The 57,671-nt window shown below is 32.8% G+C and carries 63 protein-coding genes, 1 pseudogene and 1 riboswitch; of the genes and pseudogenes, 8 read left to right on the top strand and 56 right to left on the bottom strand.

The window, feature by feature from the left end:
- The 8 genes from alr to HMPREF2737_RS02520 all read right to left on the bottom strand — a co-directional run.
- The coding region (alr, locus tag HMPREF2737_RS02485) for an alanine racemase (RefSeq protein ID WP_070632572.1) at positions 1 to 978 on the bottom strand (978 nt) is incomplete at its 3' end.
- Between the two features lie 95 nt (positions 979 to 1,073).
- Positions 1,074 to 1,433, bottom strand: coding sequence for a holo-ACP synthase (acpS, locus tag HMPREF2737_RS02490; protein WP_037551987.1), 360 nt, complete (start codon positions 1,431 to 1,433; stop codon positions 1,074 to 1,076).
- Positions 1,434 to 1,442: 9 nt separating this feature from the next.
- Positions 1,443 to 1,970 carry a PH domain-containing protein gene (locus tag HMPREF2737_RS02495; protein ID WP_037551985.1) on the bottom strand — a complete coding sequence of 176 codons (528 nt, stop codon included), beginning with the start codon at positions 1,968 to 1,970 and terminating at the stop codon, positions 1,443 to 1,445.
- Positions 1,963 to 3,486: a PH domain-containing protein gene (locus tag HMPREF2737_RS02500; protein ID WP_037551984.1), complete on the bottom strand. Its 1,524-nt coding sequence runs from the start codon at positions 3,484 to 3,486 to the stop codon at positions 1,963 to 1,965. Before HMPREF2737_RS02500 ends, HMPREF2737_RS02495 begins: the two co-directional genes overlap by 8 nt.
- Positions 3,479 to 3,958 (bottom strand): PH domain-containing protein, encoded by a 480-nt coding sequence (locus HMPREF2737_RS02505; protein WP_037551983.1) that lies wholly within the window; start codon positions 3,956 to 3,958, stop codon positions 3,479 to 3,481. Before HMPREF2737_RS02505 ends, HMPREF2737_RS02500 begins: the two co-directional genes overlap by 8 nt.
- 165 nt (positions 3,959 to 4,123) lie before the next feature.
- Positions 4,124 to 5,635, bottom strand: a complete 1,512-nt coding sequence (locus HMPREF2737_RS02510; protein ID WP_037551982.1) for a degradosome RNA helicase CshA — start codon at positions 5,633 to 5,635, stop codon at positions 4,124 to 4,126.
- 270 nt (positions 5,636 to 5,905) lie between these two features.
- The gene (murF, locus tag HMPREF2737_RS02515) at positions 5,906 to 7,261 is read right to left on the bottom strand and encodes a UDP-N-acetylmuramoyl-tripeptide--D-alanyl-D-alanine ligase (RefSeq protein WP_037551979.1); all 1,356 of its coding nucleotides are present in this window, start codon (positions 7,259 to 7,261) and stop codon (positions 5,906 to 5,908) included.
- A gap of 15 nt (positions 7,262 to 7,276) precedes the next feature.
- A complete protein-coding gene (locus tag HMPREF2737_RS02520; protein WP_037551977.1) occupies positions 7,277 to 8,347 on the bottom strand; it encodes a D-alanine--D-alanine ligase in 1,071 nt (356 codons plus the stop codon).
- Between the two features lie 417 nt (positions 8,348 to 8,764).
- Between HMPREF2737_RS02520 and HMPREF2737_RS02525 the strand changes: the two genes are divergently transcribed.
- Positions 8,765 to 9,955, top strand: coding sequence for an FtsW/RodA/SpoVE family cell cycle protein (locus HMPREF2737_RS02525; RefSeq protein WP_037551974.1), 1,191 nt, complete (start codon positions 8,765 to 8,767; stop codon positions 9,953 to 9,955).
- 48 nt (positions 9,956 to 10,003) lie between these two features.
- Here the strand turns inward: HMPREF2737_RS02525 and HMPREF2737_RS11405 are convergent, their stop codons facing one another.
- The 3 genes from HMPREF2737_RS11405 to HMPREF2737_RS02535 form a co-directional block, all read right to left on the bottom strand.
- Positions 10,004 to 10,141, bottom strand: coding sequence for an Lmo0850 family protein (locus tag HMPREF2737_RS11405; RefSeq protein WP_011275260.1), 138 nt, complete (start codon positions 10,139 to 10,141; stop codon positions 10,004 to 10,006).
- 107 nt (positions 10,142 to 10,248) lie between these two features.
- Positions 10,249 to 10,455: a putative copper chaperone CsoZ gene (locus HMPREF2737_RS02530; protein ID WP_037551971.1), complete on the bottom strand. Its 207-nt coding sequence runs from the start codon at positions 10,453 to 10,455 to the stop codon at positions 10,249 to 10,251.
- 11 nt (positions 10,456 to 10,466) lie between these two features.
- Positions 10,467 to 10,718 carry a metal-sensitive transcriptional regulator gene (locus HMPREF2737_RS02535; protein WP_370591104.1) on the bottom strand — a complete coding sequence of 84 codons (252 nt, stop codon included), beginning with the start codon at positions 10,716 to 10,718 and terminating at the stop codon, positions 10,467 to 10,469.
- 229 nt (positions 10,719 to 10,947) lie between these two features.
- On the opposite strand from HMPREF2737_RS02535, the gene cls reads away from it, so the two are divergent.
- Positions 10,948 to 12,432 carry a cardiolipin synthase gene (gene cls / locus HMPREF2737_RS02540; RefSeq protein WP_037551969.1) on the top strand — a complete coding sequence of 495 codons (1,485 nt, stop codon included), beginning with the start codon at positions 10,948 to 10,950 and terminating at the stop codon, positions 12,430 to 12,432.
- 99 nt (positions 12,433 to 12,531) lie between these two features.
- A complete protein-coding gene (locus tag HMPREF2737_RS02545; RefSeq protein ID WP_037551966.1) occupies positions 12,532 to 13,173 on the top strand; it encodes an HD domain-containing protein in 642 nt (213 codons plus the stop codon).
- Between the two features lie 64 nt (positions 13,174 to 13,237).
- Here HMPREF2737_RS02545 and yidC read toward each other — a convergent pair whose 3' ends face one another.
- The 7 genes from yidC to HMPREF2737_RS02580 all read right to left on the bottom strand — a co-directional run bounded on the left by yidC (position 13,238) and on the right by HMPREF2737_RS02580 (position 18,860).
- Positions 13,238 to 14,113 carry a membrane protein insertase YidC gene (yidC, locus tag HMPREF2737_RS02550; RefSeq protein WP_037551964.1) on the bottom strand — a complete coding sequence of 292 codons (876 nt, stop codon included), beginning with the start codon at positions 14,111 to 14,113 and terminating at the stop codon, positions 13,238 to 13,240.
- 88 nt (positions 14,114 to 14,201) lie between these two features.
- Complete coding sequence (thiE, locus tag HMPREF2737_RS02555; RefSeq protein WP_037551962.1) at positions 14,202 to 14,840, bottom strand: thiamine phosphate synthase; 639 nt, start codon at positions 14,838 to 14,840, stop codon at positions 14,202 to 14,204.
- A 1-nt stretch (position 14,841) separates the two neighbouring features.
- A complete protein-coding gene (gene thiM, locus HMPREF2737_RS02560; protein WP_037551960.1) occupies positions 14,842 to 15,633 on the bottom strand; it encodes a hydroxyethylthiazole kinase in 792 nt (263 codons plus the stop codon).
- Positions 15,626 to 16,447 (bottom strand): bifunctional hydroxymethylpyrimidine kinase/phosphomethylpyrimidine kinase, encoded by an 822-nt coding sequence (gene thiD / locus HMPREF2737_RS02565; RefSeq protein WP_037551958.1) that lies wholly within the window; start codon positions 16,445 to 16,447, stop codon positions 15,626 to 15,628. The genes thiM and thiD overlap by 8 nt, the downstream gene beginning before the upstream one ends.
- Positions 16,440 to 17,129: a thiaminase II gene (tenA, locus tag HMPREF2737_RS02570; protein ID WP_037551956.1), complete on the bottom strand. Its 690-nt coding sequence runs from the start codon at positions 17,127 to 17,129 to the stop codon at positions 16,440 to 16,442. The genes thiD and tenA overlap by 8 nt, the downstream gene beginning before the upstream one ends.
- 75 nt (positions 17,130 to 17,204) lie before the next feature.
- Positions 17,205 to 17,307: riboswitch (TPP riboswitch) on the bottom strand.
- A 109-nt stretch (positions 17,308 to 17,416) separates the two neighbouring features.
- Positions 17,417 to 18,124: a transglycosylase family protein gene (locus tag HMPREF2737_RS02575; RefSeq protein WP_037551953.1), complete on the bottom strand. Its 708-nt coding sequence runs from the start codon at positions 18,122 to 18,124 to the stop codon at positions 17,417 to 17,419.
- 337 nt (positions 18,125 to 18,461) lie between these two features.
- Positions 18,462 to 18,860, bottom strand: coding sequence for a single-stranded DNA-binding protein (locus tag HMPREF2737_RS02580; protein ID WP_037551951.1), 399 nt, complete (start codon positions 18,858 to 18,860; stop codon positions 18,462 to 18,464).
- A 188-nt stretch (positions 18,861 to 19,048) separates the two neighbouring features.
- Between HMPREF2737_RS02580 and HMPREF2737_RS02585 the strand changes: the two genes are divergently transcribed.
- Positions 19,049 to 19,492: a YwpF-like family protein gene (locus HMPREF2737_RS02585; RefSeq protein ID WP_037551948.1), complete on the top strand. Its 444-nt coding sequence runs from the start codon at positions 19,049 to 19,051 to the stop codon at positions 19,490 to 19,492.
- A 49-nt stretch (positions 19,493 to 19,541) separates the two neighbouring features.
- Here the strand turns inward: HMPREF2737_RS02585 and fabZ are convergent, their stop codons facing one another.
- From fabZ to fdaB, 27 genes are all read right to left on the bottom strand, one after another.
- Complete coding sequence (gene fabZ, locus HMPREF2737_RS02590; RefSeq protein ID WP_037551947.1) at positions 19,542 to 19,979, bottom strand: 3-hydroxyacyl-ACP dehydratase FabZ; 438 nt, start codon at positions 19,977 to 19,979, stop codon at positions 19,542 to 19,544.
- A 39-nt stretch (positions 19,980 to 20,018) separates the two neighbouring features.
- Positions 20,019 to 21,284: a UDP-N-acetylglucosamine 1-carboxyvinyltransferase gene (gene murA / locus HMPREF2737_RS02595; protein ID WP_037551946.1), complete on the bottom strand. Its 1,266-nt coding sequence runs from the start codon at positions 21,282 to 21,284 to the stop codon at positions 20,019 to 20,021.
- Positions 21,285 to 21,388: 104 nt separating this feature from the next.
- Positions 21,389 to 21,622 (bottom strand): DUF1146 family protein, encoded by a 234-nt coding sequence (locus HMPREF2737_RS02600; protein ID WP_037551945.1) that lies wholly within the window; start codon positions 21,620 to 21,622, stop codon positions 21,389 to 21,391.
- 127 nt (positions 21,623 to 21,749) lie between these two features.
- Entirely contained in the window at positions 21,750 to 22,151 is a 402-nt protein-coding gene (locus HMPREF2737_RS02605; protein WP_011275244.1) for a F0F1 ATP synthase subunit epsilon, read from the bottom strand.
- A gap of 20 nt (positions 22,152 to 22,171) precedes the next feature.
- Positions 22,172 to 23,584, bottom strand: coding sequence for a F0F1 ATP synthase subunit beta (gene atpD, locus HMPREF2737_RS02610; RefSeq protein ID WP_037551943.1), 1,413 nt, complete (start codon positions 23,582 to 23,584; stop codon positions 22,172 to 22,174).
- A gap of 21 nt (positions 23,585 to 23,605) precedes the next feature.
- The gene (gene atpG, locus HMPREF2737_RS02615) at positions 23,606 to 24,472 is read right to left on the bottom strand and encodes an ATP synthase F1 subunit gamma (RefSeq protein ID WP_037551942.1); all 867 of its coding nucleotides are present in this window, start codon (positions 24,470 to 24,472) and stop codon (positions 23,606 to 23,608) included.
- Between the two features lie 31 nt (positions 24,473 to 24,503).
- Positions 24,504 to 26,012, bottom strand: a complete 1,509-nt coding sequence (atpA, locus tag HMPREF2737_RS02620; protein WP_011275241.1) for a F0F1 ATP synthase subunit alpha — start codon at positions 26,010 to 26,012, stop codon at positions 24,504 to 24,506.
- 20 nt (positions 26,013 to 26,032) lie between these two features.
- Positions 26,033 to 26,572: a F0F1 ATP synthase subunit delta gene (locus HMPREF2737_RS02625; RefSeq protein ID WP_037551941.1), complete on the bottom strand. Its 540-nt coding sequence runs from the start codon at positions 26,570 to 26,572 to the stop codon at positions 26,033 to 26,035.
- Positions 26,572 to 27,102 (bottom strand): F0F1 ATP synthase subunit B, encoded by a 531-nt coding sequence (locus HMPREF2737_RS02630; protein WP_037551939.1) that lies wholly within the window; start codon positions 27,100 to 27,102, stop codon positions 26,572 to 26,574. The genes HMPREF2737_RS02625 and HMPREF2737_RS02630 overlap by 1 nt, the downstream gene beginning before the upstream one ends.
- An 85-nt stretch (positions 27,103 to 27,187) precedes the next feature.
- Positions 27,188 to 27,400: a F0F1 ATP synthase subunit C gene (gene atpE / locus HMPREF2737_RS02635; RefSeq protein ID WP_011275238.1), complete on the bottom strand. Its 213-nt coding sequence runs from the start codon at positions 27,398 to 27,400 to the stop codon at positions 27,188 to 27,190.
- 32 nt (positions 27,401 to 27,432) lie between these two features.
- Entirely contained in the window at positions 27,433 to 28,158 is a 726-nt protein-coding gene (atpB, locus tag HMPREF2737_RS02640) for a F0F1 ATP synthase subunit A (RefSeq protein ID WP_011275237.1), read from the bottom strand.
- Between the two features lie 27 nt (positions 28,159 to 28,185).
- Entirely contained in the window at positions 28,186 to 28,536 is a 351-nt protein-coding gene (locus HMPREF2737_RS02645) for an ATP synthase subunit I (RefSeq protein WP_037551936.1), read from the bottom strand.
- Between the two features lie 154 nt (positions 28,537 to 28,690).
- Positions 28,691 to 29,824, bottom strand: a complete 1,134-nt coding sequence (gene wecB / locus HMPREF2737_RS02650) for a non-hydrolyzing UDP-N-acetylglucosamine 2-epimerase (protein ID WP_037551934.1) — start codon at positions 29,822 to 29,824, stop codon at positions 28,691 to 28,693.
- A gap of 18 nt (positions 29,825 to 29,842) precedes the next feature.
- Positions 29,843 to 30,472: a uracil phosphoribosyltransferase gene (upp, locus tag HMPREF2737_RS02655; protein WP_037551932.1), complete on the bottom strand. Its 630-nt coding sequence runs from the start codon at positions 30,470 to 30,472 to the stop codon at positions 29,843 to 29,845.
- Between the two features lie 26 nt (positions 30,473 to 30,498).
- Entirely contained in the window at positions 30,499 to 31,737 is a 1,239-nt protein-coding gene (gene glyA, locus HMPREF2737_RS02660; RefSeq protein WP_037551930.1) for a serine hydroxymethyltransferase, read from the bottom strand.
- Positions 31,738 to 31,763: 26 nt separating this feature from the next.
- On the bottom strand, positions 31,764 to 32,288 hold the full coding sequence (locus HMPREF2737_RS02665; protein ID WP_037538819.1) for a TIGR01440 family protein: 525 nt from the start codon (positions 32,286 to 32,288) through the stop codon (positions 31,764 to 31,766).
- 110 nt (positions 32,289 to 32,398) lie between these two features.
- Positions 32,399 to 32,815, bottom strand: coding sequence for a low molecular weight protein arginine phosphatase (locus HMPREF2737_RS02670; RefSeq protein WP_037551928.1), 417 nt, complete (start codon positions 32,813 to 32,815; stop codon positions 32,399 to 32,401).
- The gene (locus HMPREF2737_RS02675) at positions 32,812 to 33,855 is read right to left on the bottom strand and encodes an L-threonylcarbamoyladenylate synthase (protein WP_037551926.1); all 1,044 of its coding nucleotides are present in this window, start codon (positions 33,853 to 33,855) and stop codon (positions 32,812 to 32,814) included. The genes HMPREF2737_RS02670 and HMPREF2737_RS02675 overlap by 4 nt, the downstream gene beginning before the upstream one ends.
- Positions 33,856 to 33,938: 83 nt before the next feature.
- Positions 33,939 to 34,775 (bottom strand): peptide chain release factor N(5)-glutamine methyltransferase, encoded by an 837-nt coding sequence (gene prmC / locus HMPREF2737_RS02680; protein WP_037551924.1) that lies wholly within the window; start codon positions 34,773 to 34,775, stop codon positions 33,939 to 33,941.
- A complete protein-coding gene (gene prfA, locus HMPREF2737_RS02685) occupies positions 34,762 to 35,838 on the bottom strand; it encodes a peptide chain release factor 1 (protein ID WP_011275228.1) in 1,077 nt (358 codons plus the stop codon). The genes prmC and prfA overlap by 14 nt, the downstream gene beginning before the upstream one ends.
- On the bottom strand, positions 35,838 to 36,437 hold the full coding sequence (locus tag HMPREF2737_RS02690; protein WP_011275227.1) for a thymidine kinase: 600 nt from the start codon (positions 36,435 to 36,437) through the stop codon (positions 35,838 to 35,840). Before HMPREF2737_RS02690 ends, prfA begins: the two co-directional genes overlap by 1 nt.
- Before the next feature lie 150 nt (positions 36,438 to 36,587).
- Positions 36,588 to 36,845, bottom strand: coding sequence for a type B 50S ribosomal protein L31 (locus tag HMPREF2737_RS02695; protein ID WP_011275226.1), 258 nt, complete (start codon positions 36,843 to 36,845; stop codon positions 36,588 to 36,590).
- A gap of 120 nt (positions 36,846 to 36,965) precedes the next feature.
- The gene (gene rho / locus HMPREF2737_RS02700) at positions 36,966 to 38,282 is read right to left on the bottom strand and encodes a transcription termination factor Rho (protein ID WP_011275225.1); all 1,317 of its coding nucleotides are present in this window, start codon (positions 38,280 to 38,282) and stop codon (positions 36,966 to 36,968) included.
- A gap of 266 nt (positions 38,283 to 38,548) precedes the next feature.
- Positions 38,549 to 39,976 carry an aldehyde dehydrogenase family protein gene (locus HMPREF2737_RS02705; protein WP_037551923.1) on the bottom strand — a complete coding sequence of 476 codons (1,428 nt, stop codon included), beginning with the start codon at positions 39,974 to 39,976 and terminating at the stop codon, positions 38,549 to 38,551.
- Positions 39,977 to 40,144: 168 nt separating this feature from the next.
- Entirely contained in the window at positions 40,145 to 40,480 is a 336-nt protein-coding gene (locus HMPREF2737_RS02710) for a winged helix-turn-helix transcriptional regulator (RefSeq protein ID WP_011275223.1), read from the bottom strand.
- Between the two features lie 186 nt (positions 40,481 to 40,666).
- Positions 40,667 to 41,938 carry a UDP-N-acetylglucosamine 1-carboxyvinyltransferase gene (locus HMPREF2737_RS02715; protein ID WP_037551921.1) on the bottom strand — a complete coding sequence of 424 codons (1,272 nt, stop codon included), beginning with the start codon at positions 41,936 to 41,938 and terminating at the stop codon, positions 40,667 to 40,669.
- A gap of 282 nt (positions 41,939 to 42,220) precedes the next feature.
- Positions 42,221 to 43,078: a class IIb fructose-bisphosphate aldolase FdaB gene (gene fdaB, locus HMPREF2737_RS02720; RefSeq protein WP_011275221.1), complete on the bottom strand. Its 858-nt coding sequence runs from the start codon at positions 43,076 to 43,078 to the stop codon at positions 42,221 to 42,223.
- A gap of 200 nt (positions 43,079 to 43,278) precedes the next feature.
- Between fdaB and HMPREF2737_RS02725 the strand changes: the two genes are divergently transcribed.
- A complete protein-coding gene (locus tag HMPREF2737_RS02725) occupies positions 43,279 to 43,800 on the top strand; it encodes a DUF2529 family protein (protein ID WP_037551919.1) in 522 nt (173 codons plus the stop codon).
- 64 nt (positions 43,801 to 43,864) lie between these two features.
- Here the strand turns inward: HMPREF2737_RS02725 and HMPREF2737_RS02730 are convergent, their stop codons facing one another.
- From HMPREF2737_RS02730 to HMPREF2737_RS02740, 3 genes are all read right to left on the bottom strand, one after another.
- On the bottom strand, positions 43,865 to 45,472 hold the full coding sequence (locus HMPREF2737_RS02730) for a CTP synthase (protein ID WP_037551917.1): 1,608 nt from the start codon (positions 45,470 to 45,472) through the stop codon (positions 43,865 to 43,867).
- A 215-nt stretch (positions 45,473 to 45,687) separates the two neighbouring features.
- The gene (rpoE, locus tag HMPREF2737_RS02735; RefSeq protein WP_037551915.1) at positions 45,688 to 46,206 is read right to left on the bottom strand and encodes a DNA-directed RNA polymerase subunit delta; all 519 of its coding nucleotides are present in this window, start codon (positions 46,204 to 46,206) and stop codon (positions 45,688 to 45,690) included.
- A 114-nt stretch (positions 46,207 to 46,320) separates the two neighbouring features.
- Positions 46,321 to 47,181, bottom strand: coding sequence for a GNAT family N-acetyltransferase (locus HMPREF2737_RS02740; protein ID WP_037551913.1), 861 nt, complete (start codon positions 47,179 to 47,181; stop codon positions 46,321 to 46,323).
- A gap of 191 nt (positions 47,182 to 47,372) precedes the next feature.
- Here HMPREF2737_RS02740 and coaW point away from each other — a divergent pair, with 191 nt between their 5' ends.
- Positions 47,373 to 48,173 (top strand): type II pantothenate kinase, encoded by an 801-nt coding sequence (gene coaW / locus HMPREF2737_RS02745; protein ID WP_070650039.1) that lies wholly within the window; start codon positions 47,373 to 47,375, stop codon positions 48,171 to 48,173.
- Positions 48,174 to 48,508: 335 nt separating this feature from the next.
- On the opposite strand, the gene HMPREF2737_RS02750 is transcribed toward coaW, so the two are convergent.
- The 3 genes from HMPREF2737_RS02750 to HMPREF2737_RS02760 all read right to left on the bottom strand — a co-directional run bounded on the left by HMPREF2737_RS02750 (position 48,509) and on the right by HMPREF2737_RS02760 (position 51,800).
- A complete protein-coding gene (locus HMPREF2737_RS02750) occupies positions 48,509 to 49,174 on the bottom strand; it encodes a DUF2750 domain-containing protein (RefSeq protein ID WP_037551908.1) in 666 nt (221 codons plus the stop codon).
- 251 nt (positions 49,175 to 49,425) lie between these two features.
- Positions 49,426 to 50,619 carry an L-aspartate--L-methionine ligase LdmS gene (locus HMPREF2737_RS02755; RefSeq protein WP_037551906.1) on the bottom strand — a complete coding sequence of 398 codons (1,194 nt, stop codon included), beginning with the start codon at positions 50,617 to 50,619 and terminating at the stop codon, positions 49,426 to 49,428.
- Positions 50,616 to 51,800 (bottom strand): M20 family metallopeptidase, encoded by a 1,185-nt coding sequence (locus tag HMPREF2737_RS02760; RefSeq protein WP_037551904.1) that lies wholly within the window; start codon positions 51,798 to 51,800, stop codon positions 50,616 to 50,618. Before HMPREF2737_RS02760 ends, HMPREF2737_RS02755 begins: the two co-directional genes overlap by 4 nt.
- A gap of 255 nt (positions 51,801 to 52,055) precedes the next feature.
- Between HMPREF2737_RS02760 and HMPREF2737_RS02765 the strand changes: the two genes are divergently transcribed.
- Positions 52,056 to 52,526 (top strand): S-ribosylhomocysteine lyase, encoded by a 471-nt coding sequence (locus HMPREF2737_RS02765; RefSeq protein ID WP_037551902.1) that lies wholly within the window; start codon positions 52,056 to 52,058, stop codon positions 52,524 to 52,526.
- 70 nt (positions 52,527 to 52,596) lie between these two features.
- Here the strand turns inward: HMPREF2737_RS02765 and HMPREF2737_RS02770 are convergent, their stop codons facing one another.
- From HMPREF2737_RS02770 to deoC, 4 genes are all read right to left on the bottom strand, one after another.
- Positions 52,597 to 52,947 (bottom strand): DoxX family protein, encoded by a 351-nt coding sequence (locus HMPREF2737_RS02770; RefSeq protein WP_037551900.1) that lies wholly within the window; start codon positions 52,945 to 52,947, stop codon positions 52,597 to 52,599.
- Positions 52,947 to 54,134, bottom strand: coding sequence for a phosphopentomutase (gene deoB / locus HMPREF2737_RS02775; protein ID WP_011275210.1), 1,188 nt, complete (start codon positions 54,132 to 54,134; stop codon positions 52,947 to 52,949). The genes HMPREF2737_RS02770 and deoB overlap by 1 nt, the downstream gene beginning before the upstream one ends.
- A 15-nt stretch (positions 54,135 to 54,149) precedes the next feature.
- Positions 54,150 to 55,451: a pyrimidine-nucleoside phosphorylase gene (locus HMPREF2737_RS02780; protein WP_037551899.1), complete on the bottom strand. Its 1,302-nt coding sequence runs from the start codon at positions 55,449 to 55,451 to the stop codon at positions 54,150 to 54,152.
- Between the two features lie 61 nt (positions 55,452 to 55,512).
- On the bottom strand, positions 55,513 to 56,175 hold the full coding sequence (deoC, locus tag HMPREF2737_RS02785; RefSeq protein ID WP_037551897.1) for a deoxyribose-phosphate aldolase: 663 nt from the start codon (positions 56,173 to 56,175) through the stop codon (positions 55,513 to 55,515).
- Between the two features lie 166 nt (positions 56,176 to 56,341).
- On the opposite strand from deoC, the gene deoD reads away from it, so the two are divergent.
- Positions 56,342 to 57,052 (top strand): purine-nucleoside phosphorylase, encoded by a 711-nt coding sequence (gene deoD, locus HMPREF2737_RS02790; protein ID WP_037551894.1) that lies wholly within the window; start codon positions 56,342 to 56,344, stop codon positions 57,050 to 57,052.
- Between the two features lie 73 nt (positions 57,053 to 57,125).
- Here deoD and HMPREF2737_RS02795 read toward each other — a convergent pair.
- A pseudogene (locus HMPREF2737_RS02795) lies at positions 57,126 to 57,569 on the bottom strand (DNA starvation/stationary phase protection protein).
- Between the last annotated feature and the right edge of the window lie 102 nt (positions 57,570 to 57,671).

Consider the following 57,671-nt stretch of genomic DNA (forward strand, 5'->3'; position numbering starts at 1 on the left):
TCCCTCTTTTACATCATCTGGCACTTTAATTATCATTTGATCCATACATACTCGACCTATGACTTCACATTGATGGCCTTTGACATTAACAAATGCCCCTTGCATTGAGCGTAAGTATCCATCTGCATATCCAATTGGCAAAATCGCGATCTTTATATCTTCAGTTGCTGTATATGTACTGCCATAACTTACCGATTCTCCAAATTTTAAATATTTAGTTTGGACAACTTGTGTTAATAATTGCGCACTTGGTTGTAATTCAGTTTCAACTTTTTCTTTTACGTACTCTGACGGATAATAACCATAAAGTGAAATACCAAGTCTAACTGCGTTACATAATTCAAAGTTTCTCAATAAAGAACCAGCTGAATTTTGAGAATGTATGAATTTAGGTTTCTCAGCTTGAGTTACTAAGGTTTCAAATTGTTCATATTGATGATCCATTGAGTCGCCAGGTTCATCAGCATTAGCAAAGTGCGTATATACACCTTCGAATACTAAATGAGAATGACTTTGAATTAAGTCAATGACTTCTTTATATTCTTCCAGTGATTTAATTCCAAGTCTGCCCATACCTGTGTCGAGTTTCACATGTAGCCATAAATTCTTTTCATTATCATCACTAATTAATTCTATTGCATGTTGTATCCATTGTAATGATGGTACAGTCAAAGCAACTCTGTGTTGAATAGCTTTATTTATATCTTCAAGAGGAATGACACCTAGGATAAGTATTTGAGCATTGATTCCATGCATACGTAATTCAATAGCTTCATCAAGAGTTGCTACTGCAAAAAAGTCAGCACCGTTTTTCATTAAATGTTGTGCGATTTTAACGCTACCTAACCCATAACTATTAGCTTTTACTACTGGTATAACTGTTTTATCGCTATGCAACGTTCTAACAGTATTATAGTTATTTAAAATCGCTGATAAATCTACGTTTAAATAAGTTGATCTATAGAATTTATCTGACATACGTAATCCTCCTCTTAATTAGTAAAAAAATCTTATTTATTATTGATTTAACTCGTTCAATATACGAGGTAGAAATTATTTTTATTATAATACTGTTAATCTCTCTTTTCTAACAAAACCTGACTCATCGCATAATGTTCTGTATGAGTTATTGAAACATGTACGATAAAACCATTGTAATCTATACATGGTTTACCTTTTATATCGTTGTAACAATTAATGTCTTTGAATGCCACTGTTTTTCCTAAGCCTGTACCTAATGCTTTACTGAAAGCTTCTTTGGTTGCGAAACGACCAGATAAATATTCAAGTTTTCTCTTTTCACTTTTAAATGAATGAAATTGTTGTTCCTCTTCTTGTGTTAAAATTCTCTTTACTAACTTGTCTTTTTGTTTCTCAAAAGCTTTTTTAATTCTTTCAATTTCTATTAAATCAATACCTATTCCATGTATCATGCTAACCCCTCACTCACTAGGTATATTTGAATGATCTATTTTCGTATTCATTTCACTAATATCATTTTGCTGAATACTTTTCTTTTTTTGTATCATTTGTTTAAGTTTTATTGCGTCTTTCTTTGCAATCAAATCTATTTGAGAAACGCCTCCTGCAGTCGACAAATGCAATGAAGCTAACTTATATTTTCTCATTAAAAAACCTTCTTCAATATCGATATTCTGAATTCGATAAAATGGAATAATTTTAGTATTGATAAAAATAATGCCTCTTCTTATATAAATTTCATCGTTTGAATAACCATATCGAAAGTTTTTATATTTTAAAAATGGTGTTATAACTATAAAAACAACACAACATAAAATGATTAGTGCTATCGCAAGACTTACAAGTAATGCGCGACTCATTTCCTCAATGTATAAATCACATAAAATACTTGCTATTATCACTATAATTGTAAAAATAATGGTAGTAATCATTGAAGCAATCCTCATCACTTTAGGGCCGTTTTTATTCATGTAATTATAATTAGACATCGTACTCACCTCTTAAATACGCATCAACGTAGCGTTGCGATATATCTTCTTTTATGAACTTTAATTCCATAAACTCAAATACTGATCCCTTAGCAATAAGGAAATATAAATTTGCTAAATGACTTCTTTCAAGAAAAGGATGTTGGCTCGTTTCTATACCTATAATTTTATCCGTTTTGAAGTAATATGTTTGAAAACCAAAAGTGCTTACACGTTTCAAAGTTATTTCATCATTCTCTATCACTAAGCCAGCATTTTTAACGTAGATATATGCATGAGACATCATCACAATAATTATCATCAAAGCGATTAAAAAGCTCCATGCACTCCAAAAATAAGTTCCGATACTAGCTAAAATTAAAACGATAATACTTGGTATAAAGAAATGACGATGAAATCCTTTCCATGGCATAATGTTTTCGACCTTATTAAACTTCATTTCTGGTACGAGCTTTCCAATAATTTCATATGCTTCTTTTTGTTTTATAAATGGTAATATCATAATTTTACCATTGTCACTTGTATCATCATTAGAATCTATATCCATATCACTCGTGATAATAAAGTGTATAGAGGTATATCCAAATATTTTTCTTAAGAAAGATTGTTTCTCTAACACTGCTTGTAGTCGATCAGTTGGAACTGTTAGATTTTTCACATTAAAAAGACCATAACTAATTTTAAGATGATTACCCTGTTGTACAACTTTGTAGTTATAATAACGTATAATCGTAATTATAGTTCCTAAAACATAACTAATGATTAAAATCGATGCAACAACAAACAGCACAATAATAAATACAGAATTTACCCAATGCCATAGATTAGACGTCCATTTATCCCAAGGGATAATATCTTGAAATGCACCTACTATTGGCGAAACGGCAGCAAAGGCCACACCTATTGCCCCACTCGTCATAGCCATTAGAATTAGTGAAGTTAAGGACATATTGAACACATGTTCTGAATTACTTTCTGTTACACTTGTCGATGCATTATATTGCTCCGTTTTTAGTTCATTTTCATCCGATTCATCATTGATTAAATATTCTTGAGTATTATTATTTAATTCTTTTTGTCTCATTCGTATGGTTTGTTCAGTGAACTCACTCTGTTTCTTCGTTATTGTTGCCAATTCAATGCCATCACTTGGCGTTTTAATTTGTAAACTAACGCCACCAACGATTTGGTTAATCAAACCTTGTGTTGTATCTAATGACTGAATTCTACTTAGATTTAGTTCTTTTCTTTTTTTATTTAACCATCCAGATGTAACAATAAATTGGTCGTTTTCAATCCAATATCTTGTAACTTTAATTTCTAAAAATCGATGTATAAACGTTAAAATAAGGATAAACAAAAAGATTGATGGGCCAATATAATGACGAATTTCTGTAAAATCAAAATTCCATATATTAAAACCAACTAATATTATAAATGTAAAAATATTTTGTTTAATTACATCTATTATCCCTGTTATGTATGAAATTGGATGCAATTTTTGAGGATTAAACATCTGAATCAGCACCTCGCAATGCTATAAAAATATCTTCTGATAATTGATTCATTTCTTCTTCTGAGACAATTGGTAATTTTAATTCATGACCTGCTGTTACAAAAATTAAAATATTTAAATTTAGTAGCTTTAAAATAGGATTACTTTTAATTTCTAAAAATTGTAGCCGTTCAATTTTAGTTATTTGGTGTTTTTTAAAAATAAAAGACTTTTTAACTTCGACATTTCTATCATTAACCCTATAAAAACGATATTTATAATTAATAATGGGTTGTAATAGCAAACGAATAACCGAAATGAAGACTAAGAAGATAAGTATGTAGACAATAAAGTGGTACCAATTAAAATATCGCCACATTGAGAATAGTGCAGCAATGATAATCAGTTCTATTAAAAATAAGATACCACTATTAAGCCAGTGGTATTTCAGTGCATTCTTAGGACTTTTATGAAATGAACTTTCTACCTTCATAATATACTCCTTTGTAATTATATTTTATTATATCATATTTAGTGTGAGGCTTACTGACCTTGCTGAATATGCGAAGTTGTTAAATTACTTCTACTATTTAATCAAATTTAAAACCACCTCAAAAGCATGAGATGGTTTGATTATAAAATTCAATATTGAATTATTTTATTTTTGTAAATCTGCGAATGTTCGACCTTTCATCGTAGATTTACCTTTGTCTTGTCTTTCACGACGGTCAGGTTTTTTACCTTTTTTCTTATTAAAGTTGCCTTTTGAACGTTTGTTTTTATTATCGAACTTGTTATTACGTTTTCCACCACGACGTGATCCATTACCTTTACCTTGGCGATTTTTACGTGCTAATGGTTTTTCAAATGTTAATTGTACTTCCACTTCATCATTTGCTTCTACTAATTCTTGTAGTAACGATGCAACTAATTCAGTACTATCATATTCTTCTAATAACTCGCTTGAGATACGTTTCAAACGTGCTTCACTTTCTCGTGACATCCAATTTTTCACTTTATCTTTAATATCATCTTCACGCGCTTTTAATACTTCTTTGCGGTGAGGTGGTCTTAAAGCGTTCATGCGTCTTCCATTTGCATCTTCAATTTGACGGATGTAATCCATTTCAATTGGATTTACGAATGTAACAGCGATGCCTTCTTTACCAGCTCTTCCTGTACGTCCGATTCTATGTGTATAGCTTTCAGTATCTTGAGGAATGTCAAAGTTATATACATGACTTACACCTGAAATATCTAAACCGCGTGCTGCAACGTCTGTAGCAACTAATATATCGATTTGATCATTTTTAAATTTCTTCAATACTTCTAAACGTTTAGCTTGTGTGATATCACCATGTAAGCCTTCTGCTTTGTAACCTTTAGATAATAAAGCACTTGTTAATTCATCCACACGACGTTTTGTTCTACCGAAGACAATGGCTAATTCAGGTTGGTGTACATCTAAGAAATTAGTAAATGTATCGAACTTTTCAAGTTCTTTCACAATTGTATAATATTCATCAATTTGAGGGTCTGACATTTCGTTGTTCATTGTCTTAACGATTTGAGGAGATTTCATGAATTGTTGTACTAAAGTTTGGATTGCTTTAGGCATTGTTGCTGAGAATAACATTGTTTGTCTTTGCTCAGCTGGAATTTTATCCATAATGAATCTCATATCATCGATGAATCCCATGTTCATCATTTCATCCGCTTCATCCAAAATCAATGTATGAATACCATTTGTTTTTAATGTACGTCTATTTAAGTGGTCAATGACACGTCCTGGTGTACCTACAACGATTTGTGGTCCTCTTTTTAAAGCTTTAATTTGTCGATCGATTGGCATACCACCAAATACCGTTACAACTTGTACATTTTGACCACGGCTAAATTCTCTTAATTGTTCAGCTACTTGCATAGCTAATTCTCTTGTAGGTGCTAATATTAAAGCTTGCACACCTGATTGACCTACAACTTTTTCTATTAAAGGAATCCCGAACGCTCCCGTTTTACCAGTACCAGTTTGAGCTTGTCCAAGGATGTCTTTTCCTTCTAATGTATAAGGGATACTATCTTTTTGGATAGGTGTGGGTTCCTTAAAGCCCATTGCTTCAAGGGTCTCAACTGTTTTATCCGAAATCCCTAGTTCTTTAAAATTTTGCAATATAATTCTCCTTTTAACTTTCTTATTTATCAATATACGTTTGTGTATATAAGGTCCTCTTATTACGTCAACTTCTATATAGTACCACCTAAAATTACATATCGCAATAAAGCAATTTTATAGATGAACTCGTTTTCAAATCTATTTTCATATAATAGCGTTTATATTTTTCACTTATTATTTAAATTTTTAAAGTAAAAAAACAAGCCACTAAAGGATTTAGATTCCTAATTAGTGACTTGCTTAGAATGATAGTAATTTTGAAAATAATTAAATCAATTTATTTACAACTTCTTCAAGTTTATTTCCTCTTGAACCTTTTACAAGAACTTTGTCGTTAGCAACTAAGTTATTTATTAAATATTGAGTTAATTGTTGTTTATCAATAAAATATTCAACGTGGTCAACAAATTGACCTCCTATATCACTAATATACTTTGCATCTTTGCCATATGTTAATAAAGTATGGATGTTTTTACCTTCTAAATATGCGCCTACCTCTTCGTGCATTGAACGACTATTTTCCCCTAATTCAAGTGAGTCAGCAAGTACAATAATTTTTCTACCTTCCATTTGACTCAAAGTATCAATTGCGGCTTTCATACTTGTAGGACTGGCATTATAAGCATCATTTATGATAGTAATATTATCATCAGTAATATGGCGTTCCATTCGCATACCAGTGAGTTGAACATGATTAATGTTATGTTGAATAGTCTCATATTTAAGTCCTAGTTCATGACCAATAGCAATTGCGATAGCTGCATTTTTCATATTATGGATTCCAAGAATAGGTAATTTATAATGTTCATTACCGTTAATAGAGAAAGCAATGCCATCATTTTCACTATGTTCTACTTCGCATACTAAAGCATTATCTTGTTTCAAACCTACACTTAAACATTTAGCATGTTTAATTTCTTTAACATGTGGTTCAAGCAATGGTTCATCACCATCATAGATGAATGTTCCCTCTTTTTTAAGTCCAATTGTTATTTCAGATTTAGCTTTAGCAATGCCTTCACGAGAACCTAAATCTTGCATATGTGATTCACCAATATTTGTAATAATAGCAATATCTGGTTCTGCTATATTAGAAAGTAATTCTATTTCATGGAATCCAGACATACCCATTTCTAATATTGAAATCTCTGTATCTAAATCAAGCTCTAAAATAGTTAATGGTAAGCCTATTTCATTATTGTAATTACCTTGCGTTTTTTTAACTTTAAATTCAGTGTGTAATACACTCTCAATCATATCTTTAGTAGTTGTTTTACCGTTTGAACCAGTAACACCTATTACTTTAGGGTTCACATGTTTAAGATATGCTTTAGCTAATTGTTGTAACGCAATTAATGTATTGTCTACCCATATAATAGGTCCTTCCACATTATCATCAATGTCATGGCCTTTTTCATAGAAAGAAGCCCCAGCGCCATCTTTTAACGCCTGTGAAACAAAGCGATGACCATCTACGTTCTCACCTTTAAATGGTATAAATAACATATTAGTTTTGATTGCACGTGAATCGATCGTCACACCTTTGATGGTTTGTTGTAAATATTGTGAATCAATATCACAAGGTATCCATTCCTGAATTTGCTGTAAAGAAACTTCTATCATTTATGAATCCCTCTCTTAGTCAATTGTGTATTTGTTTTTCTTTTTATCCTCGTGACGTTCTTTAGCTAGGTCAATTAATTTTGTGATTAGGTCAGAATAAGATAAGCCCATATTCTCCCATAAACTTGGATACATACTAAATGCTGTGAATCCAGGCATTGCATTTGTTTCATTAATAAAAATTTGATTGTCTTCAGTAACAAAGAAATCCGCACGTACTAATCCCGAACAATCTGTAGCTTTAAATGCTTCCAATGCCATGTTTCTTAATGTCATTTGTACTTCTTCATCTAATTCTGCAGGAATTTGTAAACTGATTTTACCGTCTTTATATTTTGATTTGTAATCATAGAATGCAACATCTTTGATAACTTCTCCTGGCCATGTTGTTTCAGGATAGTCATTGCCTAATACAGCTACTTCAACTTCACGAGCATTAATACCTTGTTCAATAACAAGTTTACGGTCAAATTGGAAAGCTTCCTCAATACCTGATTTTAGTTCATCCTCATTATTACATTTACTAATACCTACACTTGAACCAAGATTTGCAGGTTTTACGAATACTGGATATGTAAGTTTATCTTTAACGAGTTTAATAATGTTACCCTCATATTTTTCATATTCACTTCTTAAGAAACTAATGTAAGGTAATTGAGGCAATCCTCTATGTTCAAATAATTGTTTCATAACAAGTTTATCCATTGAACTTGATGCAGCTAGTACACCATTCCCAACATATGGTAAATCAAGAACTTCAAATACCCCTTGAATTGTGCCATCTTCACCATTAGGGCCATGAAGTAATGGGAATATTGCATCATAAGGTTTACCATCGCTACTTTCTTTAAGCAAAATAGTGATTTCGCCCGCTTCTATATCTGTCATATTTAGGGATTCAATTTCTTTAATTTCCTCAGTGATATTTTCTTTTTTCTTCCATAAGCCATCATTCGTAATATAAATGATATCCACTAAATATCTTTCTTTATCAATTGCATTAAGAACATTTTGCGAAGTCAATTTAGAAACATCATGTTCAGCACTTTTACCACCATATACGATACAAATGTTTTCTTTTACCATAAGTAGTTCCTCCATTAAGAAAGATCATAACTCAATCATTTATGAGAAGTATTAAACTATTACGTTATTTCAACTTCTTACAAATGTCTATATCTCTTTCAATTCATTTTTACATTTTCTTTTTAGTTAACTATCAATATTTTATAAATTTTATTTAGTTTAAACTATGCTTTCTAAAAATCAATATTATCACAGTCTAAAGTGATTTTGCATTTATCAACTTAAATCTAATTATGTTTAATTAATTTTTTTGGTTTTTATTAGATTAATTTACCAATCATAATTCAAACACAATTTTAGATTGAATTTTTAGTTTTCTATATTCTGACTGTTATTTTCTAGCAAATTAATATAAAGTCATGTAAAATTTGTATATAATATTAATCGTTCGATTATAAGAATTTAAGGAGTTTTCTCATGAAATATTCATCCCGTCAACAGCCTTCAAAACATTGGCTACGTAAGATAGACTGGATACTTGTAGCATTATTAACCATACTTGCCATTATAAGTGTTACTACGATTAGTTCAGCTATGGGTGGAGGACAATATAGTGCAAACTTTAGTATTCGCCAAATCATTTATTACATATTAGGTGCTATTATCGCATTAGTTATTATGCTTATTTCACCTAAAAAGATTAGAAATAATACATATATTCTTTATTTTATCTTTTGTGTACTACTTATAGGTTTACTCATATTACCTGAAACATCTATTACACCAATCATTAATGGTGCTAAAAGTTGGTATTCATTTGGACCAGTAAGTATTCAACCCTCAGAATTTATGAAGGTCATCTTAATTCTAGCATTAGCAAAGAGCGTTTCTAACCATAATCGTTTTACTTTTAATAAATCTTTTCAAACTGATTTGGTCTTGTTCTTTAAAATCATAGGAATTTCAATAGTACCAATGACTTTAATCTTATTACAAAATGACTTAGGTACAACGCTTGTGATTTGCGCTATTATAATAGGAATAATGTTAGTTAGCGGTATTACATGGAGAATCTTAGCACCATTATTTATAGCCGCTTTTGTTTTTGGAGGAACTATTATATTAGCTATCATTTATAAACCAACGTTAATTGAGAGCCTTCTAGGTGTGAAAATGTATCAAATGGGGCGAATTAATTCTTGGTTGGATCCATATTCATATAGTGCTGGAGACGGTTATCACTTAACAGAATCTTTAAAAGCGATTGGGTCTGGTCAATTATTCGGTAAAGGATTTAATCATGGTGAGGTTTACATTCCTGAAAATCATACAGATTTTATATTCTCAGTAGTTGGAGAAGAAATGGGATTTATAGGCGCTGTAGTTTTACTACTCATCTTTTTAGCATTAATTTTTCATTTAATTCGACTAGCTACGAAAGTTGAATCTCCATTCAGCAAAATATTTATCATAGGCTATGTATCACTACTTGTCTTCCATATATTACAAAATATAGGTATGACAATCCAATTACTACCTATTACCGGTATACCATTACCATTTATTAGTTACGGCGGTAGTTCACTATGGAGTTTAATGGTTGGTATAGGTGTCGTCTTATCTATACATTTCCATCAAAGACAAACAATGCCTAATAAAGAAGCGTAATCACATTTAAAAGTGATTACGCTTCTCCCTTTATCAATTGCTAGCAGACTATTTAAGTTCTTGGCGCACAGGTGTTGTAGCTGGCAATGTATTAATAATGTCTAAACGAGATTTAGTTTTTTTAATATTCACACCTAATGACGATAATAATTTAACAACATTTTGCAATTTATCCGAATTACTCATGGCTTTCACCTCGTTTTATGACTTCAAAGTTATACTACCCCAATTATCGATGTTTTACTACATTAATTCAGCATAAAATTGATATTTAATAAAATTATTTTAATTTATCAACCTAATACCTTATAACCATCATCATAAATTTCTTTTTCAATACTATTTAAATTCGTTGGTGTTTCAAAAGAAATTTTAACTAATTGGTCATTTAGTTCTACAATTACTTCATCTACACCTATCATCTTCTCAAGTCTATGTTGGAGCGAATTAGCTTGCTCTTCAGTATTTAATTCACTAATTCTAATTTCACTAAAGTTCATTTAATTAACCCCTAATCTTTCATTAATTTTTGAAATGTCACTAACAATTCTTCCATCGCTTCTTCTTGAGCGCCGTTATTCACTTTATCCATGATACAGCTTTTCATATGATGATCTAGCAACTTAGTGGCCACACTATTTAATGCAGATCTTGTAGCTCTAATTTGAGTTAGCACGTCATCACAGTATACATCTTCTTCAATCATGCGATTAATCGCTCTAACTTGCCCTTCAATACGATTTAGTCTTGATTTTAAATTCATTTTAATTTGCTCGGAATGATGTGCATTTTCATGATTATTCAAGGTCGTCACCCTTTCTAATAGTACTATCATATCGTATAATTTACCTTCATATTCGTCAAACACTGTAACTTATTTTCATGAAAAAGGGTCATGCTATTTAGTTAATGCCATGATACAATTAAGTTTAAGAAAGTACTAGACTTATCTTATTCTTGCAAGAATTAAAAAAATAAACAGGAGGCGTACTATGGTAGAAATATATTCAATGTCTTTCACGCATTCCTCATTGATTATTAATATCATTTTAATTGCTGCCTTTATATTAAACTTAATTTTTGCGTTTGTTATTATCTTTATGGAGCGGCGTAGTGCTGGTTCAATATGGGCTTGGCTACTTGTTTTAGTATTTTTACCAATTATAGGGTTTATTTTATATTTACTATTAGGACGCCAAATTCAACGCAATCGTATTTTTAAATTGAAAAAGGAAGACCGTAAAGGCCTTGCTATGATTGTCGATGAACAAATTGAAGCATTAGAAAGCGACGATTTCTCAAAGGGTAATCATCAAATTGTTAAGTTTAAAGAAATGGTACGCATGTTACTTTTTAACAATGCTGCATTCCTTACTACTGATAATCAAATCAAGATTTATACTGATGGCCATGCAAAATTTGATGCATTATTAAGTGATATTAAAAATGCAAAGGATTATATACATATTCAATACTATATTTTCAAAAGTGATGAATTAGGTCATCGAATTCTCTCAGCACTTGAGGATAAACTTGATGAGGGCTTAGAAGTTAAAATGTTATACGATGATATGGGATCAAGAACTTTAAGAAAAAAAGATTTAAAACACTTCCGTCAAAAAGGTGGACATGTTGAATCTTTCTTCCCTTCTAAACTCCCACTTATAAACCTCCGTATGAATAACCGAAACCATAGAAAAATAGTTATTATTGACGGTAAAATTGGTTATGTTGGTGGTTTTAATGTAGGAGACGAATATTTAGGTAAAGATAAAAAATTTGGATATTGGCGAGACACTCATTTGCGATTAGAAGGAGATTCTGTAAACGCACTTGAACTGAGATTTATATTAGATTGGAATTCACAATCAAACCGTGATTCAATCGAATATGAAGATCGCTATTTTCCTGATGTAGACTCTGGTGGAACAATAGGTGTACAAATTGCCTCAAGTGGTCCTGATGAAGATTGGGAGCAAATCAAATATGGTTATTTGAAAATGATTTCTTCAGCTAAACAATCTATTTATATTCAATCACCCTATTTTATTCCTGATCAAGCCTTCATTGATGCAATTAAAATAGCAGCTTTAGGTGGTGTAGAGGTCAATATTATGATTCCTAATAAACCTGATCATCCTTTTGTTTATTGGGCTACCTTAAAAAACGCAGCTTCTCTATTATCAGCTGGTGTGAAAATCTATCATTATGATAATGGTTTCTTACACTCCAAAACATTAATTATTGATGATGAAATTGCTTCAGTAGGTACTGCCAACATGGATAATCGTAGTTTTACATTGAATTTTGAAGTAAACGCATTTATCTATGATGAAGCAATTGCAATTCAACTAAAAGAAGCATTTATTCAAGATATGAAAGTATCCTACCGACTCACTGAAGACTTATATAATAAACGAAGCCTGTGGATCAAATTTAAAGAAGGTATATCTCAATTACTTTCACCTATTCTATAGATAATTTAGATATAGTAGTTTAAAAAATTACATTGAAAATATAATATACTTAAAATACTACTTTAGTCCCGAACTTATCTGAACAATAAGGAGATTAAAATGGATGTAACACGACAAATAGAATTAGCCCATCGTTATATGAAAGATTTTCATAAAAATGATTATTCTGGTCATGATATTGCACATGTAGAACGTGTAACGTCACTAGCTCAAACAATCTCTAAATGCGAGCAACAAGGAGAATATTTAATTATCACACTATCTGCATTACTTCATGATGTCATTGATGATAAGTTAACAAATAAAGCCAATGCTTTAGATCGTTTAAAAACATTTTTAAAGAACATTCGTGTATCTTTTGATCAACAACAAAAGATTATTTACATCATTCAGCATTTAAGTTATAGAAATGGACAAAATAATCATGTAGACCTTCCTATTGAAGGACAAATTGTTAGGGATGCTGATCGACTAGATGCGATTGGTGCTATTGGTATTGCTAGAGCATTTCAATTTTCAGGCCATTTTAATGAGCCAATGTGGACAGAATCACCACATAGAGACATACCTAATATTGAAACGATTACTAATTTAGAACCTTCAGCTATACGTCACTTTTATGATAAATTATTAAAATTAAAAGATTTAATGCATACTGAAACTGCTAGAAAATTAGCTAGAGAAAGACATGCGTTTATGGAACAGTTTTTAAATCAATTTTATAAAGAATGGCATATATAAAAAAAGGTCGATACCCTACGTAAGGATATCGGCCTTTTTACTTACTAGTTTCAATTAAACTAATTTATTTTTTCTTTTTATTATTCTTAGAAACGACTTGAGTGTTTTTACCTTTTTTATTTGAGTTACTATTATTTTCCTCAAATTTTTCAATCATTGGTGCAACTTCTCTTCGAGCAACTTTTTCATAGTACATATTGGCGAAGTAAGTTTGAACAATCAAGAATGCCGCACTGACTGACCAATATAAACCTAAAGCTGAAGCCGAACTTAATGAAATCCAAATAATCATGATTGGTGATACAATCATCATCATATATGTCATTTGACGTTGTTCTTGAGGCATTTGCTTACTTGATACCCAAGCTTGGATAAAGTAAAGCACACCGGCAATAATAGTAATCCAAATATCAGGATGTATTAAATTAAACCATAAGAAGTGAGGATGTTCTGCAATACCGCCACCAATACGGTAACGTAATACAAAGTATAATCCCATGACAACTGGCATTTGAATTAATACAGGTAAACATCCTAATGCACTCTTCATTGGATTAATATCGTATTTCTTATAAACTTCCATCATTTCTTGGTTTGCTGCCATTTTCTCTTCTTGAGTACGTGCACGTTTAACTTTCTCTTGCACGCCATCAACTTCTGGTTTGGCAACTTTCATTTTTTCACGCATCAAATGACTATTTTTATAGTTTGATAGCATGAATGGTAACAAGATAATACGTATTACTAAAACTAATACGATAATTGCAATACCGTAGTCATCGTTAAATACTGAATGGCCTAACCAATGTAATACTTTAGACATTGGTTCTACGAATGTATTATAGAAAAATCCATCTCTATTACTAGATTTAGAATAGTCACATCCGGCTAAAAAGACCATTACCCCTAATAACAAAGGTAGTAACGCTTTCTTCTTCATTTTTACACCTCTATTGATATATTCACATAGAGATTATTTTATCATAGTAACCGTGTACTAGAAAACAAAAAAAGAAAAATTTTATTATTTATTTGAAATAACTTTTCATTTTAGTAACAGTCTTGTCAATATTATGACTACGTGCAATCGCTGAAATAACTGAAACACCATCTGCACCATTTTGAGCAATAGGTTCAATATTGTCTTCTGTTATGCCTCCAATTGCTACCATTGGTAACGAAGGATTGATGTTCTTTATTTTAGCAATCATTGATGGACCTACTGGTGCGTTAGCATCATCTTTAGAGATTGTTGCAAACATAGGTCCAACTCCAATATAATCAACGTGTTCTAAATCCGAATGATAATATTCTTTCTCATTTCCAATACTAAGCCCAATGATTTTATCTCTAAAACGTTCAGCAAAAGACTTCACATTTTCATCATCTTGCCCTACATGAATACCGTCTGCATTTATTTTTTCAGCTAAATCAACATCGTCATTTACAATAAATGGTACTTGATAGTCATGACATAGTTTTAATAAATCAATTGCTAAGTCTTCTTTCGCAACACCATCTAATGATGTTGGCCCCTTTTCGCGGAATTGAAAAAGGGTAATTCCAGCTTCTAAAGCTTGCTTTAGTATTACTCTAATATCTTTTTCTTCTGGAACATCTTGTGTACCGCAAATAAAATAAACGTTTAATAATGATGAATTAAACATATTATTCAACCTCTTGTCTTTTGACTTGGTGTTGGTAAGTATTAAAGTCAATGTTATACATTTGATCTAACAGTTTGGGTAAAAATGTACCTGGTCCATTCACTTGTTGATCCTTTTCAGCAATTTCAGCAGCAATATTATAAATGCTCACTGCTTCTTCTAACACTTGTAGTGTTGGATTTTCTTTTCTAAATAAGAAACTCGCTACAATACCACCGAGTAAACATCCAGCACCAGTAATTTTAGCTAATAAAGGTGACCCATTATATAACTTGACAACTTTGCCACCTTGGACAACAACATCATCTTTACCTGTTAACACGATGGCTGTATTCAATTCCTCATGGGCTCTCTTAGCTATTTCTACAACATCTAAGTCAGTTTCACCATCTGTACCTTTCATCGTTGTAGTCGCATCTACTAACGTTAAAATTTCTGAGGCATTTCCTTTAATTACTGATACTTTCACTTCTGATAAGAATTTTTGGCAAAATGCTTTACGATATGAAGATGCACCAACTGCCACTGGATCAAATACAATCGGTGTTCCTTGTTGATTCGCAATTTTACCAATTTCCAATATGTCTTGTTCATTTGCTTTAGTCATCGTGCCAATATTAATAAGTAATGCACCAGCGACTTTATAAAATTCCCTTGCTTCTTCAGGTGCTTCACTCATTGCTGGGCTCGCGCCGATACTGAGTAAACCATTGGCTGTAAAATTCTTCACGACATCATTTGTATAACATACAACTAGAGGGTTCTCTTGTCTCAAACGTTCTAAGTTATTCATCATCTAAACCTACTTTCTTCATATAAGCAAAATGGTTTACCGGCCCTCTACCCTGACCAATCTCTGGCGTATATTGAATACTTAATGAAATAAATTTCTTAGCTTTTTTTACCGCTTCATAGATTGATTTCCCTTTTGCAAGTTCTGCAGTAATTACCGCTGAAAATGTACATCCGGTGCCGTGAGTATGTTTTGTATCAAAGCGTTGATCTTCAAAAGTATATACATCATCCTTAGTAAACAAGAAATCTTTGGCATTGTTTAAATCAGTTGAATGCCCACCTTTTATTACGACGCCTTTACTACCTATCTCGTTAATAAATATGTTACCAGCTTTTCGTATATTTTCTTCAGTATCTAGTTTGATACCTGTAATTTCCTCTGCTTCAGGAATATTTGGCGTGACGACATCTGCTAAAGGTAGTAATGTATTCTGTAAATGTTTCTTAGTATCATCATCCATGAGTGAATCACCACTTTTAGCAAGCATAACTGGATCAATAACATATGGAATATCTGAGTGTTGTTTCAAATAATGTTGGATTAACTCCATTGTTTCATGAGTTGCAATCATGCCTGTCTTAATAGCATGTGGTAATTCATCATTAAAGACACTGTCTAATTGTTCTTGTACCCAACTTGTCTCAAGATTATGGATATGTTGAACGCCTTTAGTGTTTTGCGCAACGATACTTGTAATCGCTGCCATACCGTAGACGCCACAGGAATGAAATGATTTTAAATCGGCCATCACACCAGCGCCACCTGATGGATCAGTTCCTGCAATTGTTAAAGCAATTTTGGGTTTATGCATTTTTATCGCCTCCGAAGTTCCACTGTTCATTAATATAAGCCATATTAAAGAAATTACGTTCATGTATGGTACTTTGTAAGAAACTTTCTTTAATATCTTTCTTCTCTTGTTCTGTACAATTTGTTGTTAATTTATCTAATAAATTATCAAATACTTCAATTAATGGTCGCATTTCTGTACTATAGAAATCAAACCATTTTACTGTAACAGAATCTCTATTTAGGTTTTGATCCTCTAATGCCATTTTAGCTACTACTTCATATACATAAGGACAAGGTGCCATTGCAGCTATAGTATACGCAGCATTTTCATGAGCATATGCGTGATAATACATATGTTTAATGTAATGATCTCCACTAGGTGGCCATACTTTTTCTTTAACAATTTCTTCATAAGGTTCGTTGATATAATCTGCTAGGATTTCATGTGCTTCAACCTCACCATCAAGCATAAATTCAATTTGTTCAACTAAAAATTTGACATCCTTCATTGATGGCGCTTTTGGGATAAGAAGTGCATATAAATTTGTAAATTCTTTCAAATATGACGCATCTGCTCTTAAATATTGACGTACTGCTTGAGCATCTAAATCCCCTTTTAATAGGTCTTGTATAAAACCATCATTATAAATCTCTTCAATAATAGGTTGCGCAGCCTCTTTAATCTCAGTTGAAAATGTCATATTAATCCTCCTTAAATTTAAAAAATGCTACATTTCAACGTAGAAATGTAGCTATCATTCAATAAAGAGAACGTAACATTTACATAACTACTTTCCTACGTTGGTACTAACCAAATCAGGTTGTAAGGGTCTGAATTAATCATCTCAGCCATTTACTATGGCTCCCCTAGTAGCATTAATCTATTAATTTAACAATATCAAAATGACTGCTTTTTATCAAACAAAACAAAAAAGAGTGGAACAAAATTCACTGTTCCACTCTTACTTTAAATGATTAAATTACTATATTATGCAGTTACCCATTGTGAAGCGCCTGCAGTGTTATATAATTTAACTGCTGCAGCATCTTGTACGTGTTCAGGAGCTTGTGCTGGTGAAACACCTTTATATTCATCAGGAGCTACTGAATCCCAAGTAGATTGTAAGAATTGATATTTACCTGCTGCACCTGAACTTGGGTTGATAGCAGTAATGTCGCCACCAGATTCACGTTGTGCAATTTGTTGTAAATGACTGTTAACATTTACAGAAGAACCACTTGAAGCATTGTTATTTGAAGAACTTGAGTTAGAAGTTGTAGCTTCAGTTTGTGGTTGTTGTGTTTGTTCAGTTTGAGGTGCTTGTTGAGTTTGAGTTGGTTGAACTTGACTAGATTGTTGTTGAGAACCAACTTGTTCAGCTGAAGTTTGATTAGAAACAGTTGAAGCTTGTGCACTTACATCTTGTAGTTGAGAAGCTTGACCTGATTGTGCATAGTTCCAGCTCCAGTTAGTACCATCTGATTCAAAATGATAAGTGAAACCTTCATAATCAAAAGTTACATTGTAAGCACCCTCTTGAATAGGGCTATCATTTAATGATTGATCATTTGATTGAGCTAATTGAGCTAATTCTGCTTTATTTACTTGAGCTTCGCTCGCATCTGCGTGTCCAGCGTTGCCAGCAACTACTCCTAAACCTACTGCTAATGATGAAGCAATAATTGTCTTTTTCATAATATATATATCCTCCTAAGAATGTTTGTGTCTTAATTAATTTTACAAGTACAACTTTAACATCCATAAAATCATAGTAGGTTACAGTGAAATAAAAAAAGACAGGACTTTTTTACATAGAAATTACATTAGTAAAACCATAATTATTTCAATTGCAAACTATCATGACAGCTTTGAATAGGTATATAAACATCTTTTCTTTGTAATATTTATGAAATCTTTCAGATAATTAAACGGGTAATTTAATAGCCTCCCTTATAAATTCTTTATATAAGAGAGGCCATGAGTATAATTAAAAGAAGTTTTTATAGTAAATAGGGATGGAGTTATTAGAACATTAGTTAACATCAATCACTTCAAGGTGATCAAAGGAATAAGCGTCTTCATCATATGTGGCGTTAGGAAGATTATTATCGTTTTTAGATTTAGGGGACATAAATTTAATTGTTTCAACATATAATTCAGTCACAAAGTGCGTTTGACCATCTTTATCGTACTTACGAGATCTCATTTGTCCTGTAATACCAACTAAAGTGCCTTGGTCTGTATATGATTCTATATTTGTTGCTGTTTTACCAAATGCCTTACAAAAAATATAATCACAAGCTATTTCATTATTTTCATCTTTATAATTACGGTCAGTTGCAACACAGAACGTAGCTATCTTCACCTCCTCGTTTTCAAATATTTGTGCCTTTTTGGTCAATCGACCTACTATCACAATTTTATTTAGCATGTGTCACCTCCTTCTATAACTATATTATTCATTTATAATTTAGGCGTCAAAATTCTATTTTTAATATTTTTATTCCTCTTAATACACAAAGTTTGATATATTTAAAGAAAATAATTGTAAAACTCATATTAGATTATTAATAATTTCATTTTTTGCATAATTTTAAATTTTTTTGGGGATGTGATGAAGTGAAGACATTTAAAGCTGTACGTTTTCAAATCGTTAACGAAAATGGTGGAATAACTGAATTCGAGTTAGAAGATGGTGTAATCATTAATAAAGAAAATAGTGGCACAGGTTGGCTCTTAGAGGTTGTCATTTCAAATGCACATTATGAGACAATGAGAAAATATTATGATGATCAAACTTTATTGGACATTAGAGTCGTGATAACGCGTCCTTCAAATGATCCCGCTTTATTTGATGCCACAATTAAAAGCATTTCTGAATTCGAAACAACAATGTCAATAGTATTTGACTGTCATATTTATACTTTACGTCAAGTATATGCAGAGAGTTTATTAGAACAGCTAATTGATGAAGGTCTTTCTGGTGAAGAGTTAAAAATAACATTCAATCGAATGATGCAATCAAAACCAAAACTTAAAGAAGAAAAATTTGAGAGAGAATAAAAAATTGCCTCCTAACACTTTATTAAGTTAGGAGGCAATTTTTTATTATTTAAGCATCTTGAATTGCAAAAGTTAGTTCACAACTGCAAGCTAATTGTCCATCAACAGTTGCTTTAGCTGTACCTTTTCCAATCGGACCTTTAGTTTTAGTAATTTCTACTTCTAACATTAAAGTATCACCAGGAGTTACTTGCTTTTTGAATCTACATTTATCAATACCAGCAAATAAAGCAATTTTACCTTTATTCTCTTCACTGTTTAGCATAGCAACAGCTCCTGTTTGAGCTAAAGCTTCAGTAATTAGTACGCCAGGCATCACAGCATAATCTGGAAAGTGTCCTTGGAAAAAAGGCTCATTACCAGATACTTGTTTTAAGCCCACACATCTTTTGCCTTCTTCATATTCAACTACACGGTCTATTAGTAAAAATGGTTGTCTATGTGGAATGATTTGTTTAATTTGATTATAATCGAAAATTGTTTCCATAATGTAAATCCTCCAGAAGTTTATACGAAAAATATATTATTAATCATTTACTCTTTCAATGTTAGCACCCAATGATTTTAATTTCTCATGGAAATTAACGTAACCACGGTCTAAATGTTTCAATTCAGTAATCTGAGTTGTACCTTCAGCTACTAAACCAGCTAATATTAATGCCGCAGCTGCACGTAAATCCGTTGCTTTAACTTGAGCACCTTGTAATTGACTCTTACCTTGTATTTTAGCGCTTCTGCCTTCTACAGTAATATTTGCATTCATACGTCTAAATTCGGCAACATGCATAAATCTATTTTCGAAGACTGTTTCAGTTATCACTTTATGGCCTTCAGCTGTTAATAATAACGCCATCATTTGTGATTGCATATCTGTTGGGAATCCGGGATGTGGCAATGTTTTAACGTCAACTGGTTTAAGTTCATCCTCAGCAGTGACTCTTACACCATCTTCTTGGAAATCTAAATTAACACCCATTTCTTCTAGTTTATAAATTAAACTAGTCATGTGTTCCTTCACAGCGTCTCGAACAAATACATCACCACGTGTAATTGCAGCAGCTATGATAAGGGTACCTGCTTCAATTCTATCTGGAATAATTGAATGTTCAACACCTCTTAATTTTTCGACACCATGGATTGTAATAGTATCAGTACCAGCTCCGGTAACTTTACCACCCATTTCATTGATATAATTTGCTAAATCAACAATTTCAGGTTCTTTAGCAACATTTTCAATTACTGTTTTACCCTTTGCAAGTGAAGCAGCCATAATAATGTTTTGAGTTGCACCTACACTAGGGAAATCTAAATGAATATCTGTACCTTTTAAACCATCTTTTGTACTAGCATAAATATTTCCATTTTCAAGGTGAATTTCAGCACCTAGAGCTTCAAAACCTTTAATATGCTGCTCTATTGGTCGTGCACCAATTGCACAACCACCTGGTAATGCGACAATGGCATGTCCTAATCGAGCTAGCAAAGGACCCATAACCAATATGCTCGCACGCATCTTACTAACATATTCATAAGGTGCCTCTTCTTTTAATGTTGTAGATGCATCAACTAATACAGCACCTTCTTCTTTGTTATACTCCACATTAGCGTTTAATGTTGATAACACATTATTTATTGTTACAACATCACTTAGATCTGGAACGTTAACAAGTTTACTTTGACCTTCTGACGCTAACAGTGATGCAGTTAGTACTGGTAAAACTGCATTTTTAGCGCCTTCAACTTTAACTTCTCCAGTTAGGCGATTGCCACCTTTTATAACTATTTTATCCATAATAATCCTCCACTTTAAACTCTTATTACTATCATCATTTCCCGATTTTCAATCAATTATTTATTTATTATATCCATTTTTAAAAAGAATTTACAATAAACTCATTATTGAAATAAAAATTTCACTTGTGTTGAGAATTGTAATAAATCAATTAAAAAATTACTGACAGCTGTACCCAATAATACTGCTAAAAACATTAGACAAACTTGTACTTGAGTAGCATAGCCTTTTTTAAAAAATTGATCTAATTTTAGAGAGTTTAATGCCCAATAAGCTACACAAATACACAGAACATGTAAAATTAAGTGTATTATTGCAAATTGTCCAATATAATCCATAACATTCTCTCCTTTTAGATTTCTGTACTATATTGTACATTAAATAAGCACAGAATGGTACTAATCGTGACTATGATACAACATAAAAAAGGTTTGAAAACTAAAGTTAGTTTCCAAACCTTTTTAATTATTTTAATTCTGCTACGCGTAAGCGGTTTTCAGCTCTTGCCAACGCTCTTTTAGCTCTGTTTATATCACTGTTATCCTGATCTTCTAAATGAGATTGTGCTCTTTGACGAGCTAATTTAGCTCGTTCTACATCAATTTCACTTGCAGTTTCAGCTGTTTGAACAATGACAGATACTTTATGTTGTCTAATTTCAACAAAGCCACCACTAACAGCTATATATTCAGTACCATTTCTAAAATTCACTTTTACATGGCCTGTTTTTAATGCGGCAACTGTCGGAATATGCCCACTCATGACACCCATTTCACCAGCTGTAGTTTGAAAAACAACTAATTCAACGTCATCTTTTTCGTAGACTGAACCATTAGGAGTGACAATATCAAGATTAACTGTACTCATTATCTATACCTCCTAATTGTTTAGACTTCAACACCCATATCTTTTGCTTTGGCAATGACATCTTCCATACTTCCAACTAAACGGAAAGCATCTTCAGGAATATGGTCATATTTACCATCTAAAATGTCTTTAAAATCAGCTACTGTAGTTTTAACAGGAACGTATGAACCTTTTTGACCAGTGAATTGTTCTGCTACATGGAAGTTTTGTGACAAGAAGAATTGAATTCGACGTGCACGTTCTACAGTCAATTTATCTTCTTCTGATAACTCATCCATACCTAAAATAGCAATGATATCTTGTAATTCTCTATATTTTTGAAGTGTTGATTGGACATCTCGTGCCACTTCATAATGCTCTTGACCAACAATTGCTGGTTCTAACGCTCTTGATGTAGATGCTAAAGGATCCACGGCAGGATAGATACCCATCTCAGTTAATTTACGTTCTAAGTTAGTTGTAGCATCTAAGTGAGCGAATGCAGTTGCTGGCGCTGGGTCAGTATAGTCATCGGCTGGTACGAATACAGCTTGAATTGAGGTTACTGAACCTTTATTCGTTGATGTAATACGTTCTTGTAATTGACCCATTTCCGTAGCTAAAGTAGGTTGATAACCTACAGCTGATGGCATACGTCCTAATAATGCTGATACTTCTGAACCTGCTTGAGTAAATCTGAAAATGTTATCGATGAATAACAGAACGTCTTGTCCTTGTTCATCACGGAAATACTCAGCCATTGTCAATGCAGAAAGTGCCACACGCATACGCGCACCAGGTGGCTCGTTCATTTGACCAAATACCATTGCTGTTTTCTCAATAACGCCACTATCTCTCATTTCATAATATAGGTCGTTACCTTCACGTGTACGTTCACCTACACCAGCAAATACTGAAATACCACCATGTTCTTGTGCGATATTATTAATCAATTCTTGGATTAAAACGGTTTTACCAACACCGGCACCACCAAACAGACCGATTTTACCACCTTTGATGTATGGTGCTAATAAGTCTACAACTTTGATTCCAGTTTCAAGAATTTCTACTTCAGTAGATAATTCGTCAAAGTTAGGTGATTGTCTATGAATTGGATCACGTCTTACTGAACCATCTAATTTATCTTCTAAATCAATTGTGTCACCTAATACGTTAAATACACGTCCTAAAGTTACTTCGCCAACTGGTACTGAAATGTCTTTTTCAGTGTTCTGAACTTCCATACCACGTTGAACACCATCTGTTGAATCCATGGCAATTGTACGAACAACGTCATCACCTAGTTGTAATGCAACTTCAAGCGTTAATTCAAAAGTACCATCTTCTTTGGGAACTTCGATGATTAAGGCGTTATTAATTTCAGGTACTTCATTATGTTCAAAACGAACGTCAATAACAGGACCCATAACCTGAGTTACACGGCCATTACTCATGTTGTTTCCTCCTTTAAATTATTATTCAAGTGCTGCGGAACCACCAACAATTTCTGTGATTTGTTGAGTGATTTCAGCTTGTCTAGCTCTATTATATTGTAATGATAAGTCATCAATAAGTTCAATTGCATTATCAGAAGCATTTTTCATTGCAGTCATTCTCGCTGCATGTTCACTAGCCTTAGCATCTAAAATCGTTCCATAAATTAAACTTTCAACATATTGAGGAAGAATAACACTTAGGATAGACTCTTTATCAGGCTCAAAATCATATGAAGACATTTGGCCTTGACCTTGGCTAGAATCTTCACGAGATAATGGTAAAACTTGTTTAGTTGTTGGTTTATTTTCAAGAACACTAACATAGTGACTGTAATAAATTTTTAATTCGTCAATATGTTCTTCACTGAATAAGTCAATCGCATGTTTAGCAATTGCTTGTATTGATTTAAATGAAGGTTGATCAGGAACATCAACAAGTGAATTCTCAATTTCATAACCTCTATTTTTAAGGAAATCAACACCAGATTGACCCAATACAATAATACTATATTCGTCACTGCTAGAATGCTTTTCTTTAATATCATTAATAAGTCGTTTTAGTACATTTGAACTATAAGCACCTGCTAAGCCTTTATCACTTGTAATAACTAGGTAGCCACTACGTTGAACTTGTCTAGGTCTAAGCATAGGATGACTAGAATTTTTACTAGCACCTGCAATTGCAGTAATAGCATCTTGCATTTTCTCCATATAAGGTTCAAATTGTTTAGTGTTTTTTTCAGCTCGACGTAATTTTGAACTTGATACCATATTCATCGCTTTGGTAATTTGTTTCATTTTTTTCGTCGATTTAATACGACCATCTATCTCTTTTAATGAAGCCATTATCTCACCACCCTTTCAATTTAAAGTTTAATTATTCAGATTTGCTAAAGCTTTTCTTGAATTCATTAATAGTTGCTTCAAATTTATCATCAGATGGTAAGCCACCAGTTTCTCTAATTTCATTTAATAAGTCTGAACCATTTGATTTAGTCCAACTATTCAATTCATCTTCAAAACGTGTGATGTCTTCTACAGGAATATCATCTAGGTAACCTTTTGTTAATGCATAGATAATTAAAACTTGATTTTCAACAGGAAGTGGTTTGTTTTGATCTTGTTTCAAGACTTCAACCGTACGTTTACCTCTTTCAAGTTTTCTAGCTGTAAATTCATCTAAATCAGAACCAAATTGTGCAAATGATTCTAATTCTCTATATGAAGCTAAGTCTAAACGTAGCGTACCTGCTACTTTCTTCATTGCTTTAATTTGAGCAGATCCACCTACACGTGAAACTGATTGTCCCGCGTTAATCGCTGGTCTTACACCTGAGAAGAATAAATCAGATTGTAAGAAAATTTGTCCATCTGTAATTGAAATTACGTTAGTTGGTACGTATGCAGAAATATCCCCTGCTTGTGTTTCAATGATTGGTAAAGCAGTTATTGAACCGCCACCTAAATCATCATTAAGTTTAGCTGCTCTTTCTAATAATCTACTATGCAGGTAGAATACGTCACCTGGATACGCTTCACGACCTGGTGGTCTACGTAATAATAATGATAACTCACGGTAAGCAGCAGCTTGTTTAGTTAAATCATCGTAAACGATTAATACATGTTTACCATTGAACATAAACTCTTCACCCATAGTTACACCTGAGTAAGGTGCAATGTAAAGTAATGGTGAAGGTTCAGATGCTGAAGCTGAAACAACAATTGTGTAATCTAATGCACCAGCCTGACGCAATTTTTCTACATTTGCACGCACAGTTGAATCTTTTTGACCAATTGCTACGTAAATACAAATTGTATCTAAACCTTTTTGGTTTAAGATTGTATCAATACCGATTGTTGTTTTACCTGTTTGTCTATCTCCGATAATTAACTCACGTTGACCACGTCCAATTGGAACTAATGCGTCAATCGCTTTAATACCAGTTTGAAGTGGTTCGTCAACAGATTTACGAGCCATTACACCTGTAGCTTTTTGCTCAACAGGACGTGTTTTAGTTGTATTGATAGGACCTTGCCCATCAATAGGTTGACCAAGTGGGTTAACAACACGACCAATAAGTTCTTCCCCTACTGGAACTTCCATAATACGTCCAGTACGTCTAACTTCGTCGCCTTCAGTAATTTCAGTATATGGTCCTAAAATAACTACACCCACATTTGATTCTTCAAGGTTTTGAGCTAAACCAAGAACACCATTTGAAAACTCTACTAGCTCACCAGCCATACAGTCATTTAATCCGTGAATTAATGCGATACCGTCACCAATTTGGAGTACCGTACCAACATCAGTTACAGACATTTCAGACTCATAATTTTCAATTTGTGAGCGAAGTAATGCACTGATTTCTTCAGCTTTTATGGCCATCTATGTCACTCCTCTTTATTTTAGTTTACTCTTCTAAATTTGCGTTCGATTTGTTCTAAATCTTTTTTAACACTGCCATCTAGCACAGTAGTACCAACTTTAACTCTAAATCCTCCAATTAATTCTGGATTTATTTTCGTAGTAATATGTACTTGAGATAAATTAGTTTGTTTTAAAATTAAGTCTTTAATGCGATCAAGTTCTTCATCACTTAATTGATAAACTGATTCAACAATTGCTGAATCTTCATTATGATACTCATTATATAAACTTTTGAATTCTTTAAAAATTGAATTGATAAGTACTAAATGACGATTATTAGCTAATATCATTAGCATATTTTTCAAATAATAATTAGCATCTCCAAAAATGATACCAACAAATTTGCGTCTTTCAGAAGCTGGTTGGTTAGGATTTGAGTCAATTGCTCTAAAATCTTCACCATAGTTTCTCGTAGCTTCACTAACTTCACTCAATTCGTCATACATTAAATCTAATATGTCTTTATCAATAGCTACGTCAAATAATGCTTTAGCGTATTTATTTGCTACATTTGCCATTATTTATCGCCTGCCTCTTTTAAATACTTATCAACAAGTTCTTTTTGATCTTGTTCTGAAATTTCTTTTTGAAGTACTTTAGAAGCAATTAATACTGATAATTCAGACACTTGATTGTTAATATCCGCTAATGCACGTTCTTTCTCGCTATTGATTTCACTTTGAGCAGTTTCAATCATACCGTTTGCACGAATATTTGCTTCATGAATGATTTCTTCGTGTTGTTTACGTGCTTGAACTCTAGCATCTTCTAAAATACGTTGAACTTCATCTTGAGTTTGTTTTAGTGTCTTTTTGTTTTCTTCTTCAAGTTTTTGTGCATTTAATTTTGCTTCTTCGGCTTCATCAATGTCTCTATTGATGTCACGTTCACGTTTATCCATTACTTCTTTTAATGGACCCCAAGCAAATTTTTTAAGTAGTGCTAGTAATATAGCAAATGTGATAAATGTTACAATGACAGTACCCCATTCAACTCCACCACCTGCTGCACCTAGAACGAATGAATTAGTTAATGCATTCACTGGCATTTGACACTCCTTTCATAATTAATCACCACTTGCCATTAAATAAAACGAACGGCGAAGATCCAAGTGACTTCGCCATGAAATTTTCTTATTGGAAAAGAGTCATGAATGCGATTACAACACCGATGATAGGTAATGCCTCAACTAAACCAATACCGATGAACATGATACTCATTAATTGTCCACGTGCTTCTGGTTGACGAGCTACACCTTCTACTGTTCTTGAAACGATAAGACCGTTACCGATACCTGCGCCTAGTGCTGATAAACCAATTGCAATTGCTGCTGCGATTAAACCCATATTAATAATTCCTCCTAAAATGTTTGTTTAAGTTAATGTGTGTCCGCTACTTTGTGGGACATGTAAACCATTGAAAGCATGATAAATATATATGCCTGGATTGAGCCAACAAAGATTGAGAATCCTTGCCATACGATTAAGCCTGGAATACCTATAATCCAACCCCAAGCACTACTTACAACTAAACCGGCTAATAATGAAAGTAATAATTCACCGGCAAAAATATTACCATATAAACGTAGTCCAAGTGTTAATGTTGAAGAGAATTCTTCAAAAACATTGATAATTGCTAAAGGCCAGAATGGTTTGAAGTAATTACCTATGTATGCCTTAGTACCACGCATTTTCACACCATAATAGTGTGTAAGTAATATCATCATAGTTGACAATGTCAATGTGACTGTTGCATCTGCTGTTGGAGATTTCCACCAAAGATAATGATCTTTAGTCACTATAGCAAATGGTAACCCTAACATGTTTGCAACAAAGATAAATAATATCAATGTTACAGCTAAGAAGTGAAACTGACCACCTTTTTTCCAAGCCATATTACTCTCAATGATGCTTCTCACAAAGTCAAAGATCCATTCAATAAAATTTTGTTTACCTGATGGTCTTTTCTTTAAATTACGTGTACAAATAATAGCTATAAGAAAAACAATGATTGCTGTAATAACTAACATCATGATGCTTGCTAAATTGAAAACGAGATCAAAACCAAACACATTCCAACTCACGAGCGGGTTTTTGTGATCCATGTACTCACCTCTTTCGTTCTTAAAATTTTAACTCTTTAGCAGTAGAGGGCGTAGTATGATTAAAACATAAGAAAACATAAGACCTATCATTATTCCAATAATATTGACATAAACTTTTAATAAAAACCATATTACGCACGCAATGATAGCGACTAAGTACCTCCAAGTATTGCCTGTAGAAATATGTATATTATCTGGTTGTTTTGCCCGAGATAAATATAATTCGAAAATATAGGTATTTATTAAAGATCCAACTGTGCCGATTATCAATCCAAGAATAAAAGGTTTTGGAATAATGATATACAATACACCCAATAAAATTAGAAAATAAATATAATATTGAATGAATTGTTTAAATATGATGCTGAAACGCCTCATTTTTTTCCTCCAAATTAACTTATGACAACCATGCAAACCGTTCCACTCATACAAATTTAATAATAATATAGGGTAAATAGTGTGTCAATTCTATTCAAATTGTTGTAAAAATTAACTATTTAATTGTCAAAAAATGTTCACAATTATGATTATTTTATGAATTGAAAGACTTTGGCATTTTTGAAGTTAAGCCGAAATAATATTTTATACTCTCACATATTCTCAAAGATGCATTGCCATCACCATAAGGATTTTGAGTTAGCGCCATTTGAGCATAAATCATTTGATTATCTAAGATTTCTGTTGTTGATTTAAAAACATTATCAAAATCAGTGCCTACAACCTTTAAAGTACCTGCTGTTACACCTTCTGGTCTTTCAGTTACATCTCTTAGAACAAGAACAGGTTTATTTAATGAAGGGGCTTCTTCTTGAATCCCCCCTGAATCAGTCAAAATTAAATATGCTTTATTTGCAAAATTATGAAAATCTACAACATCGAGTGGTTCAATTAATTCTATACGTTCATGTTCTCCTAAATACTCGAAAGCTAGTTCTCTTACTTTAGGATTTAAATGTAAAGGAGACACAATAACGATATCTTCATATTCATCCACAATTTTGCGCATCGCTTTGTAAATATCAATCATTGGCTGTCCGACATTTTCTCGTCTATGGACAGTTAATAATATAATACGTTTACCTTGATGTTTTCTTATAATATCTGAAGTATATTCTTTTTGAATTGTTAGTTCGAGTGTGTCGATAGCAGTATTTCCAGTAATAATAATTGAATCAGGACTCTTGTTTTCTTGAAGTAGATTATTAGCCGCCCCTTTAGTAGGTGCAAAATGTATATCGGCTAAATTACTTACCATTTGCCTATTCACTTCTTCTGGAAATGGCGCATATTTATGTCGCGTTCTTAAACCTGCTTCAACATGACCAATAGCAACTTTATTATAAAAAGCAGCAAGAGCACCAGAAAATGTTGTAGTTGTGTCGCCATGAACTAATACCATATCTGGTTTCTCTTTTTTTATAACATCTTCAAGTTTCGTCATAGCTCTTGAGGTAATGTCGGAAAGTGTTTGACCTTCCTTCATAATATTTAAATCATAATGTGGCTTAATGTTAAAAGTATGTAATACTGAATCTAACATCTCACGATGCTGAGCAGTTACAACAATCATTGGTTCTAACTCAGCATCATATTCGAGTGCCTTTACTAAAGGTGCCATCTTAATTGCTTCTGGTCTAGTACCAAAGACTGTCATAATTTTTTTCATACTTTAAGCTCCTAAATACTATTTTGTACCAAATAATCTGTCCCCAGCATCACCTAAACCAGGCGTAATGTATGCTTTGTCATTTAATTTTTCATCTAATGCTGCAATATAAATATCTACATCATCATGCGCCTCTTGCATCTTTTCTACACCTTCTGGTGCTGCAATTAAACACATGAATCTAATATTTTTTGCACCGCGTTTCTTTAATGAATTGATGGCTTCAATTGCTGATGCTCCAGTTGCTAGCATTGGATCTACAACAATGATTTGTCTCTCATCAATATCTTGTGGAAGTTTAGCAAAGTATTCTACTGCTTTTAATGTGTTAGGATCACGATATAGACCAATATGACCTACTCTAGCCGCTGGTACTAGATTTAACACACCATCTGTCATACCTAAACCAGCTCTAAGTATTGGAACGATCGCTAATTTTTTACCAGCTAATCTTTTTGCAGTCATTGTTGTTACTGGCGTTTTAATTTCTACATCTTGCAGTTCTAAATCTCTAGTAACTTCATACGCCATTAACATGCCTACTTCATCAACAAGTTCTCTAAATTCTTTAGTTCCCGTATTCATATCACGGATGTAACTTAATTTGTGTTGAATTAGTGGGTGATCAAATACATGTACTTTACTCATTTATATTTCCTCCAAAATTTTATAAATTATTCATATAGCGGATATTTAGCAGTTAAACGACTTACTCTTTCTCTTGCTTCTTTTAATTTAGTATCATTATTAGGATTTTTTAGTGCTAAGCTAATAATACGACCTACCTCTTTAAACGCTTCCTCATCAAAGCCTCTCGTAGTCGCTGCAGGTGTACCTAAACGTATACCACTTGTTACGAATGCTTTTTCTTGATCAAATGGGATTGTATTTTTATTACATGTTATTCCAATAGAATCTAAAGTCGCTTCAGCTTCTTTACCAGTAACATTAACTGAATTTTTAACATCTACAGAAAGTAAATGATTATCAGTTCCTCCTGAAACAATTCTAAAGCCTTCTTCTTGCAATGTTTGTGAAAGTACTTTAGCGTTTTTAATTACTTGTTCTTGATAAACTTTAAAATCTTGCTCAAGCGCTTCACCAAACGCAACAGCTTTAGCTGCAATGACATGCTCTAAAGGGCCACCTTGAATTCCAGGGAATATTGTTTTATCAATATCTTTCTTATACTCTTCTTTACAAAGAATTAAGCCTCCACGTGGGCCACGTAAAGTTTTATGAGTAGTTGTAGTTACAAAGTCTGCATGTTCAACAGGATTTGGATGTAAACCTGCTGCTACTAAACCAGCGATATGGGCCATATCAACCATTAATTTAGCACCAACTTCATCAGCGATTTCTTTAAACTTTTTAAAATCCAGTTGTCTTGAATATGCTGATGTACCTGCAACTATCAATTTAGGTTTATGCTCATGTGCTAATTGACGCACCACTTCATAGTCAATTTTTTCAGTTTCCTTATCTACACCATAGTCAACAAAATTATAGAATTTACCACTAAAATTAACTGGTGACCCGTGTGTTAAGTGACCACCATGACTTAAATTCATTCCTAAAACAGTATCACCCATCTCTAGAGCGACAAGATAAACTGCCATGTTTGCTTGAGAACCGGAATGTGGTTGCACATTTACATGTTCAGCACCAAATAATGCTTTAGCTCGTTCGATAGCAATTATTTCTGTAACGTCTACATAATCACAACCACCATAATAGCGACGACCAGGATAGCCTTCAGCATATTTATTAGTCATTACAGAACCTTGTGCTTCCATTATCGCTTCAGATACAAAATTTTCAGATGCTATTAATTCAATGTTGTTATTTTGTCTATTGTATTCATTTTGAATCGCTTCATAGACAGCTTTATCTTGATTTTGGATATAAGACATAAAAATCCCCTCCTACGCTTTCAAGCTTATTCGTATTTAGCTCGTTCACCACCGATTTTCTTAGGTCTTGAGGTTGCAATCGTTACAATTGCTTCACCAACCTGTTTGACACTTGTCCTAACCGGTACACAAACATGTTTAATATGCATTCCAATTAATGTTTGACCTATATCAATACCTTTAGGTACTGAAATATGTTCAACTACGATTGGGTCATTCATATGCTTATAAGCATATGTAGCAAGACTACCTCCTGCGTGAACATCGGGAACAACAGTGACTTCTTCCATAGTTAGAGGGTTGAAATCTTCACGTTCAATTGTGACTGCTCTATTAATGTGTTCACAACCTTGGAATGCAAAAGAAACACCAGTATCTTGTTTCACTTCTTCTAATGCATTAAAGATCGCTTCAGCAACTTCCATTGATCCTACAGAACCAATCTTCTGTCCTATAACTTCAGAAGTCGAACATCCTATCACACAAATTTCATTTTCATTGAAAAATGATTGCGATTTAAGTTCATCAAGCAAAGTTTTAAGTTCTTGCATTGAAATCTCCACCTTAAATACATAATTAAAAAGAAGCATAGCAAACTAGCTATACTTCTTCATTATAACTTATTTAAAGCTTAACATATACTAATTGTATAATATTTGGCTTATGAATTTGTACGTAACTTACCTATCAAATACAGAAGTTGTTCAAACGTTTGACGGTAAGTATCTATGCTACCACCAAAAGGATCAACAATGTCACCTATTTCTCCAACATATTCACTGAGTTGATAAATGCGACCATTGTCACCATAATGAGAAACCAGTTGTTGTTTATGCATATCTGTCATCGTTAAAATTAAGTCACTATTCAAATCTTTCTCACTAAATTGCTTAGCTACAGTCGGTTCAGGAAAATTATGCTCCATAATGACTTCTAATGACTCTGGTGATACGGATTGACCGTTAATCGCGAACAGTCCTCTAGAATTAATTGTGTCATCTACAAACATTTTCTTCGCGATACTTTCGGCTATTGGACTTCGGCAAGTGTTTCCAGTACATACAAATGTTATTCTCATAAGTTCTCACCTCTAACAATGTGATTACCTGTAGCTTTAATAATCCGATTCATAATTGCTTCAGATTCATCTGTTTTATCAAAAGCATAAATATATGCTTGATCTATTGATGGATTTTCATCAATACTATGAAGTATTTGATACAAATTATGATTAGCTTGTCTTATATCTTTTTCATCTTTACAAAGTTTAATGAATAATGCATCTCTTGGAGCATACTGCTTCAAAGTTTCCGGTAAAATAAAAGCTGTATTACTCCATTCTTTAATTGTTTTGATAGGTTCACTAAGATGCGTTAACATCGTTACTGGTATATCAGGGGCATAGTGCTTATACTTCATTCCAGGTGCTATTGGTTGGCTATTGGCGTCATAATGATAATTCTCAACACTTCCTGGTAAAACATCATTGAGCATTGCTTGTGTTATTGATCCTGGTCTTGCTATTCTGAAAGGAAACTGTGTACAATCTATCACGGTGCTTTCTAATCCTTCTTCACTTTGATCACCATTGACTATACCGTCAATTTTGCCATTTAAATCATTAAAAACGTGTTGAAAGGTTGTAGGAGAAGGTCGGCCACTTACATTAGCACTAGGGGCAGCGATAGGCATATCAATGTATTGAAGTATAGCTCTTCCTATTGGATGACTAGGCATTCTTACCGCAATTGATTGTAAACCACCTGTTACTTTCTCACAAAGATAACCCTGTCTTAAAGGTAAAATAAATGAAATAGGTCCAGGCCAAAATTCATCCATCAAACATTTGGCTTCTTCAGGCAAATGAGAAATAATTTGATCAAGCTGAGATAAATCATGTATATGGACAATTAATGGATTGTCAGAAGGACGTCCTTTGGCTTGATATATGTTTGAAACTGCATGTTGGTTTCGAGCATCTGCACCCAATCCGTAAACAGTCTCTGTTGGAATTGCAATTAACCCACCATCATTATATACCTGTTTTATATTTTCCAATTCTGGATAATCCAATGGCGATTCTTGATAATCACGCATATCCCATATCTCAGTTTTCATCAAGCTCACTCCTTCATTATTGTTTTATTCATATATATGAAAAGTTACTCATCTAAATTTTATCAGATAAGTAACTTTGAGTTTTACCATTTAAATGACACTATTCTTTCATTACCATTTATATCTTTAACAACTTTAACATCAAGTTTTGGATACTTTTCTAAAATAATATTTTTTAACCTTTCACCCTGGTTATAACCAATTTCAAAGGTGACAAAAGCATCTTTATTTAAAACTTTAGGCAAATCATTAAGGATTAATTCATAAATAGCGAAACCCTTATTCTCTGCAAACAATGCTATATGAGGTTCATACTTAACAACTGTGTTCTCCATCATTTCTATCTCATCTACATCAATATATGGTGGATTAGAAACAATACCATCCAATTTTATATTCTTTTGTATGAAAGGTTTCAATGCATTGCCTTTAAAAAAAGTTACAGCAGCCTCATGATAATGCGCATTATCTGATGCAACTTCTAAGGTCTCTTGGAGAATGTCTGTTGCATAAACAGTGAAATCTTTATTTAACTTTTTCAAAGTAACAGCTAAAACACCACTGCCAGTTCCAATATCAGCGATTGTAGCACTTGATTTACAATTTTCAAGAAAATGCAACATCACTTCCTCCGTTTCAGGACGTGGAATTAAACAATTTTCATTAACTTGAAATTGATAGCCATAGAAAGATTGAAAACCAACAATATATTGTATAGGTTCACCTAAAAGCATCCGTTCAGTCGCAAGTGAAAACTTGATTTCTTCTGCTTTTGACATGTCATCATACATGTGAATTAAATAATCAGTTCTTGACCACCCAAACAAATCAAGCATCAACCATTCTGCTCTCGATTGTTCATAACCCTTATCTACAGCTTGTTTAATCGCATAATCTAATTGTTCTTTAAAGTTCACCATTGTTTAGTTCTTTCAATTTCTCAGTTTGTTCAGATAAAGTTAATGCATCAATAATTTCATCTAATTTACCTTCCATAATTTGATCTAACTTTTGTAAAGTTAATCCTATTCTATGGTCAGTTACACGGCTTTGAGGATAGTTATATGTTCTAACTCTTTCAGATCTATCTCCTGTACCCACTGCTGATTTACGTTGTGCTGCATATTTTTGTTGTTCTTCCTGTAATTTCATATCATATAAACGTGCTTTTAAAACTTTCAACGCTTTTTCACGGTTTTGAATTTGAGATTTTTCAGAAGAAGTTGCAATAACACCAGTAGGTAAGTGAGTGATACGAACAGCTGAGTCAGTTGTATTAACGTGCTGACCACCAGCACCACTTGAGCGATAGGTGTCTATTTTCAAATCTTCATTTCGGATTTCAATCTCAACATCTTCAACTTCAGGAAGAACAGCAACTGTCGCTGTTGAAGTATGAATTCGTCCGCCTGATTCTGTTTCAGGTACACGTTGAACTCGGTGTGCACCATTTTCAAATTTTAATTTACTATAAGCACCGCTACCTGAAACTGAGAAACTAATTTCTTTATAACCACCATGGTCACTTTCAGCCGCTTCAACAATTTCAGTTTTAAAGTTTTGAGATTCTGCATACTTACTATACATTCTTAGTAAATCGCCAGCGAAGATTGCCGCTTCATCCCCACCTGCTGCTGCTCTGATTTCAACGATAACGTCTTTCTCATCATTAGGGTCTTTTGGAATTAATAAAAATTTAAGTTGTTCTTCCAACTCAGGAATCGCACTTTTCAAACTAGCACTTTCCTCTTTCAACATTTCAATTTCTTCTTTATCTTCTGTTTCATTTAACATTTCATCAATTTCAGCAATTTCTTCTTTTTTACTTTTATAATCTCTATATACATCAACTGTTTTTTGTAAATCAGCTTGTTCTTTTGAATATTTACGTAACTTATCTGAATCATTAACAATCTCAGGGTCACTTAACATTTCATTGAGTTGTTCATATCTTTCTTCAACGATATCTAATTGATCAAACACTACATTTCCTCCTCGTCACTTGTACTTGGTGCTACGATATGATGTGCACGACATCTCGGTTCATAACTTTCATTTGCCCCAACTAAAATGATAGGATCATCTACTTTAGCTGGCTGTCCATCGATTAAGCGTTGTGTTCTACTTGATGATGAACCACATACTGCACATACAGCCTGTAATTTAGTAACTTGTTCACTTACCGCCATGATTTGTGGCATGGGTTCGAATGGTTCCCCTCTGAAATCCATATCTAAGCCTGCAACCACTACTCGATGGCCATTTTCAGCAAGCTTCTCCACTATATTTACAATTTCTTTATCGAAAAATTGAATCTCATCAATACCAATGACATCAACATGAGACAAATCCTGTAATAATATATCTCTTGAAGTAGAAATATTAATTGCTTCTAATTCATTACCGTCATGAGAAACAACTTTTTCTTTATGATAACGATCATCAATCGCTGGTTTAAACACTACTACTTTTTGTTTAGCGTATATCCCTCTTCTTAGTCTACGAATTAGTTCTTCTGACTTACCGCTAAACATACTTCCAGTAATGCATTCAATCCAACCGGAATGGTAAGTTTCATACATTATAAGTTCCACCTTTTACAAAAACATAATCGCTTAATTATATCATATTTCCATGTATTATAAATATCACTTTAAATACTACTTAAATTTAAAAAAACTGTCTACGCATTTCTATATAAAATAGATTAGGCAGACAGTTTAAACTTATAATTAGTTGTTGTTTGATTTGAGACCAAACTTTTTGTTGAAACGTTCCACACGACCATCCGCAGCAGCGAATTTTTGACGTCCTGTGTAGAATGGGTGTGAATCAGAAGATACATCTAAACGAATAACTGGGTATTCATTGCCATCTTCCCATTCCATTGTTTCTGAAGATGTTTTAGTTGAACCACTTAAAAATTTAAAGTTAGTAGTTGTATCTAAAAAGATAACTTTGTGATAATCAGGATGGATTCCTTGTCTCATTAATTTTCAGCTCCTTTGCCCTGAACCATCTGGAACAGAGTTATTTGTGAGTTTTTTTACCCAATACTTGGTAATTATAATAGTTATTAGATTAAAACGCAACCCTCAAACAGACATTCGTTAAATAATCGGTTTTCCTGTTTTTGTACTTTCTTCAGCAGCCTTTTGCAACTGTTGGAAAAATTCTTTATTACTTTTAGAACGTTTTAATTTTCTAATAAATCTTTCTGTGAAATCTGTAGAGTCTGTAAACATGTTTCTTAACTGCCATAGTGAATCAAGTTCAGATTTACTAATTAGTAATTCTTCTTTGCGCGTAGAACTTCTTCCAATATCAATAGCAGGGAAAATTCGACGTTCAGATAATTTACGATCAAGATGAAGTTCCATATTTCCTGTTCCTTTGAATTCTTCATAAATCATATCATCCATGCGTGATCCTGTTTCAACTAATGCAGTGGCTAATATCGTTAAACTTCCTCCTGCTTCAATGTTACGCGCAGCACCAAAGAATGCTTTAGGTTTGTGTAATGAAGCAGGATCAAGACCACCTGATAATGTTCTTCCACTTGGCGGTATAACTAAGTTATACGCTCTTGCCAATCGAGTAATTGAGTCCATCAGAATAATAACATCTTGACCAATCTCAACTAATCGTTTAGCACGTTCTAGTAATAATTCAGCTACTTTAACATGGTGTTCTGGTGGCTCATCAAAAGTCGAGTGCACTACTTCAGCAGATTCAACGGATCTTTCAATATCAGTTACTTCTTCTGGACGTTCCCCAACTAATAAAATAAATAATTTTGCATCAGGTTTATTTTTACTAATCGCATTTGCAATTTCTTTTAATAAAGACGTTTTACCCGCTTTAGGAGGTGCAACAATAAGTCCACGTTGACCTAGACCAATAGGCGTAACTAAATCCATTATACGTGTTGAATAATTTTGGGGATCTGTTTCTAAAACGATTCTTTCCTCAGGATAGAGAGGCGTTAAAGCTTGAAAGTGAGGGCGTTTTTTTACAACTTCAGCATTCTCATCATTAACAAAGTCAACTTGCAATAAACCATAATATTTTTCATTATCTTTAGGTTTACGAACTTTTCCGGTTACTTTATCACCACGTTTAATTTCGAAACGTCGTATTTGACTTGCAGATATATAAATATCTTTTTCACCTTTTGAATAGTTGACTGTTCTTAGGAACCCATAACCATCAGGCTGGATATCATCTAAGACACCCTCCATGTAATAGTTACCATCTTTTTCCATTTGGGCTTCCATGATAGCTAAAACTAATTCACTCTTATTCAATTTACTATAATTAGTAAGTTTTAATGTTTTTGCTTTTTGTGTTAATTCTTTCGTTGTGTAATTTTTATACAATTCATGAAACGACTCATACTGTGGAGATGTACGTACTTTTTCAGGCATAAATTGCACCCATTTCTTATATATTTATAAAGACTTCAATTTGATTAGAAAAGAGATATTTTAAATAGTTTCATTTCAAGAACTCACTAAGTCTATTTAGGATATCTCATAAAATAATATTTAAAGTCTTGAATACTAGAATTAATATAGCAAATTTTCAATTTAAATACAAAACGATTTTATTAAATTTCTAAAAATAAAACAGCTCATGGAACTAAAAATATTCCATGAACTGATACAAATAATATATAAATTAATTTTTTAAATTAACTGAAATAACCAGCAATTGATTTCACTTCTAAGAACTCTTCTATACCATAATCGCCCCACTCACGACCAATTCCAGATTGTTTATATCCACCAAATGGTAAATCTGGTTGGTTTCCAGCTTCATTGATTTCAATTCTACCTGCTTCAATTGAACGAGCTACTTTTTGAAGTGTTTCTTTATCTTTACCTATTACATATCCTGCTAATCCATATTTAGTATCATTAGCAATTTTGATTGCTTCATCTAAATCATTATATGTGATTACAGAAGCAACTGGTCCAAAGATTTCTTCTTGAGCAATTGTCATGTCATTGTCTACATTGATAAAAATAGTTGGTCTCGCGAAATAACCAGTATTTAATCCTTCAGGTTTACCAGGACCACCGTAGAATAACTCTGCACCTTCTTCAATACCTTTATCAATATATGATTGGACTGTATCAAATTGTTTCTTACTAATAATCGGTCCAACTTGAGTACCTTCTTCTCGTGGATTTCCAACTTTAACTTTACTAAATTCTTCTTTAAGTGCAGTTAATAAGTCTTCTTTTTTGCTTTCAGGAATTAAAATACGAGTACCTGCAGTACATACTTGACCTGTGTTATTAACTACTTTGCCAGTAGTTGCTTTCGCTGCTTCTTTAACATCAACATCATCTAATACGATATAAGGCGATTTACCGCCTAATTCAAGTGATACTTTTTTGAAATCCTTAGAAGCTTTTTCCATTATTTTTGAACCTGTGCGTCCTGAACCAGTAAATGACATCATTCTAACTTTTGGATGTTCACTTAGTGGATTACCTACACCTTCACCGTCACCATTAACAAGATTAAATACACCTTTTGGTACGCCTACTTTATCAAATATTTCAGCTAAAATGACTGCAGCAAATGGTGTTTCTTCTGAAGGTTTTAGAACAACAGGACTACCTGCTGCAAAAGCGGCTGCTAATTTCAATGAAGTTTGATTAGTTGGGAAATTCCAAGGTGTTACTAGGCCTGAAACACCAATTGCCTCTTTAATAACTAATGCATCTCCACGTCTTTCTTCAAATTCGAATGAATCTAGTGCTCTACTTGCCTCTTCAAAATGATTTAGTCCCATTTGGTAGTGGACATTCTCAGATACTGTTAAAGGTGCACCTAATTCATCCGTTATGGCTTCTACAATATCTTGTTTTCTATTTTTATATTCTTCTACAATTTTATCTAGTAGTTCTTTTCTTTCTTTCACTGAACTATGACGAAATTCTAAATAAACGTTATTTGCAGCTTCTACTGCTTTTTCCACATCATTAGCATTACCTTTAGCTACTTTACCAATAACTTCTTCAGTTGCTGGATTGATTACTTCAATCGTTTCATTACTATCGCTATCAATCCATTCGCCATTTATATATTGTTGAGTATAATTTCTCATAAATTCTTCACTCCTTAAGAATCATTATGTCATTTTTATACCTTTTTTCATTGAAAATTAAACATACCATCTTAGTATGAAATAACAAAAGAGTTTTGCACCTAGCAATGATGAACAATTATAAAAGTGATTATTCATTCAATATAAAGCACAAAACTCTTTGTTATATTATTTAGATTTAACTTCTTCTTCAAGTGTTACATGTTCTTGAGCCCATTTTTCAATGGGTTTTAAAGCTTCTGCTAAAGCTTTACCTTTATCAGTCAATTCATAAATGATTGAAACTGGACTAGTTGAGACTACTTTCTTTTCAACTAATCCCCATTCACCTAAATCAGTTAATTTAATACTTAATGCACGTGGTGTAATGGTCTTTAAATCCCTTTTCATATCGGAAAAGTGCGCAGTATAATCAGTGCATCGTGATAGATAATTAATGATTAAACCGTTCCAACTTCTACCAACAATTTTAAAGGTTTCTTCAAGATATGGACAGATTTCCATTGTCTTCACCTCTATTCAAAACTTCTTTAGATTGTAGGTACTAAAAATCGCTTATAAATATAAACATTGTATAGGCTTTAATGATATCTATAAACCAAAATCTTATTAGTATCTAATATAATTATTATACCAGAAAAAGCTAATATGTCGAGAGTTGAAACTGTCAATATTTACTTATCAATACCTTTAGACTTCTTCAGTCCAAATATTTGCACCTAATTCTTTTAAATGCTTAACAATGTCAGTATAGCCTCTATAAATATGTCTAACGTTATAAATTGTAGTAACGCCTTCAGCTAAAAGACCTGCAATAATTAAACATGCACCTGCACGCAAATCACTTGCATATACTTTAGCACCATTAAGTGATGATGGTTTAATTGTAGCAGTTCCAGTTTCCATATCGGCTTCAATATTAGCATCCATGTTTTTTAACTCATCGACATGTTTAAAACGTGCAGGATATATTGTTTCTGTTACAAATGAAGGGCCATCTGCCATAAATAATAAAGGCGTGATTGGTTGTTGTAAATCTGTTGCAAACCCAGGGTATACTAAAGTTTTAATATCTACATTTTTATAAGATGATTTGCGTTTTATGATTGCTTTTTCAGCATCACCATCTACTTGGATGTCTACACCAAGTTCTTTTAATTTAACAGTAAGTGCTTCAACATGTTTTGGAACAATATTATTAATAGTAATTTCTTCTCCAACTGCTGCCGCTATACACATGTACGTCCCTGCTTCAATACGATCAGGGATAATTTGGTATTCAGAACCATGTAAGCTATCAACACCATTAATTTTTAACGTACTTGTCCCTGCCCCTTTAATATCTGCGCCAAGACTATTCAAGAAATTAGCAACATCTACAACTTCAGGTTCTTTAGCTGCATTTTCAATGACTGTTTGACCAGTTGCATGAACAGCTGCCAACATAATGTTGATTGTTGCGCCTACACTAACCATATCTAAGAAGATATTAGCACCATGTAGTTCTTTAGCTTCTATTTTAATAGATGTATCATTTGATTCATCTATTTCTGCTCCTAATGCTTTAAAACCTTTAATATGTTGATCAATTGGACGTGGCCCTAATGGACAACCACCAGGTAAACCTATTACACATTTTTTAAAACGCCCTAACATTGCTCCCATCATGTAATAAGATGCTCTAAGAGATTCAACTTTATTGTTAGGCAGTGGTGCATTTTCAATTTTTGAAGTATCTACTTCTAAAGTTTTTCCATTTAAATGGGCTTTAATATTTAAATCTTCCAATAAACTAACTAGCGTCTCTACATCGGAAATTTGTGGTAAGCCATCTAATTTAACTTGGCCTTGAGCTAATAATGTTGCTGGGATAATTGCTACCGCACTATTTTTGGCACCACTTATCGTAACGTCTCCCTTTAGTGTTTGACCACCGCGAATTTTTATTACCTCTTGAGTCATAAGTTTATCTCCTTTGTTTCTCATTTATTTAAAATAATACATTAGTAACATTATAAAATACATATTCTTTATTTGTAAAACATAAATTATTACGATTTATTGATAATTGCAATTATTAAAATTATCGATTCAAACTTTATAAAACTAATTCGAGAATTATATGTACAAATATTATAAATCATTTTTGAAAAATATTTAAATATGAATACTCAAATTATAAAGAAAAAGAGTGAAACGACTTAACGTTTCACTCCTATTTCAAAACATCTTCAATTAAATTATTTATTTAGCACGATTAGATGTACCAAATTCTCTAATTTTACCTTTAACTGTTTCTTTAATCGCTTCACGAGCAGGTCCTAAATATTTACGTGGATCATATACATCTTGATCATTATTTAAAACTTCTCTTACTGCTTTAGCTGAAGCAATTTGGTTTTCAGTATTAACATTAATTTTAGCAGTACCATAAGGGATTGCTTTTTGAATGTCTTTAGTTGGTATACCAGTACCACCATGTAAAACTAATGGTAAACCAGTTGATGCACCAATTTCTTCCATTTCTTTGAATCCTAATTTAGGTTCACCTTTATATGGCCCGTGAACTGAACCTAATGCTGGAGCTAAAGTATCAATGCCAGTTCTTTCAACTAATTCTTGACATTCTTTAGGATCAGCATAAATAATGCCACCTACAACATCATCTTCTTGTCCACCAACTGTTCCTAATTCAGCTTCTACTGATACACCATGTTGATGAGCATACTCTACAACTTTTGAAGTGATTTCGATATTTTCTTCAAAAGGACTATGAGAAGCATCGATCATTACTGAAGTGAATCCAGCATCAATCGCTTCTTTACATTTTTCAAAGCTTGAACCATGGTCTAAGTGAATAGCTACAGGTACAGTAATGTTTAAGTCATGAATTAAACCTTCAACCATTTTAACTACTGTATAGAAACCACTCATATAACGTGCAGCACCTTCTGAAACACCTAAGATAACTGGCGCGTTCTCTTCTTGTGAAGCTTCTAAAATAGCTTGTGTAAATTCTAAGTTATTTAAGTTGTATTGACCAACCGCATAACCATTTTCTTTTGCATCGATTAACATTTCTTTCATTGAAACTAATGGCATGAAAGTTCCTCCTTGTGTGCAACTGCACAATTTTTAAAATCATTATATCAGATATTTTTTTGAATTGCATGTGAATGCATGCTTGATTTAAAATAAACTTTTACTATTAAATACTAAATTATTAATAATTCAATATATGAACGGTTTTATTGCACATAAGTTTGAGTTTATTTACAATACATATGAAACGGAGGAACAACATGTCTAAAATATTACAAACTCAATTAACGGGTATATTTAATCGGTTAGAAGATCAAGCTTTAGATATTCAAATGGCTGCTCAATGTCTAATACAAGCAATCGGTGGCGAAGGTTATGTATACATTAAAGGCTATGGCGATTTGAAATTTTTCGAGCCTTTCGTTATAGAAAGTGAAGAGCACCTTAAATCTAGTAAATTATTATCCACGCTCACAACATTTGATGATATAGATTCAACAGATCGCGTGTTACTCTTTTCACCATTTTACACTGAAGAAGTAGCTAAAGATTTACAAACATTAGTAGATAACGATATAGATGTTGTCTTAATTTGTAATCGACCCAAAGATTCAGAAATACCAGAACACTTTATACATTTCATCAATCTAGCTACCCCTAGACCAATTGTTTATACTGAGGATTATGATAAAGTTGTTCAACCTCATACGATATCTTTTAATTACATATATTATGAAATTTACACTCAAATGATTGAAATGACACGAGATTTAGAGTTGTGATGTCATTCATTATAAAATCAACCCTTACGTCACCATTTCAGTACGTAAGGGTTGATTTATTATATTATTTATTTTGATGTTTATAAGCCGCTTCTACAAACGATTTGAAAATAGGTTGAGGTCTGTTAGGTCTTGATAAGAATTCAGGATGGAATTGACATGCGATATAGAAGTCATTCTCTGGAATTTCTACCATTTCTACTAATCGACCATCTGGACTAGTACCAGAGAACACCATACCATTGGCTTCTAATTGTTCTCTAAATTCATTATTAAATTCATATCTATGGCGGTGTCTTTCTTCAATATTTATTGCGTCATAAATTTGATGTGCCAATGTGTTTTCTTTAATTTTACATGGATATAATCCTAAACGTAACGTGCCACCTAAATCTTCAATATCCTTTTGCTCAGGTAATAAATCAATAATTGGATAAGGTGTGCTAGGATCAAGTTCTGCTGAGTGTGCTCCCTCTAAACCTAGTACATTACGTGCAAACTCAACAGTCGCTAATTGCATACCTAAGCAAATACCAAAGTATGGAACATTATTTTCACGAGCGTATTTAATTGCAGCAATTTTACCCTCGCTTGCTCTAAATCCAAATCCACCTGGTACAAGAATACCATCTACATCTTTTAAATAGTCTTCAACATTATTATCATTAACTTCGCCAGAATCAATCCACTTAACTACAACGTCTTTCTTCAATGGGTAGCCAGCATGTTTCAATGACTCTACAACAGATAAGTATGCATCTTGTAAGCTAACATATTTACCTACTAATCCAATCGTGATTGTACCATCAAGTGAATTAACGGTATCTAGTAAATATTGCCATTCATCTAATTGCGTTTCATATTTAGCATCTAAATCTAATCGCTTGATGACAATGTCATCCATATCCTGTGCACTTAATTGTAATGGAATTTCATATAAAGATGATGCGTCTCTACATTCTATAACGCTCTCTTTATTAATATCACAGAATAATGCAATTTTATCTTTTAAATCTTGTGTCATTTCATATTCTGTACGCACTACAATTAAATCCGGCTGAATACCTAAACCACGTAGTTCCTTAACACTGTGTTGTGTTGGTTTTGTTTTCATTTCACCAGCAGCTTTAATGTATGGAAGCAATGTACAATGTACATACATTACGTTTTCACGGCCTAAATCACTTCTAATCTGTCTAATTGCTTCGATAAATGGAAGTGATTCAATGTCACCAGTTGTACCACCGATTTCAGTAATAACTACATCTGCGTTTGTACTCTCACCAGCAAGTAGTAAACGTTCTTTAATTTCATTAGTAATATGTGGAATAACTTGAACTGTTCCACCTAAATAATCACCACGACGTTCTTTCTTGAGTACATGTGAATAAACTTTCCCAGCTGTAACATTTGAATATTTATTTAAATTAATATCAATAAAACGCTCATAGTGTCCTAAATCTAAGTCAGTTTCAGCACCATCATCTGTAACAAATACTTCTCCATGTTGATACGGACTCATAGTTCCTGGGTCAACATTTAAATATGGATCAAATTTTTGAATTGTTACTTTTAAGCCTCTATCTTTTAACAATCTACCTAGAGAAGCGGCTGTGATACCTTTTCCTAATGATGATACTACTCCGCCCGTTACAAAAATAAATTTTGTCATTTCCTGACCTCCTAATTTATAAAGGGATGCTTCCTTACCTATTTATTCTTTTTAAATAATCACTTTTGAAAAATAAAAAAATCGCTCCCTCTCACATATCTGTAAGGGGAGCGTATATGATTAATACACGTGTCCTATTTAAAGGAGCCCGAATAAAATTCTATCATTTTTTAAGTAAAAGTCAATTAAAACTAAAATTTAGTTTTAAAATCTTCTTAGTCTTCGAATTCGTCCTCGTCTTCTTCGTCGAGTTCATCATCTTCGTCATCTTCAATTACTAAATCTGATTCACTAATCTCGTCTTCTACTTGTTCATCTTCATGGTCGTCTAAAGTTTCTTGATCATCCGTTTGGGCAGGAATGTCATCGTCGTCATCCATTTCGTCATCACCCAATAATTTAAGATTTTTATCTTCTTCATCTTCATCATCAAGAATATCGAATTTTTGAATTGTAGGTGCGATTTTTTCTTCAATATCGTCTACAGAATACCAATCACGTAATCCCCATTGATTTTCACCAATGTTTAAGAAACGTCCATCTGTATTTAAGTCTGTATAGAACTGAACTACACGATTTTCAATCTCTTCAAATTCATAACCACCTAAATCTTTGAATTCATCGATGATATCGTATAAATTCATCGTTGCACCTTTATCATTTAATAACGTATAAGCCATATCTATAAATGACTTTTCATCAACCATTTCTTTAGTATAATCTTGGATTTTCATTATAGCTAATCTTCCTTTCGAAGAATTTTTTAATTATGTCGTTAGATTTCATTAATTAATAGTAACAAAAATAAATTATAAATGACAATACACGATTTCGCAATTACGATTATCTCAGTAATTTACATATTTCTCGAAAATAACTAAATCATCTGACTGATCAATTTCTACGAAACCACTATTTACACATAATGATTTTAATTCATTGTTTTCACCAAATAACGTAATCATAATCGTTTTAGCTTGTTTGAAATGCTTTCGTACATATGTAGGAATTTGTCTTAATGCACTTTCAGCGATACCTTCTTTTCGTTGTTCTTTATACACTTCAATAGCCACAATATCAATTCGATTATCCGTTTGTTCAAGTGCTATAAAACCTACTTTTTGGTTATCTTTTAGTAAATCAACAACACTATAAGATGAAATGCTTGATGCTTCATTTTCAGTTAATCGTAGTGAAGACACATGTTTTGAATCTAAGTCCAAATAATATAACCGTTCTTTACCAATAGGACCTTCTTCTTTAGTAGCAGTGTGCATAAAACCAGCACGTTCATACACATTCCAAGCCCCTTTATTTTCAGCATCGACAACCAGATACAAGTGATTGAAATCAGGGAATAAATCTTGTACATATTGAGGTAAATACATCATCATCGTAGTTCCATAGCCATTTCCTTGAAACTTCTCATTAATTGATAATGATCTTACATATACAACATTCTCAGGTGTATCATACCCTTCATGTTGATAATATTGATGTAATACAAAGAAACCAACAACATCACCATACTCATTAATAGCTATATTAGCCACTCTATTTGAATCTGAAAGAGCATCATCTAGAACTGATTTCGGTAAGGATGAGTATATTTGTTGTCTCTCACTTAATTCAAAGTTAACTACATCCTGTCTATACTTTTCTTCAAATTCTTGAATCGTTATATTTTCAAACTGTTTTTTTATAGTCATAACCACTAACCCCTATGCCTCTTTTAATTAATCAATTTTATTATAATTGTTTTTTTACACTTATCAAAATAAAATCTACTTTAAGTTAGGTACAATTGTTTTAAATTTTTACAATTTAAAAATAATCTATTGAAATTTAGCTAATTTGCTTTACTATAAATATGACATATAAAATCACGAGGTGAACTAGAATGAAAGTCGGTATAGATGCCGGTGGTACGCTAATAAAAATCGTCCAAGAATCTCAACAAGGACGTTCGTATGAAACAAAACTTACTACAAACATTTCAGAAGTAATTGCATGGTTAAACGCAAACACTTTTGAATCAATCAGTCTTACTGGCGGGAATGCAGGCGTTATTGCTGAAAGTTTAAATGTGGATGCAACTATATTTGTTGAATTCGATGCATCATCCAAAGGTTTGGGTATGCTTCTTAAAGAGCAAGGTCATCATATTGACGAATATATATTCGCTAATGTCGGTACAGGCACTTCGTTACATTATTTCGATGGCAAACAACAACGTCGTGTAGGCGGTGTAGGTACTGGTGGAGGTATGATTCAAGGACTGGGATACTTATTATCACAAATTACAGATTATGAAGTACTTACAAATCTAGCTCAATCTGGAGATAGAGATACGATTGATCTTAAAGTTAAGCATATTTACAAAGATACCGAACCACCTATTCCAGGTGAATTAACAGCTGCTAACTTTGGAAACGTCTTACATAATTTAGACGTAGATTTTTCACCTGCTAATAAATTAGCATCAGTGGTTGGAGTTGTTGGTGAAGTAATAACTACTATGGCCATAACCGTTGCTCGTGAAAATAAAACTGAGAATGTTGCATATATCGGGTCTTCTTTCAACAATAATCCACTTTTACGTGAAGTAATTGAAGATTATACGGTATTACGTGGTTTCAAACCATATTACATTGAGAATGGTGCTTTTTCAGGAGCACTTGGCGCAATTTATTTAAATTAAATACTTATTATTGAAAAGAGCCTGGGACATAATTCAATGCCTCAGGCTACAAATATATATTGGCAGTAGTTGACTGAATTAAAAAGCGCACTTGTAACAAGCTTTTTAATTCTAGTAACCTTGCATGGCAGACGGGCCCCAGCAAAGAAAATTTCCTAAAGAAATTATACAAGCTAAGCTAGCTGGGGATACAACAAATAAATTTTGAAAAATATTAATTCTGTCTGCTCCCTCTACAATTTATCTAATTCTTAACTGCATCGACATATTTAACATCGACTATTTAATAATGTATATATAAAGACAAGATTTCACTAAATGTTACGTGCTTCAAATTAAAAAGTTAATTCATTTGATAATTTTTGTGCAGAAATGACTGTGCCTACCACACCAGGTTTCAAATCAATTGCGACAGCTTGGTCATTATCACGCAACTTATCTAACCAATCACTAAATACACTACCTTCAATTTCAATTAATTCACATTCCTCAAAATCTTCATCACGAACTTTGAGTGCTCTATTTTTCAAGCTCCAAACCGGCATGATTTGAGGTTTGTCTTCACTATCATCACTAATCAATATAAAGTGATTTTCGCCATGTTTTGATAAACCAAATACTTGGTCTTCTTTGGCAACATCCTTTACAAATTCTTTAATACGAATTTTATCCAACTCTGACATTAATTCATCAGTCATTTTAACGACTTTTACAATTTGACCAGTTTCTTGTGATGTTTGATTAATGATAACTTGATCATCCTCATCAAATAAGTCATCCAATTCATATGTAACGAATGTATCAATATCAATTTTTAGCACACGGTCATAATCGATTGACGCATGTTTTAAATAGTCTTCCGCTTGTCCTTCTTGAGTCCAAACGCCAACATAATCTTGGTTATTACTATTTAGTCTGACCAGTTTTTTATTTTTGTTAGCAACATAAAACACTTCATTAATCAGTACATCTTTAAAGTACGCCTCATTCTTATAAGACAATGCATAACCCTCCATTTCTAATTTGCAACTATTAAAATACTAAATGACAATACTTATGTCGTCAAATTTCTATTCTAAAAAAAGGACCAAGACTGTATTCTTGATGAATGCCATGTCTTGCTCCCAAATTGACGCATAGAGCTATAACATATTGAATTATTATCTTTTGATTCATTTAAATGCTAAGAATTGAAATTATGCTTTTTAAAATTATTGCTATATACCTATCAATGGATAGTGATTAGGGTAATTTAATTTTTATCTAATTCAGCTAAAAAGGATTTTTCAATTTTCTCTATGGCTTCTTTTGAATCTCCAGTCCATATACAACCAAAACGAGAATTAACTGCATTCTTTCCAAACCAATCACCATCATAATAAGATAATGGATATAATACGCCCTTTTTGACATATTTTAAAATTGTATTAAAGAAATGTTCATTATCACCATTAGAGAAGTAACTATAGAATTTCTGATATGATGAATTTAATTCTTCTTGTAATAATAACATGCTTGTTGAGCCATTTTGTCTAAAGTTTAAATCGATGGCAAAAACATCATCGTTTTTATCTAATAGTAAATCAAATCCAGCTACACCGAAGAAACCCAACTTTACACCATTTTCCATAATTTCTCTTCCTGCATCAATAACTTGTTGAGGAACATCTTGAACATTTTCATTTCCAGCATAAAATCCATATTTATCAGTGATTTGATGTGCAGTCCCTAAATAAGTCACACCTATTTCTTCAGAATAAGCATACTGAACACAATAATTCTTTACCGCTTCAATTTTTTGTTCAATTATTAAATTATCCGTAGCATCACTTGCTTTTAAAATACGTTGTGTTGCTTTAGCTAAGTCTTCTTCATCATAGCAAATCATTACACCATATCCACCAGCTGTTGGTAAGTCATCACCTGGTTTAATTACAAAAGGGAAATCCCATTCTTTTATGCGCGCTTTAAAATCATTTATCGATACAATTTCTCGCTCTGGTAAATATTTATGATTCGTCCATTCTGGTATTCGCGCTTTATTGTTCAAAGCTACAAATGTCTCTTTATCTACAGCGTAGCATTTATCCGAAACAACATCTTCACTATGAATATATTGAAAATATATATCTTTACCTTCTTCTTTAACAATTCGATTTAATAGTGCTTCATATGTTTCACGGTTTTTAAATTGATACGTATTTGTGGGAACTTTTTTTCCAACAAGATTAAATAGTTGATCTAATTTTTCAGTAATACTTGCTTCATGTACAATCATTGGCATTGAATCTGCAATAAGCATTTCCCTACCAGTTAAGAAATTAGATTGATGCTCCTCTGGCTTTAACCATGGATTTGAAACATAAGATGGTCTCGAGTTATACACTATATTTTCATTATATAAGTCACTTAAAGTTAATTTTAGACCCTTTTCATTTATCGTCATTTTGACTGCCCCTTTATATGAGAGTGCTGTTGAACAATTTCATCAAACATTCCCTTATTTTCAATTAGTTCTAATCCCATTAATGCTATAATTTTCGCACCATGAATTAACGCTTGATCACCATGTACACTTGCCGCAGCCTCTCTAAATCTATGTGTATGACCAACTAAGTTTCTAGATCCTATCTTCACATGAGGATGAATCGTAGGTACTATATGACTGACATTACCCGTATCTGTTGAACCAAAACCAAAATCATCATGACTTACATCTTCACCAACTTCGAGCGCGTACTTTTTAAATAATTCATCTAATTTAGGTGTCTTAATAAATTCGTTCACACCATTTTGTATAGGGCCAAATTCATAATCACAACCTGTTTGAATTGCGGCACCCCTAGCAATTTGATTAACTTTTTCTGTTAAAATATCTAGTTCTTTTCGAGTTGTTGCACGTGTGTAGAATCGAGCATGTGTAAAATCGGGTATAATATTTGCAGCTTTTCCTCCGTCTAAGATAACACCATGTACGCGTTGACTTTTTTTAATATGCTGTCTTAACTGTGCTACACCGTTAAAATATGAAATCATTGCATCTAAAGCGTTTAAAGCTTCGTCAGCATTTTCAGAAGCATGTGCACTTTTGCCATAAAATTTTATATCTAATACATCCACCGCTAGTGTATCAATGGTTGGATAAGTTGCATTACCTGGATGAATCATTAATGCTATATCTATATCATCGATAATACCAGCCTTAACATATGTCGCTTTTGCACTACCATTTTCGCCACCTTCTTCTGCAGGACAACCGAGCACGACAACTTTGCCACCGATGCGGTCTATAACTTGTTTCAATGCTGAACCCGCAAGTACACTAGCAGTTCCAATAATATTATGACCACATGCATGACCTAGGCCTGGTAATGCATCATATTCAGCTAAATAGCCAATAACCGGGCCTTCTTGCCCAGAATCATATGTAGCTATAAATCCAGTAGCGTGTCCAGCAATATCCGTTTCTATATCGAAATCATTCTCTTTCAATTTATCTATAAGCGTTCTAGACGCGAAAATTTCTTCATTGCCTAATTCAGGGCGTTCATGTATTCTATGACTAATTTCAACATAATCATATTTATTATTCTCTATATAATCTAAAATTCCTTGTTTATTACTCATAAATCATAACTCCCTTATTATTGTAAAAATTTTTAAAAATATTTTGGATATTGTAACCATATCGTTTCTCAATTAATTATTACTTATTTTATCGGATTTAAAGATTGTTGTCATTAAATAACTTTGTATTTACGAAATTTTCTCACAATTAACTTTGTTTAACTATAATTTTGAAAATTGTAAATACCCTTAACTATTGATACAATCAAATCGTTAACTTAATAATTAAGCTTATTTAATATAGGAGGATTTATCATGACTAAAATGAACGTTGAAAGTTTTAATCTAGATCACACTAAAGTTGTCGCACCTTTCGTCCGTTTAGCTGGTACAATGGAAGGCTTAAATGGTGATGTTATTAAAAAATATGACATTCGCTTCAAACAACCTAACAAAGAGCACATGGAAATGCCTGGGTTACACTCACTAGAGCATTTAATGGCTGAAAACATTAGAAATCATACTGATAAAGTTGTAGATTTAAGTCCAATGGGTTGTCAAACTGGTTTTTATGTTTCATTTATTAATCATGACGACTATGAAGAAGTGTTAAATATAATTGAAAAAACACTAAATGATGTTTTAGAAGCTACTGAGGTACCCGCTTGCAATGAAGTACAATGCGGTTGGGCAGCAAGTCATTCACTTGAAGGTGCAAAAGAAATTGCGCAAGCATTTTTAGATAAACGCAATCAATGGTCAGATATTTTTGGTGAAGGTAAATAAATTTCATATTTAAAATAAAAACCACCAATACTTAAGTATATTTAAGTATTGGTGGTTTTACTTTTCTCTTCTATAATTTTTTCACTAGTGCAATTAAAACAAATTGCATTGGTAGTCTTGTGTATAATGCCCATTTAGGTACTTGTTTATCACCTAAAGGTAATTCTTTTCGTGCCATATATATATTTGCTGGTAATACAGCTAATAAGAAAAGATTTATACCTGTTTTTAACCAATTAGCAGGACGTTTTAATAACAACATAATGCCAAAGAAAATTTCAAATACACCTGTTACTAAAACAGCTCTTTTACGTAATGGTAAGTATTCTGGAACAATATTTCTAAATGAGCGTTCATTAGTAAAATGTAGAACGCCAGCTGTTCCAAATGATAAACCTAATAAATAACGAAATACTTTCATTAATGTTCTACTCCCATTTCATTCAAATAACTCTTACCAAATTCAGGTAATTCCACATTGAAATTATCTGCAATGGTCGCACCGATTGAACTAAACGTACTGTCTCCTGATAATTCATGGTATTTATCAATTTTAGGGCTAAACATAAGTACTGGGATATACTCTCTAGTATGATCAGTACCATCGGCAATAGGATCATTTCCGTGATCAGCCGTGATAATAACTAAATCATCTTCTTGAAGATTGTCGATTAATTCTGGTAATCGCTCGTCGAAATCTTTAATAGCTTGTGCATAACCTTCTTTGTCTCTACGATGGCCGTATAGTGCATCGAAATCAACTAAATTTAAGAAACTAATGCCATTAAAATCTTTTTTTACGACATTAATTAATTGATCCATACCATCCATATTATTTTTTGTTCTTATTGCTTCAGTTACACCTTCACCATCATAAATATCATTAATTTTTCCTATAGCAATAACATCATAGTTATTATCTTTTAATGTATTCATAACAGTTTTGCCAAATGGTTTGAGTGCGTAATCATGTCGATTAGAAGTACGTGTAAAGTTTCCTGGTTCACCTACATACGGACGTGCAATTACACGACCAATTAAGTATTTAGGATCTTTAGTTAATTCTCGAACCTTTTCACAAATATCATATAATTCTTCAAGAGGAATAATATCTTCATGTGCAGCAATTTGAAGTACTGGGTCAGCGCTAGTATAGACGATTAAGTCCCCAGTTTTCATTTGATGCTCACCTAATTCATCAATAATGGCTGTCCCTGAAGCGGGCTTATTTGCTACAACTTTACGACCTGTCATTTCTTCAATCTCTTGTATTAACTCATCAGGAAATCCGTTTGGATATACTTTAAATGGTTGCATGATATTTAAGCCCATGATTTCCCAATGTCCTGTCATGGTATCTTTACCCACTGAAGCTTCACTAAGTTTAGTATAGAAAGCACCTGGTTGTTCAACTTTATTGACAACAGGTAATTCTTCAATATTACCCAATCCTAATTTTTCCAAATTAGGTAGCGTTTGGTTAAATCCTTCTAATGTATGCTTTAATGTATGAGATCCTTCATCATTGAAAGCTGCAGCATCAGGCGCTTCTCCGATACCTACTGAATCCATAACAATTAAATGTACTCTTTTGAATGGTGTAGTCATATTTAACACTCCCTCCTACTCTGTAATTATTTTATGAATTAATGTTGGTGTTGTTGCTTGTGCTTGAATTTCAATACTTTCATCAAGTTTCTTAATAACGTCGTCAACATTTTCACGATTACTGTGAATGGTTAATAAAGATTCTCCCTCTTTAACAACGTCTCCTACTTTCTTATTTAATACAATCCCAACACTTAAATCTATTTCATCCTCTTTAGTTTGTCTCCCAGCACCTAACATCATTGAAGCAACACCAATTTCATTAGCAATAAGTTCTGAAACTACGCCACTTGATTGAGCTTTATACTCGATTTGATATGTTGCTGTTGGTAATAGTTCAGGCGCATCAACTACTGAGGCATCGCCACCTTGATTCTCTAAAAATGTTTTAAATTTTTCTAAAGCTGAACCATTTTCAATTGCTTCATTTAATAATTGACGTGCTTCCTCAAGTGTTTTTGCTCTATTAGCTAGAACTACCATTTGAGAACCGAGTGTTAATACAAGTTCAGTTAAATCTTCTGGTCCTTTACCATTTAATGTATCAATAGCTTCTTTCAATTCTAAAGCATTACCAATCGCTCGACCAAGTGGTTGGCTCATGTCAGAAATAATAGCCATTGTATTTCTACCTACATTATTCCCTATACTAACCATAGCATGAGCTAACGCTTCAGCGTCCTCTAATGTTTTCATGAAAGCACCATTACCAGTTTTAACATCTAAGACGATAGCATCAGCACCCGCAGCAATTTTTTTACTCATAATAGATGATGCAATTAAAGGAATTGAGTTAACTGTCCCTGTTACATCTCTCAATGCATAAAGTTTCTTATCAGCTGGAGTTAAATTACCTGACTGTCCAATAACAGCTACTTGATTTTCATTAACAAGTTTAATGAAATCCTCTTCAGAGATTTCAACGTGGAATCCTTTTATTGATTCTAATTTATCAATTGTTCCACCCGTATGTCCTAAGCCACGTCCACTCATTTTGGCTACTGGGACACCCACTGCTGCCACTAGAGGCGCTAATACTAATGTAGTTGTATCACCAACGCCTCCTGTTGAGTGCTTATCAACTTTAATACCATTGATTTTTGATAAGTCAATCACATCACCTGAATTAACCATTGCCATAGTTAATGCTGCGCGCTCTTCGTCATTCATATCTTGGAAAAAGATAGCCATAGCTAAACTCGATGCCTGATAATCCGGGATATCCCCATTCGTGTAACCTTTGATAAAGAATTCAATTTCTTCTTTTGATAATGATTTACCATCGCGTTTTTTTTCAATAATATCTACCATTCTCATAATTCTGAACCCCTCTCAAAATAAGCTGTTGTATCTATGTGCTGTTACGTTAATTGCATTATTAATAATCAGAATCTGACTCTAAGCCTTGAATAATTTGAACACCTGCACTCGCACCTATACGCGTAGCACCTGCATCAATCATTTTATTGAAATCTTCTAAACTGCGAACGCCACCTGATGCTTTAACTTCTAATTCGTCTCCCACTGTATCTTTCATTAATTTCACATCTTCAGGTGTAGCGCCTCCCCCAGCAAAACCAGTTGATGTTTTAACGAAATCAGCACCTGCTGCTTTCGCTAATTCACTTGCTTTAACTTTTTCTTCATCTGATAAAAGCACAGTTTCAATAATCACTTTTACTGTTTTTCCATTTGCTGCTCCAACTACGCCCTCAATGTCTTTTTGAACTTCTTCAAATCTTCCATCTTTAAGTGCGCCGATATTGATAACCATATCAATTTCAGATGCGCCATTTTTAATGGCATCTTCAGTTTCAAAGATTTTAGTAGCAGTTGTAGTAGCACCAAGTGGGAAACCTATAACGGTACAAACCAATACATCAGAATCATTTAATCGTTCTGCTGCATATTTTACATGTGTAGGATTTACACAAATAGATTTAAAGTTATACTCTTTGGCTTCATCAATAATTTGATCGATTTGTTGACGTGTAGATTCCGGTTTCAATAATGTGTGATCAATAAATTTAGCATAATTCATAGTAGTTTCCTCCAATATGTTGTTAAATTTAAATGATATTCCATCTAACTGGAATATTAACTATTTAAATTAATATAGTCCTCTCATTTCTATAGTACAAAAATTCGCAAAAAAGTTAAACAAATGTTATCTTAATCTTAACAATCATGATAAGGAGAAGATAATAATGACAAATGGCACACCTCATATTCAACCTAATGGAACAAAAATCGCAAAGACTGTTTTAATGCCAGGCGATCCATTACGTGCAAAATATATTGCTGATAACTTTTTAGAAAATGTTGAACAATTTAATGAAGTTAGAAATATGTTTGGTTACACAGGTACATATAAAGGAAAAGAAGTTTCTGTAATGGGATCAGGGATGGGAATACCAAGTATCGGTATTTATTCTTATGAGTTATATAATTTCTTTGATGTTGATACTATTATTCGCGTAGGTTCATGTGGCGCATTACAAGAGAATGTAAATTTATATGATGTCATTATTGCTCAAGCAGCATCTACAAATTCTAATTATGTTGATCAATTTAATATACCTGGTCACTTTGCTCCAATAGCTGACTATGATCTCATCACTAAAGCTAAAAATGTAGCAGATGAAATAGGAGCAGTAAGCCATGTAGGTAATGTTTTATCTTCAGATACATTCTACAATGCTGATAAAACATTCAATGATAATTGGCAAAAAATGGGAATATTGGGTATAGAAATGGAATCAGCAGGTTTATACTTGAATGCAATTAATGCTAGTAAAAAAGCGTTAGGTATTTTTACAGTTAGTGACCATATTCTAAAAGACGAAGCAACTACAGCTGAAGAAAGACAAAATTCATTTACTCAAATGATGGAAATTGCATTGGAAATCGCCGAGTAATATCAAATTCTAATAGATAATAAAAGGTGCTTGAGACGATAATGAAATCTCAAGCACCTTTTTATATGATTAATTAAACTAAATATGATTTGAACATCCAATTGTGTTTATCAACAGAATTTTTCATACCGATGAACATATCTTCTGAAACATCATCGCCAGCTTCTCCAGCTACTTCTATAGATTTAATTAATTGCTCTGAAATATGAGTTAAATCATTAGAGAAGGCTTCAACCATTTGTTCAGCTGAGTAATTTTTACCAGCTTCATCAACGATAGAAATTTCAAGACTTTCTTTCAATGTACCAACAGGATTTCCACCAATTGCTAAAATACGTTCAGCTAAGTCATCTACATATTGGCTAGCTTCATTTTATAACTCTTCGAATTTCTCATGTAATGAGAAGAAATTAGGTCCTTTAACATACCAATGGAAATTGTGTAATTTTGTATACGCTACAGTCCAGTTTGCAACTTGCTGATTTAATTCTTTTACTACATCTTGTTGACTCATTATATTCTCTCCTTGTACTTCTGAATTGGTTTCTCTTTATTACAATAATTATTATATTATAATCATTATAATCTGTAAATAGTTATGCTTAACATTTTTTGCACT

It is taken from the genome of Staphylococcus sp. HMSC069D12, assembly GCF_001810405.1.
GTDB classification, from domain to species: Bacteria; Bacillota; Bacilli; order Staphylococcales; family Staphylococcaceae; genus Staphylococcus; species Staphylococcus haemolyticus.

Excerpts from the sequence above, each read along its gene's own strand:
- acpS (WP_037551987.1), bottom strand. The coding sequence starts at position 1,433 with ATGATACATGGAATAGGTATTGATTTAATAGAAATTGAAAGAATTAAA.
- HMPREF2737_RS02495 (WP_037551985.1), bottom strand. The coding sequence starts at position 1,970 with ATGTCTAATTATAATTACATGAATAAAAACGGCCCTAAAGTGATGAGG.
- HMPREF2737_RS02500 (WP_037551984.1), bottom strand. The coding sequence starts at position 3,486 with ATGTTTAATCCTCAAAAATTGCATCCAATTTCATACATAACAGGGATA.
- HMPREF2737_RS02505 (WP_037551983.1), bottom strand. The coding sequence starts at position 3,958 with ATGAAGGTAGAAAGTTCATTTCATAAAAGTCCTAAGAATGCACTGAAA.
- murF (WP_037551979.1), bottom strand. The coding sequence starts at position 7,261 with ATGATAGAAGTTTCTTTACAGCAAATTCAGGAATGGATACCTTGTGAT.
- HMPREF2737_RS02520 (WP_037551977.1), bottom strand. The coding sequence starts at position 8,347 with ATGGTAAAAGAAAACATTTGTATCGTATATGGTGGTAAAAGTGCTGAA.
- HMPREF2737_RS02525 (WP_037551974.1), top strand. The coding sequence starts at position 8,765 with ATGAAATATTCATCCCGTCAACAGCCTTCAAAACATTGGCTACGTAAG.
- HMPREF2737_RS11405 (WP_011275260.1), bottom strand. The coding sequence starts at position 10,141 with ATGAGTAATTCGGATAAATTGCAAAATGTTGTTAAATTATTATCGTCA.
- HMPREF2737_RS02530 (WP_037551971.1), bottom strand. The coding sequence starts at position 10,455 with ATGAACTTTAGTGAAATTAGAATTAGTGAATTAAATACTGAAGAGCAA.
- HMPREF2737_RS02535 (WP_370591104.1), bottom strand. The coding sequence starts at position 10,718 with ATGAATTTAAAATCAAGACTAAATCGTATTGAAGGGCAAGTTAGAGCG.
- cls (WP_037551969.1), top strand. The coding sequence starts at position 10,948 with ATGGTAGAAATATATTCAATGTCTTTCACGCATTCCTCATTGATTATT.
- HMPREF2737_RS02545 (WP_037551966.1), top strand. The coding sequence starts at position 12,532 with ATGGATGTAACACGACAAATAGAATTAGCCCATCGTTATATGAAAGAT.
- yidC (WP_037551964.1), bottom strand. The coding sequence starts at position 14,113 with ATGAAGAAGAAAGCGTTACTACCTTTGTTATTAGGGGTAATGGTCTTT.
- thiE (WP_037551962.1), bottom strand. The coding sequence starts at position 14,840 with ATGTTTAATTCATCATTATTAAACGTTTATTTTATTTGCGGTACACAA.
- thiM (WP_037551960.1), bottom strand. The coding sequence starts at position 15,633 with ATGAATAACTTAGAACGTTTGAGACAAGAGAACCCTCTAGTTGTATGT.
- thiD (WP_037551958.1), bottom strand. The coding sequence starts at position 16,447 with ATGCATAAACCCAAAATTGCTTTAACAATTGCAGGAACTGATCCATCA.
- tenA (WP_037551956.1), bottom strand. The coding sequence starts at position 17,129 with ATGACATTTTCAACTGAGATTAAAGAGGCTGCGCAACCTATTATTGAA.
- HMPREF2737_RS02575 (WP_037551953.1), bottom strand. The coding sequence starts at position 18,124 with ATGAAAAAGACAATTATTGCTTCATCATTAGCAGTAGGTTTAGGAGTA.
- HMPREF2737_RS02580 (WP_037551951.1), bottom strand. The coding sequence starts at position 18,860 with ATGCTAAATAAAATTGTGATAGTAGGTCGATTGACCAAAAAGGCACAA.
- fabZ (WP_037551947.1), bottom strand. The coding sequence starts at position 19,979 with ATGGAAACAATTTTCGATTATAATCAAATTAAACAAATCATTCCACAT.
- murA (WP_037551946.1), bottom strand. The coding sequence starts at position 21,284 with ATGGATAAAATAGTTATAAAAGGTGGCAATCGCCTAACTGGAGAAGTT.
- HMPREF2737_RS02600 (WP_037551945.1), bottom strand. The coding sequence starts at position 21,622 with ATGGATTATATTGGACAATTTGCAATAATACACTTAATTTTACATGTT.
- HMPREF2737_RS02605 (WP_011275244.1), bottom strand. The coding sequence starts at position 22,151 with ATGAGTACAGTTAATCTTGATATTGTCACTCCTAATGGTTCAGTCTAC.
- atpD (WP_037551943.1), bottom strand. The coding sequence starts at position 23,584 with ATGAGTAATGGCCGTGTAACTCAGGTTATGGGTCCTGTTATTGACGTT.
- atpG (WP_037551942.1), bottom strand. The coding sequence starts at position 24,472 with ATGGCTTCATTAAAAGAGATAGATGGTCGTATTAAATCGACGAAAAAA.
- atpA (WP_011275241.1), bottom strand. The coding sequence starts at position 26,012 with ATGGCCATAAAAGCTGAAGAAATCAGTGCATTACTTCGCTCACAAATT.
- HMPREF2737_RS02625 (WP_037551941.1), bottom strand. The coding sequence starts at position 26,572 with ATGGCAAATGTAGCAAATAAATACGCTAAAGCATTATTTGACGTAGCT.
- HMPREF2737_RS02630 (WP_037551939.1), bottom strand. The coding sequence starts at position 27,102 with ATGCCAGTGAATGCATTAACTAATTCATTCGTTCTAGGTGCAGCAGGT.
- atpE (WP_011275238.1), bottom strand. The coding sequence starts at position 27,400 with ATGGGTTTAATCGCAGCAGCAATTGCAATTGGTTTATCAGCACTAGGC.
- atpB (WP_011275237.1), bottom strand. The coding sequence starts at position 28,158 with ATGGATCACAAAAACCCGCTCGTGAGTTGGAATGTGTTTGGTTTTGAT.
- HMPREF2737_RS02645 (WP_037551936.1), bottom strand. The coding sequence starts at position 28,536 with ATGAGGCGTTTCAGCATCATATTTAAACAATTCATTCAATATTATATT.
- wecB (WP_037551934.1), bottom strand. The coding sequence starts at position 29,824 with ATGAAAAAAATTATGACAGTCTTTGGTACTAGACCAGAAGCAATTAAG.
- upp (WP_037551932.1), bottom strand. The coding sequence starts at position 30,472 with ATGAGTAAAGTACATGTATTTGATCACCCACTAATTCAACACAAATTA.
- glyA (WP_037551930.1), bottom strand. The coding sequence starts at position 31,737 with ATGTCTTATATCCAAAATCAAGATAAAGCTGTCTATGAAGCGATTCAA.
- HMPREF2737_RS02665 (WP_037538819.1), bottom strand. The coding sequence starts at position 32,288 with ATGCAAGAACTTAAAACTTTGCTTGATGAACTTAAATCGCAATCATTT.
- HMPREF2737_RS02670 (WP_037551928.1), bottom strand. The coding sequence starts at position 32,815 with ATGAGAATAACATTTGTATGTACTGGAAACACTTGCCGAAGTCCAATA.
- HMPREF2737_RS02675 (WP_037551926.1), bottom strand. The coding sequence starts at position 33,855 with ATGAAAACTGAGATATGGGATATGCGTGATTATCAAGAATCGCCATTG.
- prmC (WP_037551924.1), bottom strand. The coding sequence starts at position 34,775 with ATGGTGAACTTTAAAGAACAATTAGATTATGCGATTAAACAAGCTGTA.
- HMPREF2737_RS02690 (WP_011275227.1), bottom strand. The coding sequence starts at position 36,437 with ATGTATGAAACTTACCATTCCGGTTGGATTGAATGCATTACTGGAAGT.
- HMPREF2737_RS02695 (WP_011275226.1), bottom strand. The coding sequence starts at position 36,845 with ATGAGACAAGGAATCCATCCTGATTATCACAAAGTTATCTTTTTAGAT.
- rho (WP_011275225.1), bottom strand. The coding sequence starts at position 38,282 with ATGCCTGAAAAAGTACGTACATCTCCACAGTATGAGTCGTTTCATGAA.
- HMPREF2737_RS02705 (WP_037551923.1), bottom strand. The coding sequence starts at position 39,976 with ATGAGAAATTATACTCAACAATATATAAATGGCGAATGGATTGATAGC.
- HMPREF2737_RS02710 (WP_011275223.1), bottom strand. The coding sequence starts at position 40,480 with ATGGAAATCTGTCCATATCTTGAAGAAACCTTTAAAATTGTTGGTAGA.
- HMPREF2737_RS02715 (WP_037551921.1), bottom strand. The coding sequence starts at position 41,938 with ATGACTCAAGAGGTAATAAAAATTCGCGGTGGTCAAACACTAAAGGGA.
- fdaB (WP_011275221.1), bottom strand. The coding sequence starts at position 43,078 with ATGCCATTAGTTTCAATGAAAGAAATGTTAATCGATGCAAAAGAAAAT.
- HMPREF2737_RS02725 (WP_037551919.1), top strand. The coding sequence starts at position 43,279 with ATGTCTAAAATATTACAAACTCAATTAACGGGTATATTTAATCGGTTA.
- HMPREF2737_RS02730 (WP_037551917.1), bottom strand. The coding sequence starts at position 45,472 with ATGACAAAATTTATTTTTGTAACGGGCGGAGTAGTATCATCATTAGGA.
- rpoE (WP_037551915.1), bottom strand. The coding sequence starts at position 46,206 with ATGAAAATCCAAGATTATACTAAAGAAATGGTTGATGAAAAGTCATTT.
- HMPREF2737_RS02740 (WP_037551913.1), bottom strand. The coding sequence starts at position 47,181 with ATGACTATAAAAAAACAGTTTGAAAATATAACGATTCAAGAATTTGAA.
- coaW (WP_070650039.1), top strand. The coding sequence starts at position 47,373 with ATGAAAGTCGGTATAGATGCCGGTGGTACGCTAATAAAAATCGTCCAA.
- HMPREF2737_RS02755 (WP_037551906.1), bottom strand. The coding sequence starts at position 50,619 with ATGACGATAAATGAAAAGGGTCTAAAATTAACTTTAAGTGACTTATAT.
- HMPREF2737_RS02760 (WP_037551904.1), bottom strand. The coding sequence starts at position 51,800 with ATGAGTAATAAACAAGGAATTTTAGATTATATAGAGAATAATAAATAT.
- HMPREF2737_RS02765 (WP_037551902.1), top strand. The coding sequence starts at position 52,056 with ATGACTAAAATGAACGTTGAAAGTTTTAATCTAGATCACACTAAAGTT.
- HMPREF2737_RS02770 (WP_037551900.1), bottom strand. The coding sequence starts at position 52,947 with ATGAAAGTATTTCGTTATTTATTAGGTTTATCATTTGGAACAGCTGGC.
- deoB (WP_011275210.1), bottom strand. The coding sequence starts at position 54,134 with ATGACTACACCATTCAAAAGAGTACATTTAATTGTTATGGATTCAGTA.
- HMPREF2737_RS02780 (WP_037551899.1), bottom strand. The coding sequence starts at position 55,451 with ATGAGAATGGTAGATATTATTGAAAAAAAACGCGATGGTAAATCATTA.
- deoC (WP_037551897.1), bottom strand. The coding sequence starts at position 56,175 with ATGAATTATGCTAAATTTATTGATCACACATTATTGAAACCGGAATCT.
- deoD (WP_037551894.1), top strand. The coding sequence starts at position 56,342 with ATGACAAATGGCACACCTCATATTCAACCTAATGGAACAAAAATCGCA.